Source organism: Brevundimonas sp. LF-1, assembly GCF_037055305.1.
Taxonomy (GTDB): Bacteria; Pseudomonadota; Alphaproteobacteria; order Caulobacterales; family Caulobacteraceae; genus Brevundimonas; species Brevundimonas sanguinis.
This window is the reverse complement of sequence record NZ_CP146349.1, coordinates 2,680,194-2,735,817: the sequence shown is the minus strand read 5'-3', so window position 1 is coordinate 2,735,817 and position 55,624 is coordinate 2,680,194. Positions and strand designations below refer to the sequence as shown.

Genomic DNA, 55,624 nt, shown 5'->3' with positions numbered 1-55,624 from the left:
GTACGCTGAACTACATCGAGGAAAGACTCCGTACGATCAAGCAGCCGGTTCTGGTGGTGAACGGCAAGGAGGACGGGGTCTCGATCCTGCCCCGGGCCTACCGGTTCCTCGAGCTTTTTGAAAACAGCTGGGGCTATATCGTCCCGCACTGCGGTCATTGGGCAATGATCGAGGTCCCGGACGACTTCAACGCTGCGGTTGAACGCTTCCTGACGCGGGAGGCCTGATCGTGGGAGGAAGGCGCCGGCCGCCATCCACGCCCTGATTGAGTATCTGGTGGCGACCCCGACGGATCGGACGCTGATTCAGACGGACATCGACGGTCTCATGGACCGTTTCGGAGTTCCTCTCGAACAGCGTGCGGTTCTTCGCCAGGGCTCTCGGGACGAGCTTTCGGCCATCGGCATACACGGGAACTATGTGATCAAATGGCTGATCTGGTCGAAGCGGCCGACCATGCCCTTCTTCCCGATCAGTCACTATTTCGACAGGAGGGCATGATGGGACGCATTGTCGGCGGCTTCGCCATGTCGCACGTCCTAGGCGCGCCCCAAGGCGTTGAAGCGCAGTCCGAACGGGTGTTCGAGGGCATGAAGCGTCTGGGGGCTCAGCTGCGAGCGCTCAAACCCGATGTGCTGGTGATGATCTCCAGTGATCATCTCAACAACTTCAGCCTCAAGCGGCCCATGCCGGTCGGGATCGCTGTGGATGACGCCTTTACGCCTTACGGCGACATGGGTCTTCCCCTCGATCCGATCCGGGGGCGCCGGATTTCGCCCGGGGCCTTGTCAAGGCTCTGGAGGGTAGGGCGGCCGCTTTCAGCGAGGTCCGGCCCGATCATGGGATGATGATCCCTCTCGGCATTGTCGATCCGGACCGCAACCTGGCGGTGGCGCCCTTCTATCTCAACACCGTTTTCGCCGAGGCGCTGGAGCCGGCCCAATCCTATGATCTAGGCCGTCGACTGCGCGCCTATGTGGAGGTGTCGAGGCCTCAGAACGAAACCGTGGCGATCCTAGCAGGCGGGGGGCTGTCTCATTGGCTCGGCGTGCCGGAGGAAGGCCGCGTCAACGCCGAATGGGACGAGGGCTTCATCGCCGACCTGATAGAGGGGCGGGGGCCGACCTCGCCCGCCTGTCTAACTCCGACATTCTGCGTGAGGCGGGCAATGGCGGGCTTGAGGTCAATGCCTGGATCGCCCTGGCGGGGGCCATGCCCGGCTGTCGCGGAGAGCGTCTCTTCTATGAGGCCGTGCCTGAATGGGCGAGCGGCATGGGAGGCGTCGCGCTCACGCCCTGTACCTGACTGCGCGGGCGAGAAAAAGGCGGGTGGAGTTCTATACTCCGCCCGCCTTCCTTTATTGCGGCTTTGGCTCAGGCGAGATGAGCGTCGCGCTGTTCAAACAGGGCGCTGTCCGCGAAACCGGCCGTCTCGGGCCGCCCCTTGCCCAGCATGACCTGAAGGAAGCAGGGCGCGTCGGACTCATTGACATAGCCGTGGATGACGCCGGGCGGACAGGAGATCATTTCCCAAGGCTTCAGGGTCTGCGACAACCGGCGGCCCGCCTCGTCCTCGATGAAGACGACGCATTCGCCCTCCAGAACGAAGAAGACCTCTTCCACTTCGTGGGTGTGCGGCGCGTTTCCCTGACCAGGGGGAACGTTCATGATCGACAGAGTGAAGGCCCCGGCGGGAATGACGCCTGCGTCGTCGTGCTTGCCGGAAGCGCCGGCGCCGACGAAGCGATGCTGCGCCCGGTGATAGCCTTCGATGCTGGCGTCCGAGAAGGCGTTCCAGTCGGCCTGGGTGTCGCTGAAGCGTTTGACGTAGCATTCCATGATGTCTTCCAGCGACGCCTCGACAAGATGGGCCGGGCGGGCGTGGCGGGCGATATGGTCCATGTCGTTGTCTCCTTTAGAGGACGGCTTCGGCGGCTGCGAAGCTGTCGATCATGCAAGATTTGCGGATGAAGGCGTCGTGCTGGTCGGGGTCGGCCGACGCCCGGCGGATGTCCTGGAGTTTGGCCGCCCGAATCTCCGGATCCTGCTCTTCCAGGAGCGTCTTGTTGGCGATGCTCTGCGCCTGGACGCCGTCGATCTGGGCCTTTCGCCGCTGGCGCGTGTAGCGATCGAGGAGCGCTGCGGCGTCAGCCTTATCGAACCAGATCGCCGCCAACTTGTCGGCCAGGTTGACGGCGTCGTGGATGCCGCCGTTCATGCCCATGCCGCCGACCGGATTGTTCACGTGAGCGGCGTCGCCCGCGAGGAGCACGCGGCCGAGATTGAAGGTTTTCGCCACCCTTTGGTGCACCCGGTAGATGGCGGTGGTGACGATGTCATAGGCGCCGGGCTTCGGGCAGAAACGCTGCAGCCGGGCTTCCACCGCCTCCGCAGAGGTCGCCGCCTCATCCGTGGTGTCGGGATCGACGGGGCTGACGGCGCGCCACATGCCTTCGCCGTCCTCGCCGCGCGCCATGAAGAGGTTCATCCAATCATTGGGCGCGGAGAAATAGTTACGATTGGAGATGTGTGAGCCGAGCGTCGAAAAGTCGTGGCGCGTGTCGATCTTGAGGAAACGCTCCGGCCAGGTGAAGCCCTCGAATTCGATGCCCGCGAGCTTGCGGACCGTGCTGCGCCCGCCGTCGCAGCCGACGAGATAGCGACCGGTCAGGCTGATTGGGCGCCCGTCCGGATCGCCAATGATAGCCGTCACGCCCTGATCGTCCTGCGAGAAGCTGAAGAGTTCGTGACCCATAAGAAGTTCGACGCCTTCATCCGCCTGGAGGCGCTCGAGAACTGTTTCAGCGATCTTCCACTGTTCCCATTGCAGGACATAGGCGTGCTTGGGCGGGGACTGCATGGCGCGAAGATCAAAACGGCCGACGAGTTGGCCCGAAAGCCGGTCCAGATAGTGGAAGACGGGTGAAACCAGGCCCTGATCAAGGCCCGCCTCCAGAAGCCCGAGTCGTTCCAGCATGGCGATGGTGGGCGGATGGCAACTCGCGGCCCGGCAGTCGTGATCCGGGCGCGGCAGTTTCTCGATCAGGGCGACCTTGACGCCCGCCTGGCGCAGCGCCAGGGCCAGCACCGATCCGACTGGGCCGGCGCCGATGATTAGAACGCGATCGTCGACAGACATCTTCAAACCCTCCTGCTCAAGGCAGGATAGGAAGCCTATGTTTGTATGACAATCATAAAATATTAGATGGCGTCATCCTTGGCCGCGAGCTTGTGTTCGATCGCGAGCCGGGCGTTTCGGATATGGGCGACGTAGGCTTCGGCGGCGGCGTCTGCATTGCGTTGAACCGTCGCCTCCACGATGGCGCGCCACTCTTCCATCCCGCTTTCAAGGCGGCCCGGCGAGGACATGGCGGCAAGGCGCAGATAGCTCACGCGATTAAGCAGCTGTACGCCCGTATCGCGGTAGACCGGACTGCCGCAGTGGGTCAGGAAATGCTCATAAAGACGGGTGGCCTCACGCGCCAAGGCGAGAGCATCACGCTTTGCGAAGGTCTTGCGCATGATCGCCCAGGATTCGGAGACCTGCTTCATGGCGGCGGCGTCCGCTGCGACGATGAAGCGCCGCAGGGCGACCGGCTCGACCATCTCGCGAAGCTCATAGATGTCGTGGGCGTCCTGCACCGTCAGGATGGCGACGCTGATATTTCGTCTCGGACCGACGCGGATAAGGTTCTCCGCCTGCAGCTGGCGCATGGCTTCGCGAACTGAGGTCCGGCTGACCCCGAGAGCGTCGCAGAGCTCGCGCTCAACCAAGCGGGCGCCGGGCTTGTACAGGCCGGCGGCGATCGCGTCTCTCAGTTTGCGCGCTGCGTGCTCGCGGACCAGCGTCGGCCCTTCTTCGATGCGCAGGTCTTCGGTTTCCATGAAGCTCTCTCAGGCGCGGGTTTCGGCGAACCGATCCGCATGGGTGAACATCGCTATCGTCTTAACACCCGGCAGTAGCAGCACAGGCAGACCCGCGTCCAATCTGACGCATTGAAGCAGGCTGTAGGCCGTAAGGGCGGACGTTTTGGGGTTACTCGGCGCGGCAAGCGCCAGGACTTCGAATCTGAACCGGCCGAAGGCTCCTTCCGCCTCGATGACGCCGAGGGGATCGGTCACCTTTCGCGACGACACCAATTTGACCTGGGTCCGGTCAGGGCCGAGGGCGCTGAGCGCCACGGCGATCGCGACATTGGCGTTCTTGGGATAGTCGCGCGCGGCGTGTCGGGCGGATCCTTGGAAAAAGACCACTTCCTCGACCTCGTGATCCAGGTCGATCGTCTGTTCAGCCTGCGTCCCCCGCCATGCATGAGGCGGCTTGTAGGAGAGGTAGGTGACCGCGTCGACGCCGGCCAGGGCGGCTGCGGTCAGGCCATCCAGGCCCGCCACGGCCCCTGCGCCAAGCAGAAGGCGCCCGCCGCCTTCCGCTTCTGCCTGGGTCAGATCGGCGAGCACCGCGTCGTCTGACAGGATGCCGATGGACGACAACAGCACGTCGATCCCGGCTCGCAGCAGGGGGCGGCAATAGGCGAGGGCGGCCTCATGGCCGGCACACTCGATCACGACCTCGGGGCGCGCCGCGATCAGGGCCTCTACATCATGAACCGCCGCCGGTGCGGATCGGCCCGGGCGCACCAGAACAGCGACAAGCCGATCAGTCTCGCCGAGACGTTTCAGGCAGGCTTCGATCTCCGCGCCGATGGCGCCATAACCAATCAGGGCGAGACGGGGCAGGGCGATTGTCGTCATATATTTTGTATGACGATATTACGGAAGAAGTTCAACCGGCTGCGGACTTGTGGAATTCTTCCAGGGCGTCCAGGAACCTCAAAGTCGCCGTTTCCGCGCTATCGGGCGATTGGGAGCGCACAGCTTCTAGGATTTCCTCGGTGGCCGCGAGCGTGCGTTCACGGTTGGTCGGATCTTCGAACAGGCGAAGGCGCAGAAAGCGGAAACTGTCGTCCACAAGCGCCGAGCATCGGCGGAGCGTCTCGTTCGAGCAGGCGTCCTGTAGGGCGCTGCGGAATTCTCCCTGGGCGATCGCAAAGGCGCGGTGTCGACCGGCGCGGTGCGCCGTCCGAGCCCGTTCAAAGGCAGCTTGAGCCTGGCGAAGGTGGTGAGGCGTCGCCTCCATCGCAGCGCGTCGGGAAACCTGGACATCCAGCATCCGACGATCTCCAGGCGGTCGAGAATCTGCTTCAGGTCGGCCTTGTTGAACGCGTAGCCGCGATCCAGAGGCACAAGAACGCCTTCTCGCGAGAGCTGAAGCAGGGCTTCCCGCACCGGCGTGCGGGAGACGCCGTATCGCGCGGCCAACTCCACCTCCACGAAGCGATGATCGGGCGGGAGCAGCCCCTCCTCCAGATCGGCGCGCAGGCGATCATAGACCTGATCGCGAAGGCGCAAGGGGGCGGGGATGCGGGCGCTTTGCGGCAAGGCGGTGCTCTGAAGTTATCAAGATTTGAGAGGTCGGCCGTCCAGACGGCCCTGACGGCGATTGGACAGCCGAGGCATACGGTATACGGCATACAGTGCAAATCAACGGTCTTGCGGCGCCATCGTCCGCAGCCCGCATGTCTCAGAGGGCGGAATGTACAAGAGCATCACGGTCGAACCTTTGACGCCGCGCATCGGCGCCATCATCGGCAATGTCGATCTGAAAGCGATGAGCGATCAGCAGTTCGACGAGGTCCGCCAGGCGATCGGCGAACATCAGGTCATCTTCTTTCGCGATCAACCGCTTGATCCGGCGTCGTTGAAAGACGTCGGACAGCGTTTCGGGCCGCTCCAGATTCATGCGCTGAAAGGCCTGCCGGATCATCCGGAGGTTCGTAAGCTGCACGCGGATGAGAACTCCAAGCACGTGGCCGGCGAAGAATGGCATACGGACATGTCCTGCGCCGCCGTCCCGCCGATGGGCAGCATCCTTTATCTGCACACCCTGCCGACCCTAGGCGGAGACACGGCCTTCGCTTCGATGTATGCGGCTTACGACGCGCTTTCGGATCGTATGAAGGCCTATCTCGAAGGCCTGACGGCGACCCACGACGGTCGCTTGGCCTTCGGCCGGTTCGATCCGGAAGGAAAGTTCCCGATCGCCGTGCATCCGGTCATCCGCACCCATCCGATCACGGGCCGTAAGGCGCTTTACGTGAACCGCGGGTTCACGGCGCGCATCAATGAACTGGATCAACCGGAAAGCGATGCGATCCTGAAGTTCCTCTTCGACCATTGCGCTAATGAATACTTCCAGGTGCGTTTCCGCTGGGAGCCGCACTCGGTCGCCTTCTGGGACAATCGATGCACCCAGCACTTGGCCATCTGGGACTACTACCCCCAGGTCCGCTCCGGATACAGGGTGCAGATCGAGGACGGCGACCAGACCGTCGTCTGACGCCAGAAGTCCGAGCGGCCTGGAGCCCCGTCGCAATCCTGCGGCGGGGTTTCCTCGTTAAAGCATGAAGGCTGGGCTAGGCCGCCGTTGCAGCATCGGCGGGGGACAGGGTTACGGGCAGAGCTGACACGGCCTCCGCCGCCTTGGCGAGTTGGAGGAGGTGACGCGTTCGGGCGCGGGGATTGAATCTCTGCTGGCTTCCGGAAATGGACACGGCCGCCCACACATGACCCTCGCGGTCACGAAGCGGAATGGCCAGGCAAGCAAGTCCTTCGATGACTTCGCCGTCTTCCATCGCCCAGCCCTGGCGCCGGACCTCCGCAAGTTCTTCGCGTAGATGCGCGGGGTCGATGATGGTTCTTGGGGTAAGCGCGACAAGTGCTCCGGCCGCTAGGTACTGTTCCAGATCGGCGTCCGCCAGAGACGCGAGCAGCACCTTGCCGACGCCCGAGCAATAGGCTTCCAACTGCATGCCTTCGCGTGTGAACACCCCTTCGCCTGCCTTGCAGACGTAGGTGACCATCTGGTCTTCGAGGACGCCGAGGTGGGCGGTCATCCCGGTTTGGCGTGAGAGAAGGCTGAGGATGGGGCGGACCAGATCGGCGAAAACGCGCCGACGCGGCATCGCTTCTCCGATCTCCAGCAAGGCGGGGCCCGGGAGATAGCGGCCGGCTTGCTGGCGAATGATCAGGCCGCGGCTTTCAAGAACCGCGCCGAAACGCCGCGCGGTGGAGAAGGGCAGACCCACATCGTCGGCCACCTGGGCGAAGGGGCGCCGGCCTTGATCGGCGCCTAAGGCGAGCAGGAGGTCCAGCGCTTTGTCCAAGGTCCGCGAATTGAGTTGGGTCATGAACTCTCACCTCTTGAGAACCGGCTTGAGGGAAGTGTTGCCCTAATATGATAGTCGTGACTACCTCATATCGTCATATCGTCACACAAAGTCGAGGGGACGGAGTGGGCGGGAAGGCGGACGTGGTCCTCAGCTAGGAGGGCCACGTCATCTCCTGAGAGGCAGGTCACCGGGTTCGCCTGAGGACTTGTTCACCAGCACGGGGTCGAGAGGGGATCCGATTGCCGACGAACTGGTCATCGCCGCATCAGAACGGCGAGGCCGCGTCGACATCAGTGAATGTTTTCGACCGCCGCACAGAGGGTAAAGCGGTGGAAAAAACTCATAAGTTCATGCTCCTGACCGCATGCTCGGTCGCAGCCATATCCGCGTGGTCGAGCGCGGCCATGGCCCAATCAGAAGAGGCCGAAGGTCAGCGCGCCGCTCAAGTGAGCGATGTCGTTGTGACCGCGACCCGACGGGAAGCAAGCACCAAGGACACGCCCGTGGCCGTCGTGGCGCTGACCGGGGCCGCCATCTCGGAAACCCAGGCGTTCAGCATGGACGCCGTCACTCGTTTGAATCCATCCGTTCAGACGAACAACCGCGGCATCGGCGATAACCAGATCATCATCCGGGGTTTCGTCGTCGGGCAAGCCGACGGTGGGGCTGTACTTCGATGAAACGGTCATGACCGGCATCGGCCTGGATGGCGGCAGCGACAATCAGCCCAACATCCAGCTTCATGACATCGCGCGGGTTGAAATTCTGAAGGGTCCGCAAGGGACTTTGTTCGGCGCCAGCTCGATGTCCGGCACGATGCGGATCGTCACCAACAAGCCCGACCCATCGGGGTTTGCGGCCGGATTCAGCGCGTCTGCAGCGACAGTCTCCGACGGCAACCCATTTTACCAGGGCGATGGCTATCTCAATCTGCCGTTGGTGGAGGATAAGCTGGCGATCCGGGCCGTAGGCTGGGCGGACAGCGGCGGCGGCTATATCGACCGCGTCGGGCCGCTGGAAGCCGAGAACGTCAATGACCAACGGGTTACGGGCGGCAGGATCATGGCCTTGGCTCGACCCAATGACCGCATTACCTTGACGGGTACGCTTCTGCGGCAGAAGCAGGAAGCGGACGGGTCCCAGTATTTCGAAAATGACCTCGGACCCTATCGGACTTCGGCGCCGACCCAGGAGAATTTCGAGGACACCACGGATGTTTACAGCGCTGTCGCGGACATCTTTCTGGATCACGGCACCCTGACCGCTTCAACCTCGTTGCTGAAGCGCGACATGGCCTTCCTGCGTGACAGCACGCCTACGGCACGCCGTTTCGGCATTCCGGGCGTTCTCGCCTACAGCCAGGGCCAGGAGCTGAGCAATCTGTCCACGGAACTGCGATACGCCTCTGATCTGGACGGTCCGCTTCAATATGTGGTCGGCGGGTTCTACAGCAAGCAGGAGTCCGACACCTATTCCATGGCGGTCCTGGCGGACCCCGCCACAGGTCTTCCCCCATGCGTCACCGTAATGGAATGTCGCGCCAACGGCTTCGCCACCTCCGACATCAACTCCGCCCGCACTGTGTCCACGGTGGACCAGTATGCGCTTTTCACGGAAGTGACCTACCAGGCGACGGACAAGCTGAACCTCACCGGCGGCATTCGCTACTACAATGCGGATATCGGCGAGTTCAAATCCGTTTCGCAGGCCCTCAGGTTCCCGACCTCGCCGGTGCAGACGGTTGATCGGATCGCGCTCGACCAGTCGAGCCGCGAAGACAACATCAGCTACAATTTCGCCATGTCCTACGCGATCACGCCGGACACCACAGCCTACGCGCGGATCGCTTCCGGCTTCCGCCCAGGCGGCGTCAATGATGCGGAAGGCGCGGCGCAATATGGCGTCACGGTGCCGGCCGCCTATACGTCTGACGACCTGTGGAACTATGAAATCGGTGTGAAATCCTACCTCGCGGATCGACGGTATTATGTCGAACTGGCGGCCTATCATATCGACTGGTCCAACCAGCAGGTATCGGTCACCGATCCGGGGGACCTTTGCGTTCATCGCCAATGCGGGCAAGAGCGCCGTCGACGGCGTCGAAGCCCAGATCACGGCCCGCCCGTTCGAGGGTCTCTTCATCAACCTGGGCGCGACCTACACCAACGCCCGCTTGACCGCGGACCTTCCAAGCACCGCCGAAACGGCGGGCGAAAAAGGCGATCGGATTCCTACTCTCCGAAAATCTCCTACGCGGGACAAATCTCCTATGAAGCGCCTTTGGGCGCGGACTCGACGTGGCGCATCGGCGCCAACTTCAACTATCGCGGCTCCGCCTACACCAGCTTCAATGACCAGGATCCCAACATGGCGCGGCTGGACGATTATTTCCTGCTGAACCTGTCGGGCGGGGTCACCTACAAAGGGTGGACCGGCGGAGTCTTCGTCGAAAACGTCGCCGACGCCGTGCCTGAGATCGGCTTGCGCGTCACCGGCGACGGTTTCCGCGTCTACACGACGCGCCCCCGGACGGTGGGCCTGCGCCTGAGCCGAGACTTCTAAAGTCGCCGACGGACAGGGGGACCGCTAGGCGGTCCCCCTGTCCTGTGATCCTTTGTTCTTTTGGTTCAGGCTTTCGGCTTCATGTCCATCTCCACGCTTTCGTCGCGTCCCTTCACCCGAGGTTGGCTGGTGGTGGTGGTCGCCCTGTTCGGCATATCGACCGGTCCCGCCGCCTTCGGGTTGGCGTCCATGGGCCTGGTCAGCGGTCCGCTGGCCGAGGAATTCGGCTGGAGCCTCTCCCAGATCAGCGGCGCCGTCTCGCTGATGATGTTGTCGACGGCGGCCTGCATGCCTGTTGCCGGACGTCTCGTGGACCGCTGGGGACCGCGCAGGGTGCTGTTGCCGTCGTTGATTATCCTCGGTGTGGCGTTTCTGCTGGCGCCCTTCATCCGAAGCTACTGGCAGTTTCTCGTCCTCTATCTCGTCATGGGGACCCTGGCCGTCGGCACTAACAGCGTCGCCTATATGCGGATCCTCTCCTCCTGGTTCGATAAGCGCAGAGGTCTGGCGATCGGCATAGCGGGCAGTGGTACGGGATTGGGGTTCGCCTATGTGCCGGTCTTATCGGCGGCGCTCGTGTCCGAGTTCGGTTGGCGCGGCAACTACATCGGCTTGGGTTGCATCCTGCTGTTCGTCACCCTGCCGCTTGTCTATGTCCTGCTCAAGGAGACGCCCGAAGAAGTCGGCCTGAAGGCTGATGGGGCCGAGGCGGATATGGATGCGCCGGCGCCGGTCGAAGGCATGAGTCTGAGGGAGGCGATGCGCACGCGCGATTTCTGGGTGCTCGGCAGCGTCTTCGTCGGCCTCGCCTTCGCGCTTTATGGCCTGATGCCGCACCTCGTGCCCTTGATGATGTCTCGAGGCTTGAATGAGGCGACCGCAGCGTCGATCGCGTCCCTATTCGGTCTGGCCGCCTTTGGCGGCAGGCTGCTTATTGGCTTTCTTCTCGACAAATTTGACGCTCGAAAGATTGCCTTGCTCTTCTTCTCACTTTCGGCGGTGGGACTGTTTTCATTGAATTTTCCGATGCCATATTGGGCCTTTATCGGCGCAGCGCTCCTGCTTGGAGGAAGCCTGGGCGCTGAGGTCGACATGCTGGCCTATCTGATCAGCCGCTACTTCGGCCTGTCGTCCTTCTCCCAGATATTTTCGGTCATGTTCTCGGCCATCATGGTCGCCATGGGGGTGGCGCCGCTGGTCTTCGGACTCGTCTTCGACCAGACAGGGTCGTACGCTGCCATCCTCGCCTTGGGCGGGCCGATTTGCGTCGCGGCCATCGGCCTGGTGTTGCTCCTGCGGCCGTATGGCGAGCGGCGTCGGGGGCGGCACTGTCAACGACGTAGGATCGAACCTGGGCTGCCGGAGCACCCGGAGCCGGGCTTTCATTTCATCGAGATCCAGGCCACGCAGCGCGGGGCTAGGCTGAAGCGCTGCGGGGACCGACCGTTGCACTCCATGTCATAAATGGCGGTGTCGCAAGTGGGCCGATGAGATGAAGCTCGGTGCGGAGCACGAGTCTCGGCGGTTAGGCGGCGGTCTGTTTGCTGGATTTGTCAGTCACAAGGATACTCGGTCAATGGTCCTTTGACGCGGGTTCTTGCAAGCGCTCTGCAGCCTGACGCCTAACCCATAGGGGGCTGAGCAGGCCTGGTGACGGCATTCTCGTGGCTCGAGATCGTCAAATATCCAAGTGTACGTTGAAAAATTCTGAGCACGAGACATCTCTGATCAGCCGTCAATAGGCAGAAAGAGGTCTCAACATCACTCGAAATTTACTCGAGATCATTTGCTCTGATTTTTCAATAGCGTGCCAATTCCGTCGGCGAACATGTCGGTCTTGACGCTGGGTGGCGAGAAAAGCCATTTGATGACAGTTTCTTATGGAAATCGACTCAATCGAGTGGGAATGAGAAAGAGGGGTAGCGCGGTCGCGTTCGGCGAGTGCGGTCCCTCGGGTCTGCGGTGGTAGATCTACGGAAGGGGCGCAGTGGGCTCGATGCGGCTCATTAGGTCAGCTTCTGACTGATTTCGTTGAAAAAGGCGGCTGCTGAGATCGCCGCTTGAAGCGGACGCTGCGGTTTGCTCCCGCCTCACGCGGTCGTCGGCGTCGGTCTCGGCGATGCCGCGGGCGGAGTCCTGGGCGCCGTCTTGGATGAAGCGCGGGACCTTGCGCATCGGCGTATTGGGGCAGCAGCGGGGTTTGACGGCGCAGGCCCGGCAGTCGGCCGTACTAGCCCGATAGTGCAGGGTGTCACCAGGCGGCGCTTGGGTCCGGGGCGTCGAGAAGTCACGCCGACCGTGAACCCGCCAGTCCCGCATCTCGGCCGCACCATAGGCCGTGTCCGCCCCCAGCCGGGCGGGCCGCAGATCATGATGCTCGCGCGGACCCTCGATCACGGTGCGGGTCGCCGTCGCTTCGGCCTCGTCCAGCACGGCCAGATACTCGTCGATAGCGCGGCTGGCGGCCTCGGGCGGCAGGCCTTCGTCGCCGGGCACGCAGCGTTGGCGGTTGGCGTCGGCCTTGATCAGGCTGGATGCATCGCCGCAGCACCGTCTCAAGCAAAGCGCGCCCTTATGCAGGCGTTATGTTCCGCCGCGCTTTCCACATGGCCCGCTTAGGTCCTCAGGGCGTCTCTTCCGGCTCTCAGTCGAGCTGGAGGTGTCGGCATGGCCGATGTGATTTTTCTGGCGATCGGCGGCGGGGCTTTTCTGGCCTTCGCCGCCCTCGCTGTTGCGTTGAAGAGGTTGTGACGATGGTGCTGAACGTCCTGTGGGGCGCCGGCGCCCTCGTCATCGCCGCCTATATGGTCGCGGCCTTGCTGCGCCCCGAGCGGTTCTGAGCGGAGCCGCCTCAAGATGAACATTCAAGGTTGGGCGGAAATCGCCCTGACCCTCGGCCTCGCCGTCATGCTCGGCTGGCCGATCGGGATCTATATGTCGCGCGTCTGGAACGGCGAACGCACCTGGCTGGACCCGGTGCTCAAGCCGGTCGAGGGCCTGTTTTATCGCGCCGCCGGGGTGGACCCGACGCGCAGCCAGGGCTGGCTGGGCTATGCCGGCGCCCTGCTGGCCTTCAACCTGACGGGTTTTGTCCTGCTGTACGCCATTCTGCGTCTGCAGGAGTCCTGCCGATGAACCCGCAGGGGTTTGACGGCGTCAGCCCGCATCTGGCCTTCAACACGGCCGTCAGCTTCGTCACCAACACCAACTGGCAGAGCTATGGCGGCGAAACGACGCTGTCGACCTTCACCCAGATGGTCGGCCTGACGGTGCAGAACTTCGTCTCGGCGGCCACAGGCGCGACCATCGCCGCCGCGCTCGCCCGCGCCTTCATCGCCAATCGCGGCGAGGGCGTCGGCAACTTCTGGGCCGACCTGACGCGCACGAGCCTCTATGTCCTGCTGCCCATCGCCTTCATCGTGGCCGTGGTTCTGGCCGGGCTGGGCGTGGTGCAGTCGCTGGCGGCCTCGGCCCAGGCGACGACGCTGGAAGGCGGATCGCAGACGATCAGCCTGTTCCCGACCGCCAGCCAGCTGGCCATCAAGCAACTGGGCATCAACGGCGGCGGCGTGTTCAACGTCAACTCGGCCCACCCGCTGGAGAACCCGACGCCGCTGACGACGCTGATCACGGCGATCAGCATCAACGTCTTGGGCTGGGCGGCCTTCTTCGCTTTTGGCCGCAGCGTCCTGGCCAAGAAGGACGTGCGCGCCCTGGTGATCGCCGCGATCCTCCTGCTGGGCGCCGCCGGTTCGGCGCTCTACGTCATCGAAAGCCAGCCGGCGCTGGCTCTGGTCGCCGCCGGGGTCGAGACCTCGGTCGGCAATATGGAGGGCAAGGAGGTCCGCTTCGGCGTCCCGGCCTCCGTGGCCTGGGCGGCCCAGACGACCGGCGCCTCGAACGGCTCGGTCAACTCCATGCACGCCAGCTACATGCCGCTGGGCGGGGCTGTGACCATGTTCCTGATGCAACTGGGCGAGATCCTGCCCGGCGGGATCGGCTCGGGCATCGCCGTCATGGTGCTGATGGCCATGCTGGCGGTCTTCGTGGCGGGCCTGATGGTCGGTCGCACGCCTGAATACCTGGGCAAGAAGATCGAGGCGCGCGAGATCCAGTTCGCCATGCTGTCGGTTCTGGTCGTGCCGCTGTCGGTGCTGGGCTTCTCGGCCGTGGCTGCGGTCCTGCCCGAAGCCCTGGCCGGTCTGCTGAACAAGGGGCCGCACGGCCTGTCCGAGGTCCTCTATGCCTATACCTCGGCGACCGGCAACAACGGTTCGGCCTTTGCGGGTCTGACCGCCAACGCCCCCTGGTGGAACACCACCCTGGGTCTGGCCATGCTGCTGGGCCGGTTCGTGCCGGCTGTCGCGGTGCTGGCTGTCGCCGGCGCCCTGGTCGCCAAGCCCAAGCTGGCCCCTTCGACCGGGACCCTGCCGACCCATGGCCCGCTGTTCATCGGCCTGTTGATCGGGGTGATCCTGATCCTCGGCGGCCTGCAGTTCTTCCCCGCCCTCTCGCTGGGTCCGATCGGGGAGCATTTCGACATGCTCCAGGTCGTGGCCCGGTTCTGATCGGATAATCCTATGACCCAAGTCACGCTCGATCCGTCGAGCTCCCGGTCGTCGCCGTCCATCGCGGGCGGGCTGTCCGGGGCCATGCTCGGCCGGGCGCTCGGCGACGCCGTCGCCAAGCTGAACCCGACGAAACTGCTCAACAACCCGGTGATCTTCGCCACCTGGATCGTCGCCCTGCTGGCGACCGCTTCGGCGGTCGTGGCGGTGGTAAGCGGCCAGGCGGCGGGCTTCGCCATCCAGCTGGCGCTGTGGCTGTGGGCCACGGTCCTGTTCGCCAACGTCGCCGAAAGCATCGCCGAAGGGCGCGGCAAGGCGGCCGCGGACTCCTTGAGGGCCACCCGCGTCACCACCAAGGCCAAGCTGATTGTCGATCCGAAGACCGGCACGGTGGTCCCGACCCCGGCGGGGAGCTTGAGATCGGCTCCATCGTCCTGGTCGAGGCCGGCGACGTCATCCCCTCGGACGGCGAGATCATCGAAGGCGTCGCCTCGGTCAACGAGGCCGCCATCACCGGCGAAAGCGCGCCCGTCATCCGCGAAAGCGGCGGCGACCGCTCCGCCGTCACCGGCGGCACCACGGTGGTCTCAGACTGGATCAAGGTGCGCATCACCTCGGCCCCCGGCGCCACCTTCCTCGACCGCATGATCGCCATGGTCGAGGGCGCGGACCGTCGCAAGACGCCGAACGAGCTGGCGCTGTCGGTGCTGTTGGCCGGGCTGACCCTGGTCTTCCTGATCGCGGTGGCCAGCCTGCTGGGGCTCGGCGCCTATTCCGGGATCAAGCTTGACCCCATCGTTCTCGGCGCCCTTTTCATCACCCTGATCCCGACGACGATCGGGGGACTGCTGTCCGCGGTCGGCATCGCCGGCATGGACAGGTTGCTGAAGGTGAACGTGCTGGCGACCTCGGGCCGTGCGGTGGAGGCGGCAGGCGACGTCGACACCCTGCTGCTCGACAAGACCGGCACCATCACCTTCGGCAACCGCATGGCTGTCGAGGTCATCACCGTGCCGGGCGTGCGTCCCGACGCAGCGATGCGGGCGGCGGTCATGGCTTCGCTGGCCGACGAGACGCCGGAAGGCCGCTCCATAGTCGAGCTGGGCCGCAACGCTGGCGTGACGGGCGACCTGCCTGTCGGCCAGGACCATCCCGTTCAGCGCCGTGACCCGCCAGTCGGGTCTGGAAGCGGACGGCCAGTCGTGGCGCAAGGGCGCGGTCGACGCCGTGCTGAAATCCCTGGGCATGGCCGAAAACGCCGCACCCGCCGAGTTCCGCGCCGCCGTGGACCGCATCGCCCGCTCGGGCGGCACGCCTCTGGCCGTGACCGAGAACGACGCCCTGGTCGGGGTCATTCACCTGAAGGACGTGGTCAAGCCGGGCGTGAAAGCGCGCTTCGCCGACCTGCGCCGCATGGGTCTGCGCACCGTCATGATCACCGGCGACAACCCGGTGACGGCGGCGGCTATCGCGTCCGAGGCCGGGGTCGACGACTTCCTGGCCGAGGCGACGCCCGAGGACAAGATGCGCCTGATCAAGGCCGAACAGGCCAAGGGACGCATGGTCGCCATGTGCGGCGACGGGGCCAATGACGCTCCGGCCCTGGCTCAGGCCGACGTCGGCGTGGCCATGCAGACCGGGGCCCAGGCCGCCCGCGAGGCCGGGAACATGGTCGATCTCGACAGCGACCCGACCAAGGTCATCGAGATCGTCGAGGTCGGCAAGCAACTGCTGATCACGCGCGGAGCCCTGACCACCTTCTCCATCGCCAACGACGTGGCCAAGTATTTCGCCATCATCCCGGCCATGTTCGTGGTCGGCCTGCCGTCACTGGCGGCGCTGAACGTGATGAAGCTGTCCAGCCCGGAGAGCGCCATCCTGTCGGCGGTCATCTTCAACGCCCTGGTCATCATCGCCCTGATCCCGCTGGCGCTGCGCGGGGTGAAATACCGCGCCGTGGGGGCGGGCAAGCTGCTGGGCCGCAACCTGCTGATCTACGGCCTGGGCGGTCTGATCGCGCCCTTCGTCGGCATCAAGCTCATCGACATCGTCATCTCCGCTCTCGGCCTGGCCTGAAGCCGACCCTGAGCGATCAAGGAAGCCACCATGCGTAAACGTAAGAAACTCGACGGTTCGGACCTGAACAACGCCCTGGTGGGCGGGGCCTGCCTGGTCGCCGTCATCACCCTGGGCCTGTGCACGGCGCCCACAGACGCCAGGGCCCAGGACTTTGCGAAGGGCGCCCGTCCCGAGGTCGCCTTCAACGCCGCCATTGGATCTGACTACGTCTTCCGGGGCGTCAGCCAGAATGAAGGCGATCCGGCGATCTCGGCCGGGGTAGATGTGACGCAAGGCGTCTTCTACGCTGGGGCCTGGGCCGGGAACGTCTCCTTCGCCGGGGACGCCGACACCGACGCCGAGATCGACCTCTACGCCGGCGTCCGGCCCGCATTCGGCGGCTTCGACTGGGACTTCGGCGTGGTGGGCTATGTCTACGCCGCTCAGCCGGACGGGGCCGACTACGACTATGTCGAGCTGAAGGCCGCCGCCTCGCGCGCGGTCGGCCCGGCCACCCTGGGGGCCGCGATCTATCACTCGCCGGACTTCTTCGGCGCGTCCGAGGACGAGGCGACCTATGCCGAGATCAACGGCGCGATCAGCCCGGCCGACAAGTGGACCATCTCGGCGGCGGTGGGGCGCCAGTGGGTGTCGTCGGACTTTGACTACACCACCTGGAACCTGGGCGCGGCCTATCAGCTGACCGACCATCTGGCGCTGGACGTCCGCTATTTCGACACTGACGAACACGACTTCGGCGCCGCCTATGACGGTCGCGTCGCAGCCAGCCTGAAGGCGACCTTCTGATGCTGAATCACATCCGTCCGGCGGTCGTGATGATCGCCCTGTTCACCGGCGTTCTGGGCGTCGCCTATCCGTTCGCGGTGACGGGCGTGGCCCAGACGGTCTTCCCGAAGCAGGCCGACGGCAGCCTGGTCCGGGACAAGGCCGGTAAGGTGGTGGGCTCGACCCTGGTCGGCCAGACCTTCGCGGCGCCGGTCTATCTGCATCCGCGCCCTTCGGCGGCGGGCGACGGCTATGACGCCTCGTCGTCTTCCGGCGCCAACCTGGGCCCGCTGAACCCGGATTTGATCGCGCGGGTCAAGACGGACGCCGATGCCTTGCGCGCCGAAACGGGCGCGGCTGTTATCCCCGCCGACGCCGTGACCGCCTCGGCCTCGGGCCTCGACCCGCATATCTCTCCGGCTTACGCTGAGCTGCAAATCGCCCGCATCGCCAGCGCGCGCGGGGTAGGGGAGGCGCAGGTGCGCGAGGTGATCGAACAGCATGTCGAAGGCCGAACATTCGGCGTGCTGGGCCAGCCGCGCGTCAATGTGCTGCTGACCAATATGGCGCTGGACGCCCGCTTCCCGCGTCCTGCGGAGGGCTGATGGCGCCGCCCATCCTTCCGACGAGCAAGACCCCGGCCGCCCCGCGAAAGCGTGGGCGGCTGAAGGTTTTTCTGGGCATGTCGCCTGGGGTCGGCAAGACCTACGAAATGCTGCGCGCCGCCCGCCGCCGCAAAGCCGAGGGCGATGATGTCGTCGTCGGCGTGGTCGAGACCCACGGCCGCAAGGAGACCATGAGCCTGCTGCGCGGGCTGGAGGTCATGGCCCGCAGCCCCATCGCCTATCGCGACCGGACCCTGCTGGAATTCGATCTCGACGGCGCCGTGGCGCGCCGCCCCGGCCTGTTGCTGGTCGACGAATACGCCCACTCCAACGCCCCCGGATCGCGTCATCCCAAGCGGTGGCAGGACGTGGAGGAGATCCTGGACGCCGGGATCGATGTCTGGACCACGCTGAACGTCCAGCACCTGGAAAGCCTGTCGGACGTGGTGCTGCGGATCACCGGCGTCAGGCAACGTGAAAGCGTGCCGGACAGCGCCCTGTCGCGCGCCGACGACATCGAACTGGTGGACATCACCCCGGAGGAACTGCGCAAGCGGTTAGCCGAGGGCAAGGTCTATGTGCCCGAGACGGCGCGGCTGGCCTCGGACAACTTCTTCAAGGTCGAGAACCTGACGGCCCTGCGCGAGCTGGCCCTGCGCCGGGCGGCCCAGACGGTGGATGATCAGCTGGTGGCTCGCCTGCGCGAGCAGGGGTGCCGGGGCCGTGGGCGGCGGGCGAGCGGATTCTGGTCCTGATCGCCGGCGACGCCATGGCTGCGCCCCTGGTCCGCGCCGGACGACGGCTGTCGGACATGATGATGGACGCGCCCTGGACCGTGACCCACGTCGACCGACCCTCGGGCGCGCGGCACGGCGTGGGTTCGGCGGGCAAGCTGTCGGACGCGCTGAAGCTGGCGGAACAACTGGGCGGGCGGACGGTGGTCCTCAGCGGCGACGACGTGGTGCGCGCCGTCATGGATCACGCCCATCAGAACAACGTCACCCAGATCGTCCTGGCCAAGGGCGCGACAGCCGCCTGTCCGAATGGCTGGGGCGGTCGCTGGCGGCGGAACTGCTGCGCCAGGCGCGCGGCGTCGCGGTTCACGTCATCACCGACGGGGTCGATCTGGAGGAGAAGACGCTGCGGGAGCCGCGTCTGCGTTTGACCGGGGGCTGGCGCGGCTATGCGGTCGGCGCCGCCTGCGTCGTGGCGGCGACGGGCCTGGCCCTGCTGCTGGACCGCACGTTCGAGCGTGTCGATCTGGGCGTCATCTACCTGTCGGCGGTGCTGGCGGCGGGTGTGCTCTATGGCCTGCGCCCGGCGTTGGCGGCGGCGACGGTCGCCTTCCTGACCTACAACTTCCTGTTTCTTCAGCCGAAATATAGTTTCGCCATCGGTTCGCCGACCGATGTCCTGACCCTGATCGTCTTCTGGGCCGTGGCCCTGACGACAGGCTTCCTGGCGGGTCGGGTGCGCGAGCAGGCGAAGACGGCGCAGCGCCGGGCCTCGGCGGTCTCCGCTCTGCTGGCCGCCAGTCAGAGGCTGACTGGCGTCGGCGATCGGACCACCGCCGCGCGCATCCTGGCCGAGCAGACGGCGGCGGCGGCGGGGGCGGGGGCCGTCGTCCTTCTGCCCGTCAACGACGAACTGACCCTGGTCGCCGGCGCGCCGACCAAGACCCCGCTAGACGCCGAGGCCATGGCCGCCGCGCGCTGGGCCTGGGAGAAGGGGAACCGGCGGGTCACGGCACCGGCACCCTGCCGCAGGCGCGCTGGACCTTCCGCCCACTGCAGGGCGTGCGCGACCGCGCGGGCGTCGCCGGGATCGAGGCGGCGGCCCTGTCGCCCGGCTCGGACGAGGAGAAACTGGCCCTGGCCCTGCTGGATCAGGGCGCGGTCGCGGTCGAGCGCGCCGATCTGGCCGGGCAGGCGGTCGAGACCGAGACCCTGCGCCGCACCGACCGTTTCCGGGGCGCGCTGATGAACTCGGTCAGCCATGACCTGAGGACGCCCCTGTCCACAGTGCTGGGCGCCTCGACCACGCTGATTGATCTCGGCGACAAGCTGAAGCCCGAGGTCCGCGCCGACCTGCTGCTGTCGATCCGCGAGGAGGCCGAGCGCCTCAGCCGCTATGTCGGCGACCTGCTGGACATGACCCGTCTGGAGGGCGGGGGCTGAACATCCGCGCCGACTGGGTCGATGTGCGCGACGTGCTGAACGCGGCGGGCAAGCGGGTCGCGCGGCGTCTGGGCGCGCGCAAGATGACCCGCGACTTCCCGGCCCAGCTCAGCCTGGTCATGGTTGATCAGGGGCTGCTGGAACAGGCCCTGGTCAACATCCTGGAAAACGCTATCGCCTACAGCCCCGACGGCTCGACCGTCGAACTGGCCGCCTATGAGGACCGGGGGGCGGTGGTCATCTCCATCGAGGACGAGGGCAAGGGCATCCCGACCGCCGAGCTGGAACGGGTTTTCGACAAGTTCCGCCGCATGGAGGAGCCGTCGGACCGCACCAAGGGCGCCGGCCTGGGTCTGGCCATCGCCAAGGGCTTCGTCGAGGCCATGAACGGCCGCATCGCCGCCGCCAGCCCGATCATGGACGGAAAAGGGACCCGTATCCTGATCAGCCTGCCCAAGGCCGTCGTCACCCACCCGAGCCTGCTCTAAGGTCCGCCGCATGGCCGCCGTTCGTCCCCAGATTCTCGTCATCGACGACGAGCCCCAGATCCATCGCTTCCTGTCGCCGGCGCTGGACGCCGCCGGCTATGAGCCGCGCCGCGCCGACAGCGGGCAGGAGGGCTTGCGCGGCATCGCCCTGTGGAGCCCCGACGCCGTGGTGCTGGACCTCGGCCTGCCCGACATGGACGGCAAGGACGTTCTGGCGCGGGCGCGAGAGTTCTACGCCGGCCCCATCATCATCCTGTCGGCGCGCGACAGGGAGGCGGAGAAGATCGCGGCCCTGGATCTGGGCGCCAACGACTATGTCGAAAAGCCTTTTGGCGTCGGCGAACTGCTGGCCCGGGTCCGCGCTAACCTGCGGCAAGCCGCGTCGCGCGTCGAGACGCAGGGGCCGCTGACGGTGGGCGAGGTGGTTATCGATCTGGAGCGCCGCCTGATCACCCGCGCCGACGTCGCCGTGCGCGTCACGCCCAAGGAATACGATGTCCTGGCCCATCTGGCGCGCAACGTCGGCAAGGTGGTCAGCCATCGCGACCTGCTGACCGCCGTCTGGGGCAAGGCTCATGCGGACGACACCCAGTACCTCCGCGTGGTCATCGGCCAATTGCGCCAGAAGCTAGAGATCGACCCCGCACAGCCCCGGTTGATCGTCACCGAACCAGGGGTCGGTTATCGCCTGGTGGATTGATCAACGCCTCAACGCGCGACTTTGGGGTGTACGGCAAGCGGGTCTAGAGGCCAGCTTTTAGGCGGGGCGCCCTTATCGGCTTATGGGGAGCCAACCAGTCTTCCCCTGGCGCTTATCCGTGGGCGGCCTAATCGCAAAGCTATCTTCATCCAAACTTGGCGCGAATGTAGCTGAAGCGTGAGCGAGCGATCATGAACCCGCCCTAGACCCCCAGGCTGTCGCAGGGGGCAAGGATGAAGTTCAGTATTGCGCCGCTGAAGCGGGCGGGCGTGGCGTTTGTGACGGCGGCGCTAGTCGCGTGGCAGCCGCATCAGGCTACGGCCTCGACCGCCGAGCGACAGTCTCTGCTCCGGCTGCCTTTGAGCCAGAATGGCGGGACGTGGGACGCCGGCCATGTGCAGGGCGTCGCCGTCGATCTCGAAGGCGGCTTCATCTATTATTCTTTCACCAACCTGCTCGCCAAATACGACCTCGAGGGTCGGTTGGTGGGGACGCTGGTCGGGTGGACCGGGCACCTGGGCGACCTGGCCTTCAATCCAGCCGACGGAAAGCTCTACGGCTCGCTGGAATACAAGGCGGATCAGGCCTTCTACATCGCGGTGATCGATGTCAGCGGACTGGATCGGATCGGGGTCGAAGCCGGTCGCAGCGACCTGTTCAAGACCGTTCATCTGGCCGAGGTCGCGCGGGACTACGTCGCCGACATGGACGGAGACGGACGCTTCGACGGCGATACGGCCAAGACGCGCGACCATCGCTACGGCGCCTCGGGCATCGACGGGGTGGCCTTTGGGCCGCGCTTCGGGCGCAGGGACGGACCCTCGCTGCTGACGGTGGCCTACGGCGTCTATGGCGATGTGACGCGGGCCGACAACGACCACCAGGTCCTGCTGCAGTACGACATCGCCGACTGGGAGCGTCACGCCCGTCCGCTGTCCGAGGCCGCGCCGCATCGCGAGGGCCCCGCCGCCGTTGACGGCAAGTATTTCGTCCGTACCGGCAATACGACCTATGGGGTGCAGACCCTCGCCTACGACGCCGAACTCGGGCGCTGGTTCCTGGGGGTCTATCAGGGCCGCAAGGCGGAGTTTCCCAACTATCTGCTGTTCGCCGTCGAGGCCGGGAGCCGGCCCGTGCGCGGCGATCTGATCGGCGTGCCCGCGTCGTCCGGCCCAGGGTGGGAGCAGGGGATGCTCCTGCCCCTGGCGGCCGATGGCTTGGAAGATCCAGTCACTGGCTTGCGCGGCTGGCGCTGGAAGGCGGATGTCGGCCTGGAGTCGTTGGGGCGCGGCCTCTTCTATCTGACGATGAATTCCGGCGGGAAGGGGAGCCAGACGGCCGACCTGACCCTGATGCGCTGGACCGGCGATCCGCAGACGCCGTTCGCGCCCGTCGACGCCGAAGAGCGCCGGCGACGAATCTCCACGCCCTGAGCTGCGCCGCCCTCTCGGCGCGCCGCTGGCTGTGAGCGGCATCCCCCTCGCTTTTTCTCTTCCCTCCTAGTTGTTCGAGTAAACTCCCATGAAGGCCCGTTCTCGCCACCTCGCCAGCGCCAGCCCGCGAGCCCTCTTGCTGTATCCGCTGATGGCGGCCGCCTTTGTGTCCGTGACGCCTCAGGCGGCGGTGGCGCAAACGACCAGCCAGCCCGCGGCCCAGGCGCCCGCCGCCGCCGGCGCCCTGCGCGGCCGGGTGCTCGACACCGTCAGCGGCGAGTATCTGCGCAATGCCGAGGTTCGCGTCGAAGGCACGGGCATCGTCGCCTATTCCGAGGACGGCGGCGCCTTCCGTCTCAGCGGCGTGCCGACGGGCGAGGTCACGCTTGTGGTCCGCTACGCCGGCCTGCAGGACGCGCGGGCCACAGCCAGCGTCGTCGCAGGCCAGATCACGGTTGTCGACATCGCGCTGAAGGCCCCGCTCTATGCTGGCTCCGATGAGGCGTCTGCCGTGGAGGACATCGTGGTCACTGCCGCACGCGGAGGCCAGGCCAAGGCGCTGATGGAGCGCCGCGTGGCGATGAACGCCAAGAACGTGGTCCCGGCCGACAATTCGGCGCCCTGACCATGGGCGACGTGGGCGAGTTCATGAAGTCGATGCCGGGCCTGTCGATCGACTATACCGAGGTCGACGCCACGGCCGTGCGCATCGGCGGCCTGCCGCCCAAATACTCCACCTTCACCATGGACGGGGCCAGGATGGCCACGGCCACCTCGAACAACAACTCGGGCCGTCAGAACTCGTTCGAGCAGATGTCGATCACCGGCATCGAGACGATCGAGCTGAACCACACCCTGCTGGCCAGCATGGACGCCGACTCGCCGGGCGGCAGCATCAACCTGCGCAGCAAGTACGCCTTCCAGCTGCCCGAGCGGCAGCTGCGCTTCCAGGTGGGCGGGGTGGCGACCTCGGACTCGGCCCTGTCGCGCCACTACATGCCCGACGACAAGAAGCACGCCAGCCTCTATCCCTCAGCCCAGTTCTCCTACGCCGACGTGTTCCTGGACGGCCGCCTGGGCGTCGCGGTCAGCGCCAGCCATAACGCCAACTATGTGCAGCAGGATCGCATCCAGACCGACTGGTCCTATCTGGCTGACGGCCGGGTGATCCCCTATCAGGTCATGTGGCGCCCGGGGCCGAAGCTGACCAGCCGATCCGCCGCCAACCTGGCGGTGGACTACAAGTTCACCGAAGACCTGATCTTCTCGCTGCGCAGCAACTACTCGTTCTATGACGTCGAGTATTTCAACCAGTACACCTATCTGACGTTCGGCACGACGACGAAGTCCTACGCCACGCCTGACTCGACGGGGACGCATATCGTGGTCAATCCGGACGGCCGGAACACCCGACTGCACACGGGTTATTCGCACCGCTACGCCGGAACGCCGACCTATCTGATCGCGCCGAAGCTGGAATATAAGGGCGAGACGTGGGAAGCGGCGCTGCGCGCCAGCTACTCGTCGGCGGAGTTCAACTTCCGCGACACCAGCAAGGGCTTCTTCCAGCGAACCGACAACCACCTGACGGGGATCGGCTTCGAGATGGAGCGCGAGTCCACGGACTCTAACGCCTGGTATCTGCGCCAGACGGGGGTCGTTCGTGGAGCGATCCGATGAATTTCAATCGCGACATCGACATCGGCAACAACGTCCGCACGGCGGAATCGGACGCCGTCAACGACATGTATTCGCTGAACCTGGACGCGAAGAAGCGGCTCAGCCTGGGCGACGTCCACTTCACCCTGATGGGCGGCCTGGGCGCGCGCAGCAATGACTGGCGTACGGACGAGGGCTCCTATCAGCAGTTCCAGTATGTCGGCTCGACCGGCGACCTGACCCAGACCGCCCCCGAAGCCGTGGTGCCGTGGACGCAGAAATACCGCTTCGAGATGATCGGCTTCGATGCGGGCAACATGAACGCCCAAGGTTGGCGCGCCGATAGCCACTACGGAATGTACGACATCTACCGCGAACACCCTGAGTACTTCGTGGCGGACGAGGTCGGCAACCTGAAGCGCCGTCTCGACAACAACAAGCGGGTCAAGGAAGACATCACCTCGGCCTACGTCGAGGCCCAGGCCGACGCCGGCCGCGCGCGCTTCGACCTGGGGCTGCGCTATGAGAAGACCGAGACGGCGGCCCGTATCGCCGTCATCCGTCCGGCCAAGGAGGTCGCGGACGCCGGCCTGTCGGTCAACACCGTCGAGGGGCTGCTGTACCAGTACAACAACGGGACCTATCAGGATCGCAAGGGCGAGTACGACGACTGGTTCTGGAGCGGCGGGGTCAAATACGACTTCACCGACAAGCTGGTGGGCCAGCTGTCCTTCAGCCAGGCGGTCCTCCGCCCCGACTACGGCAACCTGGGCGGGGTGGTGTCGGTCAACGACGACACCATGATCGTCACCGTGCCGAACCCCGAGCTGAAGCCGGAGCATTCGACGAAGTATTACGCCAGCCTGCAGTATTATCTGGCGCCGGCGGGCATCATCGGTCTGTCGGCCTACCAGCTCGACATGCAGGACATGCAGGTCACCGGCATGACGGTGAACCCGGACGACGTCGGCTTCGATCCGGCTGAGTACGCGGGCTACACCTTCCGCAGCGCCCAGAACCTGCCGGGGACCAGCACCAACCGCGGCTATGTCGCGGAATACAGCCAGCAGCTGACCTTCCTGCCGGGCGCCTGGCGCGGCCTGGGCCTGCATGGCTCGGTGACCTATCTGGATCCGGACGGCGAGCGTCAGGGCACGCCGAAACAGGCGGCCAACTGGGGCGTGCGCTACAACATCGGCCGCTTCGACTTCCAGCTGAACGGCAACTGGCAGTCGAAGTATCGCGTCAGCGGTCTGAACAACACGCCGACCACGGCCAACAACGGCGTCCTCTACCACTCGCCGCGCGAGCTGTGGAACGTCAGCGTGAACTACAAGATCAACGACCGCTTCGACTTGATGCTGGCCGGTCGGAACATCTTCAACTCGCCGGACGTCATCTACTCCAACGAGCGTGATCGGGTGCAGCAGTACACCGTCTACGGCTCGATGTGGAACATCGGCGTCAAGGGCGTCTTCTGATCCGCCCGAACGTCTGAAGGCCCGGCGGCCGCGTCGTCTCGCGACGGCGCGGTCGTGCTGGGTCGAACCGGGCGGCCCGGTCGCTCGATTGCATTTCCAAAGGATATGGCATGCCTCTGATGCTTGATCGACGGCGGCTGGTGCTGGGCGGCGGCCTGGGCCTGGCGGCGCTGGGCCTGCCGGGCGGCGCAGCCCTGGCGCGGGCGCTTCTCGGCGCCTCCGGCTTCACCCACGGCGTGGCCAGCGGCGAACCAGGGCCGGACTCCTGCTGCTGTGGAGCCGCTACGTCCCGGGGAGTGGGGCAGACGAGGTCCGGCTGGATGTCGACGTCGCCCTGGACGGCGACTTCCGCCAGATCGCAGCGCGCGGCGTGGTGCGGACCGGCGCCTATCGCGACTGGACGGTGAAGATCACTCTGGATGGTCTGCAACCGGGCACGACCTACTGGTATCGCTTCATCGGCCCAGACGGGTCGCAGTCGCAGACGGGCCGGGCGCGGACCCTGCCGGTCGGTCAGGCCGAGCGGTTCCGCATCGGTCTGTTCTCCTGCTCCAACCTGCCGATGGGCTGGTTCAACGCCTATGCTCATGCCGCGGCGCGCGACGACGTCGATCTGTGGCTGCACGTCGGCGACTATGTGTATGAGTACGGCCTGGGCTCCTACGCCGTGGATGACCGGATCGCCGAGCGCGCGGTCTTGCCGGCTCACGATCATGAGATGGTCGCCCTGGCCGACTATCGCTTCCGCTTCGCCTGCTATCGCGCCGACCCCGACCTGCAGGCCGTGCATGCGGCGGCGCCCATGGTCTGCGTCTGGGACGATCATGAATCGACGAACGACAGCTGGGAAGGCGGGGCGCAGAACCATCAGGCGGCCACCGAAGGCGACTGGAGCACGCGCCGCGCCGCCGCCGCTCAGGCCTATCTGGAATGGATGCCGATCTCGGAAGAGCCGTGGAAAGCCTATCCGATCGGCGATCTGGCCACCCTCTATCGCACGGAATCGCGCCTGATCGGCCGCACGCGCCAGGCCGACATCGGCGCCGCCTATCGCGAGGGGACGGAAGCCGCCCTGACCGCCTTCCGCGATGGCGCCTGGCAGGACGCCTCGGCCTCTATGCTGGGCTCGACCCAGGAGGCCTGGTTGGCGCGCGAACTGCGGATCAACGCACGCAAGACAGCCTGGCAGGTGGTGGGTATGGGCACGATCATGGGGCGCACCGTCATGCCACACGACGCGGTCAGCTGGCTGCGCTCGGACCTGAGCGAAGGCGCCGTCCGCTCCTTCACCAACGCCGCGCGGGCGGGGCGGGTCGGCCTGCCCATGTGGATGGACCGCTGGGACGGCTATCCGGCGGCGCGCTCGCGCTTCCTCAAGGCGGCGCAGGATGCCGACGCGGATCTGGTTATGCTGGCGGGCGACAGCCACAACGCCTGGGCCTATTCACTGTCCGAGGACGGTCGCCCGGCCGGGGTGGAGTTCGCCGGTCAGGCCGTGACCTCCAACGGCATCGAAAAACAGTTGGGCGTGGCCCCCTCGGTCGCCGCCCGTTCCTTCGTCGCCGCCAACCCGGAGATGGCCTGGGCCCAGACCAGCGGGCGGGGCTATATGATGATCGACATCACGCCGGACCGCGTCGGCGGCGAGTGGATCTTCATGGAGACGATCAAGGCGCGCAGCACCGCCGTCGCCGGCGCGCATCGGATGACAGTCCAGAAGGGACGGCGACGTTTCGTCGCCTGAGGGTTTCCTGGTCTTCAGGCCGATCAACGCCTTGGCCAGCCCGGACCGGCGTATCCGATCAGAAGCGGAACCGAGGTCCGGCCGTGAATTGGCGCTCAGCTACGCCATAGACTGCGGCGTTGGCCGTGGAGGTCACTTGGACGTTGGCTCCGTCCGTCACCCCACCCAGACCGGCGGCTTGCGCAGGCGCCATTGCAACTCGCGTTCAAGCTCGAAGGCCAGTTGAAGCAGGATGACCTCGCCGCCGGGGCGGGTTGAGAACTGCAGGCCGAGAGGCAGGCCGTCACGACTCTGGCCCATCGGCAGGGTGATCGCGGGCGTGCCGGCGACGTTGTCGAGCCACGTCGGGGCGTAGCCGAACAGACGTTCCATCTGGGTTTCGACCGGCAGGGCCTGATCCAGATAGGACAGCGGGACCGGCGGCTTGTTCTGCGTCGGGGTCATGAACACATCGATGTTGTCGAACTGGGCGAGGTAGCCCTGCATCGACCCGCCGAGGATTCCCAGGGCGGCGCCCATGGCGTCTGAAGGCGAGCGTCGCCCCATCTGGGCCAGGGCGAGGGTCAGGGGCTCCAGGTCGTCTGGGCCTGCCTCGCGCCCCAGGTCGTCCCTTGGGCTCGAGCTAGCGTCGCTCTTAGTGAACCATGAAGCTGACGGTCCCGGTCATGCGGTGGCCGTCCGGCGCTCGGCGACCCATATCGCCCGATAGGTTCCGGGCGCGAGACGCGGCAGGGGCGCGCCGACGCTTAGCGCGGCAGGCGCTTCCGGCGCCGTGACCACGATCGGAGCATGGTCCTCCATCGTCAGGGTGACGGTCCTGAGCATCATCGGATGGGGGAAGGTCACGTTGAAGCGCTCCGGCGAGCCGTGCGTCATGGCGCCGTCGGCCGGGCTGGTGACGATGCCCGAGGCGGCCGATGGCTGCGGGTGCATTCCAGCGTGGCCGGAATGGGGATCCTGCGCGAAGGCCGCGCCGGCGGTGAGAGCCAGCGCAGTGGAGAAAGCCAAGGTGCGCATCATTGTCAGCTATCCTTCAGTGTTAGAACCAGGCCTTGAGGCCGACCACGAAACGCATGTCCTCGGCGTCTTGGCCGCGGGCCTTGGCGTAATCGGCCGTGTCGCCCAGCGAGCGGCTCCACTCGACGCCGGCATAGGGCGCGAATTCCTTGCGGATTTCATAGCGCAGGCGCAGCCCCGCCGTGACCGAGGTCAGGCCCGAGCCCAGCCCCAGTTCCGGGATGTCGCTCGCCGACATGTCCAGTTCGAGCGCCGGCTGCAGGATCCACTTCTGGGTGATGCGCTGGTCGTATTCGGCTTCGAAGCGGGCAGTCAGGTCGCCTTCGGTCGACAGGAATGCGGCGGCGCCCATCTCGAACCAGTAGGGGGCCACGCCTTGGACGCCGACGGTCAGGTGGGTCGTGTCGTCGCCGTCGGGACGGATGTCCTGGCGCAGGCCTGCCTGCAGATCCCAGAAGGGGGCGACGGCGCGGCTGTAGAGGGCCTGGAACTCGGCCTCGTGCAGTTTGCCGCCGAACTCGCCTTCGCCCTCGGTCTTCCACCAGAAGCGGTTGATGTCGCCGCCGGTCCAGCCCTGGGCCTCCCAACTGTAGCCGTCGGCGCTGTCGCCGAAGTTGGCTTCGATGGAATCGATGAATACGGCGGTCGAGCGGATGTCGCCGTTCTCGGCCAGCAACTGCTTGCGCGCCGCAGCCATGACGACCGGGTCGAACAGCAGGTCAGCGGCGTGGGCGGGGCCGCGCGCGCGGCGGCGGGGAGGAGTCTCGACCAGACGGCCGCCGACGGCGTCCACGCTGGTCGGGATGTTCGGACCACCGCGTGTCGCGCCCATGTCATGACCGGCGTGCGGGTCGGCCGGAGCCGCTGGGGCGGAAGCCATGGCGTGGCCGGCGTGGGGATCGGCCGCAGCAGCGCTGTGTCCGGCATGGCTGCTCATGTCGTGACCGGCGTGCGGTTCGGCCTGGGCCGCTGGGGCCGGAGCCATGGCGTGGCCCGCGTGGGGATCGGCCGCAGCAGCGCTGTGTCCGGCATGGCTGCTCACGTCATGACCGGCGTGCGGGTCGGCTTGAGCCGCTGGGGCGGAAGCCATGGCGTGGCCCGCGTGGGGATCGGCCGCAGCAGCGCTGTGTCCGGCATGGCTGCTCATGTCATGACCGGCGTGCGGCTCGGCCTGGGCCGCTGGGGCTGGAGCCGTGGCGTGGCCCGCGTGGGGATCGGCCGCAGCAGCGCTGTGTCCGGCATGGCTGCTCACGTCATGACCGGCGTGCGGGTCGGCTTGAGCCGCTGGGGCGGAAGCCATGGCGTGGCCCGCGTGGGGATCGGCCGCAGCAGCGCTGTGTCCGGCATGGCTGCTCATGTCATGACCGGCGTGCGGCTCGGCCTGGGCCGCTGGGGCTGGAGCCGTGGCGTGGCCCGCGTGGGGATCGGCCGCAGCAGCGCCGTGTCCGGCATGGCTGCTCATGTCATGACCGGCGTGCGGATCGGCCTGAGCGCCGGTGGCGGCTGCGCCGTGCGTGGGGCAGGGCTTGCCGTCACGCATCATCGGGCAGTCATGCGCGGGCTTGGCCGACGGAGCCGCCGCTTGAGCAGCGGGAGCATGGCCGGCATGTCCGGCATGGCTCTGGGCCAGGGCGGGCCCGCCCGCGGCCACCATCAGCGGGACGAGCGCGAGCGAAAGAGAAAGGGAGTTCACGAGACGGCTCCATCCAGCGGGCGAACAGTGACGACGTTGAACATGCCCGCGTGCATGTGCATCAGAAGGTGACAGTGGAAGGCCCAGTCGCCGGGCGCGTCGGCGGTCAGGTCGAAGGTGACCTTGCCGCCCGGGGCGACGTTGACCGTGTGCTTCAGCGGCTGATGTCCGTCGTGGCCGTTGACCAGTTCGAAGAAATGGCCGTGCAGGTGGATGGGGTGGGCCATCATGGTGTCGTTGACCAGGGTCACGCGCACCCGTTCGTTCAGCTCGAAGCGGATCGGCTCGACAACCTCAGAGAATTTGCGTCCGTCGAAGCCCCACATGAACCGCTCCATATTGCCGGTCAGGTGGATCTCCATGGAGCGCGAGGGCGCACGACGGTCCTTGTTCGGCGTCAGCGAGACCAGATCGGCGTAGACCAGCACGCGGTGGTCGACGTTATCCAGACCCTGAGGCCTGTCGGCCAGGCGGTTGGAAGGAGCGGGCGAAATCATGTCGACGCCGACGCCGACCGCCATGTCGGCCGGGGCGTTGTTCGGATCGCGCATGTTGTGGCTCATGCCGCCGTGGTCCATCGGCGCGGCGGTTGCGGCCGCGCCCGCGGCCGCACCGTGGCCCATGGCCGCGTGGTCGGCGCCGGCAGCGCCGTGGCCCATGGCGCTGTGGTCCATTCCGCCGTGATCCATGCCGCCCATGCCCATGTCCTTCATGGTCAGGTTCGGGACCTGGCGCAGCGGCGGGACCTTGGCCGTCATGCCCAGGCGCGGCGCCAGGGTGGCGCGGCCCATGCCCGAACGGTCGATGGCCTCGGAAACGATGGTGTAGGCGCGATCCTCAGTGGGACAGACGATGACGTCATAGGTCTCGGCGACCGAGATCTGGAACTCGTCCACCTCGACCGGGCGCACGTTCTCGCCGTCGGCGTTGACCACGGTCATGGCCAGCCCCGGAATGCGGACGTTGAAGATCGACATGGCCGAGGCGTTGATCACGCGCAGGCGCACGCGCTCGCCGGGCCGGAACAGGCCGGTCCAGTTCTCGTCCGGCCCGTGGCCGTTGACCAGATAGGTGTAGGTCGACCCGTTGACATCCAGGATGTCGCGCGGGTCCATCCGCATCTGGCCCCACATCCGCCGCTCGGCCAGGCTCATGCGATCAGATCCGTCGATCAGGCCCGCCAGCGTCGTCTTCTGCTGGTTGAAGTAGCCGGGGCTCTTCTTCAGCTTGTCGAGGATTTCGTGCGGATGCAGGAAGCTCCAGTCCGACAGGACCAGGACATGCTCGCGGTCATAGGCGACCGGGTCGGCGCCCGCCGGATCGATGACGATCGGGCCATAGTGGCCCATGGCTTCCTGAAGGCCTGAATGGCTGTGGTACCAATAGGTGCCCGACTGCTTAATCGGGAACTCATAGACGAAGGTCTCGCGCGGCTTGATGCCAGGGAAGCTGATGCCCGGCACGCCGTCCATCTGGAACGGCAGCAGCAGGCCGTGCCAATGGATCGAGGTGTCCTCGTCCAGGGTGTTCGTCACCGACAGGCGCACGTTCTGGCCCTCGCGCATCCGCAGCAGGGGGCTGGCAAAAGGCCGTTGACCGTCACCGCATGGCCGGTGCGCCCGCCGACGGTGAAGTCGGAGCGCCCGACTCTCAAGTCGATGTTCGGCCCGGTCAGGGTCGGCAGGTCGGCGCGAAGGCCCGGCGATCCAGTTTGCGCCCAGGCGGGCAGTAGGCCCTGCAGGCCCAGGACGCCGCCGCCCAGGGCGGCGCCTCTCAATAGGGTTCGACGGTCCAGGGATGTTGTCGCCATGTCGTCCAGGTCTCAAGGAAGCCGTTCGCCAAGGGATGGCGGGCAGGGAAGAGGTTTGATCGGGATACGCGAAGAATGCGGTGGCCCCTCGCCCCGCCGTTGCGGCAGGGCGCCGCAGGCTCGGCCAAGGTCCAGGTCTAGGGTGTCCGAGGTGCGTCGGTCTCAACCCCTCAGGGCCAGGTTCAGTTTCTGTCGCGCGCGGGCGATGCGGGTTTCCACCGCCTTGGGGGTGACGCCGAGCACTTCGGCGATCTCTGCGTGAGAGCGGCCTTCCAGGGCTGCCAGCAGAAGCGGCGCCTTCAGCGCGTCGGGCAGGTCGGCCAAGGCGCGATCAAGGTCGGCCATGCGGCGGCCGGCGTCCAGCCGGGCCTCGGGCTCGGGCGCCTCCGCGCCCACGGCCATGGCTTCGGGACCGTCCAGTCCCATGACGCCGCGCACGATGCGGCGCACCGTCCGCTTTCTGCCCCAGTCGCGGCACTTGTTGACGGCGATGCTGCGCAGCCACGTCGCAAAGGGCCGCGCCGGATCGTAGCGCCGGATGGCCATCCACGCGGAGGCGTAGGTCTCCTGCAGCAGGTCCTGAGCCTCGTCCGCATCGCCGACGTACCGGCGAACGAAGCGGTACAGCTCGCCGCTGGTCGCCGCCATCAGGGCGGAGAAGGCGCGTCGATCACCCTGCGCGGCACGGATTTCGTCTGTGTCGTCGTCGGCCGCCACCCCGGGCTTACCTGGGCTCTTGCGTCAGGGCGCCGGCGATTTCCCTGTCGAAGACGCGAGCCTGTTCCGGCGTCAGCACCGCGCGCATCTCGAACACATGGGCGATGGTCGCTTTCTGCAGCGCGCCCATGGCGTCGTGGAAGTGATCGACCGCGGCGCGCACCTCGGGGCTGTCGCCTTGGCTGGCGGCGATGGCCTGGGCCAGTTCGCGGTTGGCGGCGCGGACGTCTGCCTCCAGAGCCTCGCGCCGAACGGCGAAGCGGGCTTCGATCTCGTCCAGGCGGACATCCTGTTCGGCAGTGAGGTCCAGCTTCTGATGCACGATCTCATGCAAGCCGGGCGTCTCATGCCGCTGCATCATCCAGCCGGCGCCAAGCCAGGCTCCGCCGGCGCTGGCCAGGGCGGCCATGACCACGGTCAGGGCGATTGACTTCCAGTTCGAGCTCATCCGCCAAACTCGACGCTCGTCATCGGCGCCAGACCGGCCGAGACGCTGAAGATCTGGATGTCGGACGGCCGGGGCTTGAAGGCCTGGCCCAGTACGCCGCCGTTGGTCACGCCGACCAGCAGCGCGAAGGCCAGGACGGCCAGGCGCACCTGACCCTGGCGGCGTTGCGCCTGCCGCTCCTCGATGCGGCGCCAGACGCGCCCTTCCAGCCCGGTCAGATCAGCGGTTTCGTCGCTTGAAAGCGGCGTCGCCAGCATGCGCTCGATGTCGTCGGTCATTGCAAATCCTCGCGGCCCCGACGGTGAATACGCAGCCCGTCGTTCCTTCCCTTGAAAGCGCATGAGGGGGCGCGCGTCGATAGGCGTATAGGGTTCATTCGGCCGTGGCGGCCGCGGCGCCTTGAGCTTGAGGGGAAGCTATGAAGGTCCTGCGTTATTCGACCCAGATTCACAAATGGGTCGGCCTGGTGGTGGGCTTGCAGGTGTTGTTCTGGGTCGGGGGCGGCCTGGTCATGACCGCAATCCCGATCGAAGCGGTGCGCAGCGAGCATCGGCTGAAGGCGGCGGCGCCGGTCGCCCTGGCCCTGGATCAGGCCTTGCCGCTGGCCGAGGCCGCGCGCCTGTCGGGCGTGGCGCCCGCGCGCGCCGAGTTGAAAACCACGCCGCGCGGACCTGCCTGGGTCCTGACTCCGCTTGAGGGCGCGCCTGTCACCGTGGCCGCCGCGACCGGCCGACCCTTCGCCGCCATGAGGGAGGACGAGGCCTCGGCCCTGGCAGCGGCCGCCTATCGGGGCGGGGCGGCGCCCAGGCAGGCGGTTCTGCTGGATCAGGCGCCGAAGGAGACGGGCCGCGAGGGGCCGATCTGGCGCGTGGAATTCAACGACGCCGAACGGACTGCCTTCTATCTGTCGCCGCAGACGGGCGATGTCGTGACGCGGTGCTCGGCGGTCTGGCGCTTCTACGACTTCTTCTGGCGGCTCCATATCCTGGACTTCAAGGACGGCGACAACTTCAACCATCCCTTGCTGATCGGCCTGACGGCCCTGACGCTGAGCATCGTGATCACCGGCTTCATCCTGCTTTGGATCCGCCTGGCGCGCGACCTGAAGACGGCGCGGGCGGTGCGGGCGGCCCGCCGCAAGGCCGCCCTCTAGGACTCGTTGCTACAGGGCTGCGGGTGGCGGCAGCGTTCCCATGACCGCGAGCACGGCCAGAATCCCCAAGGCCGCAGCGAACTCGATCGTCAGGCTTTTCTTCAGATGGGGAAGCGCCTGACCGGCGTCCCTGGCCATCAGAGGCGCGAGGCGAAAACGGTGGATCGCCGCCAGGCCGAGCATCAGGCCGAACAGGACCAGTTTGATCATCAGAAGGACGCCATACGGGCTGGTCCCCAGTTCAAGCGCCTTCGACGGCCCGACCAGGAAGGCGCTGTTGATCAGGCCGGTCACGATCAACGTGCCGACCGCCGCCGCGCCGACCCCGGCGAACCCGGTCAGGCTGCGCGCCACGCTCGCCTCCCAGACGGGATCCTCCGCAGGTCGCCGCACGACCAGGACCGCGAAGGCGGCCAGGGCGCCGATCCAGATGGGGGCGGCCAGGGCATGGAGGACGTCGGAGATTAGATGCACCGCATGGCCTGCGCCTTCGGTCGCGGCGCCGTGGCCGGTCCAGGCGAAGCTGGCCGAGACGATGACGCCCAGCAGCGTCAGCACGCTCCACATCGGACGACCCGGCCGCAGCAGCAGGGCCGCTCCCAACGCCAGGACGGCCGCCAGCGTCCGCACCATCAGCGCCTGGCCCAACCCCATGCCTGTGACCATGAACGCCAGGGAGGCGGGCTTGACGGCTTCGCTCAACGACCCGGCCATCATTGCGGTCTGGCCCACCAGGGCGGCGGGCGCAGCCACCGCCGCCGTCGCCGCAGCCCAGATCAGGACCTGACGCGGCCAGCGCAGACCCAGCGGCCCGACCGCCTGCTGACTGTAGAGCATGAAGGCGGGCAGCCCCAGCAGCAACGCCCCGGCGGCATATTGCAGGCCGCGCAGGACGACGATCCAGACGTCGGCCATTTCAGCGGACGGTGAAGTCGTGGCGGCCGGTCATGCGGTGGCCGTCGCTGGAAGCGATGCGCCAACTGACGACATAGGCGCCGGCAGGCAGCGGCCGAGCCAGCGTTCCGGTCAGGGTCTTGCCGTCCTGTGACACAGCGACCCTGATCGCGACTTTCGCACCCGCGGCGTTTATCACGTCGAAGCCGGAAAAGGCCGCCATGGTCCGCTCGCTGAAGGTCAGGCTGATGGACCGGGGCGCCGACGCGGCGGAACCGGGCGCCGGCGTCGCGCTGACGAGACGGGCGTGCGCCGCCGCCGGGCCGGCCGCGATCGTCACGGCCGCGACGGCGACGAAGGGGACGATATTTGAGTAACCCACGCGCGGTCTCCACGGTATTGGCCGATATTGGCCGCGTGATCATCTACGCGTCGGGCGGGCGCTTCCCTCATCGGATCGGTGTTGGCTGGCCGAAAGTGAAGACACAGTAGTCGAGCGGGACTCATTCAGGCCGTCCAGGAGGCGCCGGTATTGCTTCCGAAAGAGCCGAGGTCGCTGACATAAAAGTGGACTTTGACGCGGTCCTTCCAAGTTTTTCGGAGGGGCTCGCCTGATCGCCCAGGCCCGCGAAAAGCCTATCGACGTTCGTGGTGAACGTCCCGCTCCCGAGCGGAGGCGCGGCGGCGGCTCGGCCTCAGCCTGAGCTTCTTTTTGCGCAGGATGTTGGACGCAAGCTTCGCGAGAAAGTCTTCGACGCGGCGGAACGGTTTGAATCCGGGCGGCTTCCTTCAACACCTCATCAAAGGAGAAAGTCCATGACAAGAGCTCTCATCGGCCTGGCGGGAGCCGCCCTTCTGCTCGGAGCGTGCGGCGATGGTCGCGACGCCGAGGCGCCTGTTGAAGGGCCTGTGGTGTCCGAGTCCGAAACGCCCAGGAATCCCGCTGTCGACACGACGCAGAACGCTGCAGACGGGACGCTCACGCCGGGCGCGAACTCCTTCACCGAGGGCCAGGCGCGAAGCGCCATTGAAAAACAGGGCTACGCCCAGATCGGCGCCCTGAGCCAAGGCCAAGACGGCGTCTGGACGGCGACCGCCGTCAAGGACGGCGTCCAGTCCAAGGTTTCCGTCGACTACAAGGGCGTTGTCAGCGCCTCGCCCGCTTCCTGATGCTTAAGGAGATTTCCATGTCCACGATCACGCGCCTTTACGATACTCACACCGAAGCGATGGATGCCGTGTCCGCCCTTGAAGCCGCTGGCTTTGCAGAGGGCGACATCAGCATCATCTCCAACAACTCCGATAACTGGCATGAGGGCCACCGCCATCACGGGCGCTCGCCGGGCGATATGAACGGCGATGGCGAGAACGACGTCGCCGAAGGCGCTGGCAAGGGCGCGGCGACGGGCGGCGCGCTCGGCGTGGGCGCCGGCGTTCTGGCAGGTCTGGGCATGCTGGCGGTGCCGGGCTTGGGCCCCGTGGTGGCTGCCGGCTGGCTCGCGTCGGCGGCGGCTGCGGGCGTCGCGGGCGCCGCTGCAGGCGGCGCGGTCGGCGGCATCCTCGGCGCGCTCAAGGAGGCGGGCCATGATGACAATGACGCCCACGTCTACGCCGAGGGCGTGCGTCGGGGCGGGACCTTGGTCAGCGTTCGCGTCGATGAAGCTGAGCGGTCCAGGGCGCAGGCGATCTTGGACGAAAGCCGGGGCTGGGACGCCGGCGCTCGAGGCGCCGCCTACCGCGAGGCCGGCTGGACGAACTTCGACCCTGCCGCCGCGCCCTATACCACCGAAGAAATCGCCGCCGAGCGCGCGCGATATCGATAAGGCGAAGAGGGGAGGCGGCGCGACGCAATCGCGCCGCCTTCACGCCTAAGGCGGATCGCAGGACGGGGCGATGACGCGCAGATAAGGCTTCGTTCTGGCGCCCTGCCGCCGCGTGGCACGATCGCGAGGGGGTATCTCGAAGCTGCACCTAGGCGCGATGGCCCTTCCGCAGCTTAAGGGCGGCTTTGTGGTTTCGCGCTGGCCGCGGGGGCGGCCGACGTCTTCTTGAACGTGTCGCCAACCTCGCGGGCGTCAGGTCCGTCAGGCCCGGCGCGACGGCTGGATTCTCGTCCCACCCGACGCACGGCTTCATCGGACGTGGCCGCATCTGGCTTGCCGCCCGGAATGGCGGCGTTCTGCTCTCGACCTTTCGACTGCTTCGGTTGTCCCATCGGACTCTCCCGTCATGGCTTTGCCTCTCATGAGAGGACGGCGCCCGAAATGGTTCCCGCCCGGCAACAGGCGACTGGTGTCTATCGCTCGACGGTCGAACGGCTTGGGCGCTCCCCGTAGTCGCCGAACTGACCGCATTATGGGAGGTGCATCAAAAGCCGCGTGACTTCCAACGGAGACCAGAGTGCTTGGGCTAGTGATCCGCCCCGCAGGCGGTCCACGTAACCGCGACGATCACTAGCCGGAGCCCCGCTTGAAGTCAGGCCTTGGAGTTCAGGGGGACGAAACTCTGGCCCAGCAGGCGTCCGAAGGTCAGGGCGGGCGTCGCCATCATGCCTCCGCAGACGGCGCGTCCCATGGTCTGGCCGGCGCCCAGCAGTTCGCCGGCGGCCCACAGCCCCGGTATGGCCGATCCGTCGGGGCGGATCACCTGAAGCTGGTCGTTGACCGCCAGGCCGACCGCGCTGCTGACCGCCGCGCCCTGCACCCGGATGGCGTAGAAAGGGCCTTGCGCGATTGGGAGAGGAAGATGGCGGCGGCCCAGGAAATCGTTGCCGGAATGGACGCCGTAATTATAGCCGCGCACGGCGCGCATCAGGCCATGCGCGTCGACGCCCGCTTTCTGAGCCAGCGTCTCCAGATCATTCGCCTTGTAGAAGAAGGGGCGATCGTCCGCGAACAGAGCGCGTATTTCGCCGGCGTCGAAGCCGGCGATGAACGGCGGCGCCTCCGTCAGGATCCGCTCGTCGAACACGACCCAGTAACGTTGCTCGGGCTGCTCCAGCAGCGCGTTTTCGCGGGCATCGACTGACTCCATGTCCTCGCGCACGAAGCGGTCGCCGTGGGCATTCACGTAGATCTCCCACGGCGGACGACGCTGGGGATAGGTGTTCAACCGGCCGACCATGCCAGGGCGCGGTCCTTCGCCGTCCAGCAGGAAGCCGAAGTTGATGAAGAAGTTCTCGCGACCTCGCAGCCATCCGCCGACGCTGCAGCCCAGCCTGTGCCCGACCCCCTGCGAATAAGCATAGGGCAGATTGGTGTAGAGCGGGACGCCGTTCATGGCCTGATAGACGTCGGGCGAGGCGGAATAGCCGCCCGTCGCCAGCACGGTGTGGGCGGCCTCGAAATGATGTTCGGCGCCGTGGGCGTCGCGGGTCTTAACTCCGGTCACGGCGCCGCCGGGGTTGGTCGTCAGGCTCAGTGCTTCATGGCCGAGCCGCAGAGTGATGCGGCCGTCTGCCACGGCTTGCTCGATACGCGGGATCAGGACGTCGCGCAGCGAGGCGCCGCCGTTTCGGCCCCAGTAGTAGCGGGCGCGCGAATAGGGCTCGTGGCCGACGCCGTCGACCGGACAGGCGGGGTCGACGTCGAACCCCTGTTCCATCAGCCAGTCGAACGTCTCGGCGGCGTTCCACACCGCCAGCCGTACCAGGGCCTCGTTCGCCGTGCCCCGGCTTAGGCGCATGATGTCGTCGAAATGCGCCTGGGCGTCGTCTTCGATCCCCTTGTCGCGCTGTAGGCGCGTGCCCGCCGCGCTCAACTGGCCGTTGGCGACCCAGAGGGTTCCGCCCAGCACATCGGCGTGGTCGATCAACAGGACGCGAGACGTGCGCTCCGCCGCGAAGATGGCGGCGGCCATACCGGCGGCCCCGCCGCCGACGATAACGAGGTCCCAGGGAGCGGCGCCTGAGGCCATGTTCAACGCAGGGTCATTTCTTCATAGACCGGCACGCGGTGGCGGATTTTCACGTGGCCCACCCTGGGCGTATAGGCGAACAGGTCCTGGTGCTCGATCAGGAACAGCGAAGGCGCCGCCTCCCGGTACAGTCGACCCAGCGCCTGATAGGCCTTCAGCCGCTCGTCATCGTCCATGATCTCGCGCGCGGTCTTCAGCTTGTCGGTGATTTCCGCGTCGCAAAAGAAGGGCTTCGGCCGCATGCAGGAGAAGTCCTCCATGGCGCGGGTGACGTCGTAGTACTGGAAGCTGTTCCACGACAGGGCCAGCGCCTCGCCCGACCAGCTGTTGGTCTGATACTTCACCAGGAAGTCCGGCATGGTCATGACCTTGAGGCGGGTGTCGACCCCGACGGCGCGCCAGTATTCGGCCACGGCCTGGGACATCATGTCGTCGCCCGGCGCCGCGTCGGTCAGGACCTCCATCGTCAGATTGAAGCCGTTCGGGTAACCGGCCTGCGCCAACAGGCGGCGCGCCTTGGCGGGGTCATAGGGGTAGGGCGCGATGGTCGGGTCGTAGCCGAACACTCCCTTGGCGGCAGGCTGGCCCGACGGCTTGGCGTTCTGCGGCAGCAGGGAGGCGATCGCCTCCTTGTCGACGGCGTAGTTGAGCGCCTGACGCACGCGAACGTCGCGCAAGGGCGAGGACGGATCGCCGCCCACGTTGCGGAAGGAGTAGGCCTTCACCTGCATGGAGGGTCTGTAAAGAACGTGGAAGCCGTTGCGCTCCAGCCGCTCCGTCTCCTCCAGGTCGACCAGAGACAGATCCACATCGCCCGACAGCAGGGCCTGAGTCCGCCCCGCCGCGCTCGGCAGTTCGTAGAAGACCACGCCGTCGATCGTCGACGACCGCCATGATTTCGGGTTTCGGGCCAGGGTCAGGCGGCGGGTGCGCTGGTCCCAGCCGGTCATGACGAAGGCGCCGGTGCCGACCGGCTTCTGGGCGTAGGCGTCCATGCCCATCTCGGCCAGGGCTTTCGGCTCGATCATCATGATGGCGGCCAGGCGGCGCGGCAGGACCGGGTCGGGACGCTCGGTGCGGATCTCCAGTTCCAGCGGTCCGACGGCGCGCGCTTCGACGATGCCGCGCGCTTCGGAGCCGATCAGGGTGCGCTTGCCCTGATCCGAGCGCAGGAAGGCGAATACCTCGGCCGCGACCTCGGCGTCGAACGGGCGATCGTTGGAATAACGCACGCCTTCGCGCAGCTTGAAGCGCCAGACCGTCGGTTCGACCAGCGTCCATTCGGTCGCCAGGCCCGGCCCCAACTGGTCGTCGTCGTTGATGGCGGTCAGGCCGTCGTAAATGGCCAGCCACAGCAGGGAGCCGGGACGGCTGTTGCCCCGAAACGGATTGCCGAGGCTGGAAGGCAGGCTGGCGGCGGCGACGCGCAGCACCTGACTGCCGGTCGCAGGCGTCGGCTTGTTCGCGCCGCCCTGGCCGCAGGCGGCGACAAGGGCGGCGCCCAGACAGGCGGCGATGAAGCGGCGAAGGCGGTTCGGCGTCATGAGGGGGACTGCTCCTGCATGAGGGCGTTCGCGCCGATGATGTCCATCACGCCGGCCAGCGCCTCGTCCGTGATCGGGCCGCCGGCTTCCAGGGCGGCGCTCAGGCGCGGATCGGCTAGGGCGGCGGCCGGATTGAGGGCGGCGGCCAGCAACAACTGCGTATAGGCGCTCTGCGGGTGATAGAGGACCTCTGCGACCTGCCCCTGTTCGACCACCTGACCGCTTTCGATGACGCAGACGTGGTCGGCCATGCGGCGCACGCTGCGCATGTCGTGCGAGACGAACAGCATGGCCAGATTCAGCCGATCCTTCAGCTCCAGCAGCAGGGCTGAGACCTTGTCCTGATTGGCGAAGTCCAGGGCCGAAAGCGCCTCGTCGGCGATCAGCAGGCGGGGCTCCATCGACAGGGCGCGGGCGATGGCGACGCGCTGTTTCTGCCCGCCGGACAGGGCGGAGGGCCGCAGGTCCAGCAGGCGACGGTCCAGATGAACGAGGTCCATCAGTTCTTCGACCCGCCGCCGTCGCGCCGCGCCGTCCAGCCTGCCCACCACGATCAGCGGCTCTTCCAGCACGGTGCGGATCGACTGGCGCGGATTCAGGCTGGCGCCGGGGTCCTGAAAGACCATCTGGATGCCGTGCAGCATGGCCTTGGAGCGCTTGCCCAGGGGCGGCAGGGCGACGCCTTCGAACATGATCCTGCCTTCAGCGGGCGTCGCCAGGCCGGCGACGGCGCGCACCAGGGTCGACTTGCCCGATCCCGACTCGCCGACGATGGCCATGACCTGACCGGGCGCCAGGTGGAAACCGGCGCCGCGCAGAACGAAGCGGCGGTCACGTCCGCTGCCGTAAGCGACCCCCAGGTTCTGAATCGACAGAAGCGGCGCGGTCATGCCCGTCTCCCCAGGTGAGCGGCGTCCCGCAGGCTGCGGGTGAAGGGATGCCGGGGCTCGTACAGCACCTGCGTCGTGGGACCTTCCTCGACGATCTCGCCTTCCAGCATGACGGCGATGCGGTCGCAGACGGCGCCGGCGGCTGCGATGTCGTGGGTGATCATCAGGGCGGCGGCCTGCTGGGCCTGACGCCGCAACAGGGCCAGAATCTGTAACTGGACCGTCGGGTCCAGCGCCGTGGTCGGCTCGTCGGCCAGGATCAGCGCGGGCTGATTGATTAGCGCCAGGCCGATCATGGCGCGCTGGCGTTGCCCGCCCGACAACTGGTGCGGGAAGGCGTCGACGCAGGCGTCGGTTCCCGGCAGGCGCATTGCTTGCAGGGTTTCGACGGCCAGGGCGCGGGCGGCCGCCTTGTCGAGGCCGCGATGGCGACGCGCCGACTCGATCAGAATGGAGCCGACCGTCTTCACCGGGTTGAACGAGGACAGGGGGTCCTGGAACACCATGCCGATGCGGCCGCCGCGCACGGCGCGCCAGTCCGCCTCGGCCAGGTTGTCGATGCGGCGGCCTTCCAGATGAATCTCGCCGCCCGCAACGCGCACGCCCGGCGGAACCAGGCCGCCGACGGCGAAGCAGGTCAGCGTCTTGCCCGACCCCGACTGGCCGACCAGGCCGACGATCTCGCCGCGGCGGATCGTCAGGTCGAGGTTGGGGATCAACACGCGGCGGTCGGCGACGGTCTCCAGCCTCAGCTTGCGGATATCCAGCACGATTTCGTGCGCCGTGTTCAGGTCGGCAACGCTCATCGGGTCAGGTTCCGCAGGTGCTGGCCCACGCTGTGGGCGGCCACGATGATGACGACCATGGCGAAGGCGGGACCCAGCGTCAGCCACGGGGCCTGAAGCATGAAGGCGCGCCCTTCGCTCAACATGGCGCCCCAGGTCGCGGCCCCCAGCGGCGCGCCGATGCCCAGGAAGGACAGGGCGCTTTCAGCCACGATCATCTCGGCGAAGTGGAAGACCACCAGCACCGACAGCGTCGGGACCAGGGCCGGCAGAACGTGGTGGGCGTAAAGACGCGCGACGCTCATGCCGGTCATTTCGGCGGCCTGGACGTATTCGCGCTGAAACAGGGTGCTGGCCTCGGCGTAGACGACGCGGGAGAAGACCGGCCAGGTCACCAGGCCGAGCGTCAGTGTGACCGCCCAGAAGCCGCTGTCGCCCAGCAGGGCGATCACCGTCACCGCCATGACGAAGGACGGAAAGGACTGGGTGAAGGTGGTCAGCAGCTTCAGGGCGCCGCCCAGCCAGGCGCCCTTGTGCGCCGCCGCCAGGCCGAAGGTCGTGCCGATGCTGAAGGCGATCAGGGTAGCGCACAGGGCCGATCCTACCGACCAGCGCATTCCGTTCAGCAGACGCGCCAGCACGTCGCGCCCCAGTTCGTCCGTTCCCAACAGATGGCCCGGCGCCAGCGGCGCGGCTAGACGCATAGACAGATCGATGGCGCGGTGATCGTGGCCGGACAGGGCGTCGCCGAAGATCATGACGGCGAGGCAGAACAGGCCCACCACGCCGGCGCCGACAATGGCGGGGGACAGGCTGCGGCTCATGATGCAGCTCTCGCGCGGCTGCGGATGCGCGGGTCCAGCAGGGCCTGCACCGCCTCGGTGACGGCGTTGCTGAGGAAGACGCTGACCACCATGACGAAGACCACGGCCTGCACCACGGGGAAGTCCAGATTCAGCGTGGACTGCACCAGCAACCAGCCGATGCCGGGCCAGGCGAAGATGGTCTCGATGACCACCAGCCCCGTCAGCATGAAGGCCAGTTCAGCCCCGATCAGGGCGACGGCGCCCAGCAGGGCGTTGGGCAGGACATGGCGCCACAGGATCTGGTTCTCTGATGCTCCGGTCGAGCGGGCGGTGCGCACGAAGTCGGCGGCCAGGGCGGCATGAGTGTTGGCCTCGACCACGCGGATCAGCTTGGGGGCCAGGAAGGAGACGACCGAGATCACCGGCAGCACCCAGGTCGCCGGTCCGCCGTAACCGATCGAGGGCAGCCATTCGAGCCCGGCGGCGAACAGGTTGATCAACAGCAGGGCGATGACGAAACCGGGAAATCCCTGCATCACCGTCAGCACGCCGCGCACCGCACGACGCGCCGTCCCGGTGCGCTTCTGCCCCAGCCAGGCGCCCAGCGGCAGGGAGATCAGCAGGTTCAGACTCAGCGCCATGGCGGCCAGGAACAGGGTGGCGGGCAGGGAGGCCAGGACCTTGCCCAGAGCCGGGCTTCCATCGGTCAGCGACTTGCCGAAGTCGCCCTGGAGCAGACGCAGCATGGTCTGGCCGTACTGGACGATCAGGCTCCTGTCGAAGCCGTATTCGACGCGGATCGCCTCGATCTGAGCCGGAGAGGCGCCTTCGCCCGCAATGACCAGGGCCGGGTCGCCGGTCAGCCGCAGCAGGAAGAACAGCACTGTCATTGCGGCGATCAGGACAAAGGCGAAGTCCCTCAAGCCGCCAAGCATGCGAGAAGAGGAAAACATCAGGGGCGGCGGCTCGCTTTGCTGCGGGCCGAAACGCTCGGTAGAGGCTTGGGCATGTCCTGAACGGTCTCCGCCGCAGAGTCGTATCTAAGTTAAGACATCATCCTTAGGGTAAGCGAAGCGCCTGTCAACGGCGCTCAATCGCCGGACATGAGATCGCTCAGCACATCTTGCGTATCCTGCCCCAGCCTCGGCGGCGGGGCGTCGTATCGCACCGGCGTCTTCGACAGGCGGATGGGCGAGGCGATGGTGCGGACCGGATCGGCCAGATCGGGCCGCGTCTGCTCGACCGTCAGGCCGCGATGGATCGCCTGAGGCTCGGCGAACACCTGATCGATGGTGTTGACCGGGCCGCAGGGCACGCCCGCCGCCTCCAGCGCCTGCATCAGCTCCTGCATGGTGAAGCCCGCCGTCTTCGCCGCGATCAGCGGTCCTAACGCCTCGCGCTCGGCGACCCGCAGGGCGTTGGTGGCGAACCGATCCTCGACCTCCAGCCCCAGGGCGGCGCACAGGGCGCGGAACTGGCCGTCGTTGCCCACGGCGATGATCACCATGCCGTCGGAACAGGCGAAGGGCTGATAGGGGGCCAGATTGGGGTGGGCGTTGCCCATCCGCGTCGGCGCCTTGCCGGACACGAAGTAGTTGGTCGCCTGATTGGCCAGCATGGCGGCCTGAACGTCGAACAGGGCGATGTCGACGTGCTGGCCCTCGCCGGTCGCGCGGGCGTGCCACAGGGCGGCCAGGATGGCGTTGGAGGCGTAAAGGCCGGTGAACAGATCGACGACCGCCACCCCGACCTTCATCGGCTCGGCGCCCGGCGCGCCGTCGGGCTGGCCGGTGATGGACATCAGCCCGCCCATGGCCTGGATCATGTAGTCGTAGCCCGCCCGATGCGCGTCCGGCCCGTCCTGTCCGAAGCCGGTGATGGAGCAGTAGACCAGCCTCGGATTGATCGCCGTCAGCGAGGCGTAGTCGAGGCCGTACTTCTTCAGCCCGCCGGTCTTAAAGTTCTCGACCACCACGTCGCAGGTGGCGGCCAGACGGCGCACGGCCTCGGCGCCATCGGGGCTGGCGATGTCCAGCTCGACCGACTTCTTGCCCCGGTTGGCGCACAGGAAATAGGCGGCGTCGCCGGGCGCGCCGTCGGCCGTGGTGGTGAAGGGCGGGCCCCAGTGGCGGGTGTCGTCGCCGGCGCCGGGCCGCTCGATCTTGATGACCTCGGCCCCCAGATCAGCCAGCGTCTGCGTCGCCCACGGCCCCGCTAGCACCCGCGACAGGTCCAGAACCCGCACGCCGTGAAGCGGGCCGCAGGCTGTCTCGTAAATCGCGGGGCTGGGGGTCATGACAGTCTCCTGATCAGAAGGCGGCTTCGCCGGTGATGGCGCGGCCCAGGATCAAGGCGTGCACGTCATGCGCGCCTTCATAGGTGTTGACGGTCTCCAGGTTCATGGCGTGGCGCATGACGTGCAGCTCGCCGGTGATCCCGGCCCCGCCGTGCATGTCGCGGGCCTCGCGGGCGACGGCCAGGGCCTTGCCGCAGTTGTTGCGCTTCATCAGGCTGATGGCCTCGGGAACCCAGGCGCCCGTGTCCAGCAGGCGGCCGAGCGCATAGGCGCCCTCGAAGCCGAGGAAGATCTCGGTCTGCATGTCGGCCAGCTTCTTCTGCACCAGCTGGCGCGCCGACAGCGGGCGGCCGAACAGGGTGCGCTCGGCGACATAGTCGCGGCTGGCGTGGAAGCAGAACTCGGCGGCGCCCATCGCGCCCCAGGCGATGCCGAAACGCGCCTTGTTCAGGCAGGAGAACGGCCCGCGCAGACCCTGAACGCCCGGCAGGATGTTGGCTTCCGGGACGAAAACGTCGTTCAGGCCGATGTCGCCGGTGATCGAGGCGCGCAAGGACAGCTTGTCGCCGATCTTGCCCGTGGTGAAGCCGTCGAAATCGCGCTCGACGATGAAGCCCCTGATGGTCCCGTCAAGCTTGGCCCAGACGATGGCCAGGTCGCTGATCGGGCTGTTGGTGATCCAGTATTTGCCGCCGTTCAGGCGATAGCCGCCGTCGACCGCGACCGCCGTGGTCTTCATTGAGGCCGGGTCCGACCCGCCGTCGGCCTCGGTCAGGCCGAAGCACCCGACCAGTTCGCCCGCCGCCATCTTGGGCAAGAACTTGGCCTTCTGCTCGTCCGAGCCGAAGGCGTAGATCGGATACATGGCCAGCGACGACTGCACGCTCATGGCCGAGCGGTAGCCGCTGTCGATCGCCTCGACCTCGCGCGCGATCAGGCCATAGGCGACGTGGCTGGCTTCGGAGCCGCCGTATTGCTCGGGCAGCATGGCCCCCAGGAAGCCCATCTCGCCCATCTCGCTCATAATGGCCCGATCGAAGACCTCGTCGCGGAAGGCGGCGACCACGCGCGGCAGCAGGGCCTCGCGCGCATAGGACCGGGCGGCGTCCTGGACCATCCGCTCTTCGTCGGTCAGACGCCCCGTCAGATCGAAGGGATCATCCCAGCGGAACGTCTGGCCCGAGGGTTTGGGGGCGGAAGAAGCGGCGGGGTTCGACATGATGAGCGTTCCTGACGGACTGGAAGGTGCGGGAAGGCGCTTGCCAAGGCTGCGCGTTTAGATGATATAAAACTATATCATTTGATCCAGCAATGCCCTTGTGCGGCGCATCATCGGGAGAAGGCATGGGTCGGGGCTCCACGCTCGTTGAAAAGATCATCGCCCGGGCGGCCGGCGTGGACCGGGTTGCGCCCGGCCAACTGGTGACGGCTCAGGTCGATCTGGCCTTTGCGCACGACAGTTCGGGGCCGCGCCGCTGGGCGCCGATGCTGCGCGAACTGGGCGTGGGACTGTGGGATCCGCAGAAGGTCGCCATCGTCTCGGACCATTATGTCCCGGCGGTGGATGCCGAGTCCGCGCGTATCCTGAAGCTGGCGCGAGAGTTTGCGGCCGAACATCAGGTCGGCGCCTTCTTCGACATGGTGGGCATCTGCCATCTGGTCCTGCCCGAGCACGGGCTGATCCGGCCGGGCGCCTTCGTGGCGGGGGGCGACAGTCACTCGCCGACGGCGGGGCCTTCGGCGCGTATGCGGCAGGCTATGGCGCCACCGACATGGCCGCCATCGTCGCCACCGGCGAAACCTGGCTGGCGGTGCCCGAGACGATCCGCGTCGAGTGGTCGGGCCGGTTCGGCGCAGGCGTTGCGGCCAAGGATATCATGCTGTTCCTGTGCCGCGAACTGGGCATGGACAACGCCTTCAAGGCCATTGAATACGGCGGCGACACGGTCGAGGGCCTGTCGATGGCCGAACGCATGGTCCTGTGCAACATGGCCGCCGAACTGGGCTGCGAAGCCGGGGTCGTGGCGCCGGACCGGACCACCTTCGACTATCTGCGCGCGGCCGGGCGTCCGGTCGAGGATGAGGCGGCGGCGCTGGCGCTGGCGTCGGACCGCGATGCAGCCTACGCCGCCGTTCACCGTTTCAATGCGGCGACGCTGCAGCCGCAGATCGCCGCGCCGCATGATCCGTCACGCACTCAGGACGTGACCGAACACGCCGGGATCAAGGTGGATCAATGCTATATCGGCGCCTGCGTCGGGGCCAAGATCGAAGACCTGCGCATGGCCGCCGCCGTGTTGAAGGGCCGCAAGGTGTCGCCGGACACTCGCCTGCTGATCGCTCCGGCGTCTCAGAAAACCACGACGACAGCGACGCAGGACGGCACCTTGCAGACGCTGATGGAGGCGGGCGCGGTCCTGCTGCCCTCCGGCTGCGGCGCCTGTGCTGGCTATGGCGCCGGGGTGCTGGCGGACGGCGAGGTCTGCATCTCTTCGACCAACCGCAACTTCAAGGGGCGCATGGGGTCCAAGGAGGCGCAGGTCTATCTCGGCTCGCCCTATTCCGTGGCCGCCGCTGCCGTTGCAGGCCGCATCGCCGATCCGCGTCAGTTCCTGGGAGAGGCGGCATGAGCGGTCGGGCCTTCGTCTTCGGCGACAATATCGACACCGACGTCATGGCGCCGGGCACGCTGATGAAGCTGCCGCCCGAGGAACTGGCGCAGCATTGTCTGGCCGCAGTCGATCCTGACTTCGCCCGCACGGTGGCCAAGGGCGACTTCGTCGTCGGCGGTCGCAGCTTCGGCATCGGCTCGTCGCGCGAGCAGGCGGCGGTGTCGTTGGGCCTGCTGGGCGTGCGCGCCGTGATCGCGCGCTCTTTCGCCCGCATCTTCTGGCGCAATGCGATCAATCTGGGGGTGCCGTGCATCGCCCTTGAACAAGCGGGCGAGATTTCCGCAGGCGACCGGCTGGAGGTCGATCTGGCGGCTGGGCGTCTGACGAATCTGACGACGGGGCAAGGTTATGATTTCACGCCCCTGCCGCCGCACCTTATGGCCATGATGGATGACGGGGGGCTGATGCCGCACCTGAAGAAGAAGCTGGCAGGCGCCGCATGAGCGAGCGTCTGAACCTGCGTCGTCGGCTCAAGCAGTCGCCCGCCCTTCTGGCGCCGGGATGTTATGATGCCCTGTCCGGCCTGCTGATCCAGCAGGCGGGGTTCGAGGCGGCCTATCTGTCGGGCGCCTCGGTCGCCTATACTCAGCTGGGGCGGCCCGATATCGGCCTGGTCAGTCTGGATCACGTCGTTGACGTGGCGGCGCGCATCACCGAGCGGATCGACATCCCTCTGATCGTCGACGCGGACACCGGCTTCGGCAACGCCCTGAACATGGGCCGCACGGTGCGGCTGTTCGAGCGGGCGGGCGCCCGCGCCATCCAGATCGAGGACCAGACCTTCCCCAAGCGGTGCGGCCATCTGCGCGGCAAGGGCGTGATTTCGGCGCAGGAGATGGCGGGCAAGGTCCGCGCCGCCGTCGATGCCCGCCACGACGACGACACCCTGATCATCGCCCGCACTGACGCTATCGCGGTCGAAGGCTTTGAAGCGGCGATGGATCGTGCCGAACTGTTCCTTGAGGCCGGGGCCGACGTCCTGTTCGTCGAGGCGCCGCGCGATCTGGAGCAGATGCGGGCGGTGGCTGAACGCTTCGCCGCCCGCGTTCCTCTGCTGGCCAATATGGTCGAGGGCGGAGACACGCCGCTGAGTTCGGCCGACAGCCTGTCTGACCTTGGCTATCGTCTGGTCATTGCGCCGGGCGCGATGGTGCGGGCCGTCATTCCGGCTGTCGAAGCCTTCCTGTCGGTGCTGAAGCGCGATGGCGGCACGGCGGCGCACCGGGCGCACATGACCGACCTGATGGGGGTCAACGCCCGCATCGGCCTGGATGAGATGATGGCGCTGGGACAGCGATACGAAGCGCAGGAAGAGGAGAAGGCATGACCGTCGCAGACCCCAACCTCTACGACTACTGGCCCTATCGTGACCGGCCGAAGATCGTCTGGCCGGGCGGCAAGAAACTGGCCTTCTGGGTTGCGCCGAACATCGAGTTTTATGAGTTCGATCCCTCCAGGAACCCCGGCCGCGCCGGCTGGCCCAAGCCTGCGCCCGATGTCGTCGCCTATTCCCAGCGCGATTGGGGCAACCGCGTCGGCCACTGGCGGCTGATGGAACTGCTGGACAAATACGGCCTGCGCGGCTCGGTGTCGCTGAACGTCGCCCTGTGCGACCACCATCCTGAGATCATCGAGGCCTGCGTCGAACGGAACTGGGAGTTCTTTTCGCATGGTATCTACAACACCCGCTATTCCTACGGCATGGACGAGGCGCAGGAGCGCGCCATCATCGAAGACGCCATCCGCACGGTCGAGAAGGCCAGCGGCCAGCGTATTCGCGGCTATCTGGCTCCGGCTCTGACGCACACCGAACGGACGCTGGACCTGATCGCCGAGAACGACTTCTGGTACACCTGCGACCTGTTTCAGGACGACCAGCCGCAGCCGGTGAAGACGGCGTCAGGCAAGCTGATTTCGCTGCCCTATTCGCTGGAGGTGAACGACGTCATCACCTACGGCGCCCTGGGGATGAGCCCGGCGCGCTATACCGACATCCTGAAGCGGCACTTCGACCAGTTGCTGGAAGAGGGCGAGCAGAGCGGCACGGTCATGTGCATTCCCCTGCACGCCTATCTGGTCAGCCAGCCCCATCGCATCGGCCCGTTCGAAGAGGCGCTGAAACACATCATGGGCCACGCCGACGACGTGTGGTTCGCCACCGGCGCCGAAATCGCGGGCTACTATCGCGACCACTGCTGGGACCAGACGCAGGCCGACATCGCGGCCAAGGGCTGCGCGACCGGAGGAAAGGGGTTCGGCCATGGCGCTGCCTGAGGACTATCTGACCTATCCGCACCGCTCCTACGGCATGGATCAGACGCTGTATCCGTGGCGTCCGGCGACCGAGCGCCCGAAGATCGCCTGGCCGGACGGCAAGACGGCCGCCGCCATGATCGTGGTCCCGCTGGAGTTCCATCGCCTGAACCCGCAAGGCAAGCCGTTCAAGCATCCCGGCGCCATGCAGACCACCTATCCGGATCTGCGCCATTTCACCACGCGCGACTACGGCAATCGGGTCGGGGTGTTCCGCATTCTGGATGCGCTGAAGGCGAGAGGGCTGAAGGCGGTGTTTCCGATCAATGCGGTCCTGCTGGAACGTGCTCGACCGCTGGTCGAGGCTATCCTCGCTGACGGGCATGAGATCGCCGCCTATGGCTGGGAGGCGGACTGCATCCACTGGAGCGGGCTTGAGCAAGGCGTCGAAGCGGAATGGATCGGCCGCACGCGCGACGCCTTCGACAGGGCGGGGCTGAAGCCGCGCGCCTGGATGAGCCCGGCGCGGCAGCAGTCGTTCCAGACGCTGGCGCTGATTGCCGACGCGGGCTTCGATATCTGTCTGGACTGGGAGCAGGACACGGTTCCCGTGCCGATGCAGACCGACAAGGGCGTGGTCTGGGCGGCCCCTTTGTCGAATGAACTGGATGACCGCACCCTGCTGACCGTGCGCCTTCAGACCGAGGACGAATGGGCCGATCAGGTGGTTGAGGCGATCCGCCTGCACAAGGCCGAGGCCGACCGTTTCGGCGGCCAGGTCGTCGGCTTCACCCTGACCCCTTACGTCAGCGGCCTGCCGTTCCGGATGAAGTCTGTCCGTCGCGTGCTGGACGGTCTGGCGAAGGACGACGCCGTATGGACCGCCGGCGTCTCAGAGATTGTCGAGGCGGCGCGCGGCTGAGGCCGCCGTCGTCCCGGCTCCAGGCTCGGCCGTCGCCCCCAACCTTCGGCCGGGAAGCGTAAAAGCGTAAAAAGAAGGGCGGCGGATTTCGGTCCGCCGCCCTTCGATTTTTCAGGCTGCCGTCAGTTCAGCGCGCGGCCAGCCAGTCCAGCACTTCCTGCGCCGACACCACGTCGGCGTACTTCAGCTGAAGGTCGGTCAGATTGGCGTAGTGGTAGCTCTCGTGCTTGTCCGCCACGCACTCCTCGGCGACGATGGTGCGGAAACCATAGGACAGGCTGTCCACCGCCGTGGCGCGCACGCAGCCCGAGGTCGAGCCGCCCGTCACCAGCACCGTATCCACCTTGTGCCAGCGCAGGTAGGAGTTCAGCGGCGTCTCGAAGAAGGCCGAGGGCATCCGCTTGGTGTAGATCAGGTCCACAGCCTCATCGATCCGGCAGCGCGGATCGAGGGCGTGGCGCTCGGACCCGTATTTGATGTTCTGCAGGCTGTCGGGCGTATCGGTGCGCGTGCCCCAGACCCCGGCGTCCCCTGCATCGGCCTTATAGGCCACATGGCTCCAGATCACCGGCATCCCCTTGGCGCGCGCGGCGGCCGAGATGCGGTTGGTGAAGCCGATCTGGTCAGGGTGGGTCACATAGGCCGTCTTCGGAAACAGATCGGGGCGGGTGTAGGATTGCTGGAAGTCGACGTTCACCACGGCCAGTTTCTCGCCGAAGCCGAAACGGGCGCGGGCGGGGTTGGCCTTGACCGCCTCGAACAACTCGCGCGCCGTCTTGTTCTCGCAGATCATGGTCGGTTCGAAGACAAGGTCGCTCACGGTCGGTCCGTCCTTAATGGTATAAAGATAGGCCAACTATAGACCGTCCTGCGGCGGGCGCCAGCCGATCCTGAGATGGAGCAGCGGAAATCAGGCGCCGTCCTGCCAGTTTCCTTCTTCGCGACGGCTGAGCAGGTGATAGCGGAAGCGGTCGGCGTGATAATGGGCGTGAATATACTGAACCGGTTCGCCGTCGGCCCGGCGCATGATCCGCTCGATCCGGAGCAGGGGCGACCCGATCGCCACCTGGAGCGCCGAGGCCGCAGCGGTGTCGGCGCCGACTGACGAGATCCACAGCTCCGCCTCATGCGGCGTCGCCCCGGCTCGCTCCAGCAGGTCCAGCATGGACTGTTCAGCGAAGGCGGCGTCGTCACATCCGCTGGCCACGAACTCCGGCAACCACGACACCAGATAGGAAAACGGCGTCTCGCCCAGCCGACGCAGGCGGGTGATGCGCCTCACGGGCGCGCCGGGGCTGACGGCCAGCGCGTGCGCGACGTCGCTATCAGCCGCGACGGACCGGCTTTCCAGCAACTCGACCTGGGTTTCGTGCCCCATGGTCTTGAGCGATCCATCAGGGTGGAGAAGGATCCTGTCACCACAGGCAGTTCGACCTGCGGCGCCACCACCGTGCCGCGGCCCCGATGGCGCGTGACCAGGCCCGCATCGGCCAGTTCATTCATGGCGCGCTTGATCGTTATTCGCGACGCGCCCAGCAGTTCTGCGATCTGATGCTCACCGGGCAACAGGGAGCCGGGCGGAAACACGCCGCGCCGGATCCGCTCGGCGAGCAGCAGCCGAACCTGATGATACAGGGGGATCGGCAGCCGGTCGTCCAGAAGCTCGGGACGCAGGTCCAAGGCGTCGTCTGTCGGCGGGGATGATGTCATGCCGCCTTGTGTGGCGTGCGGCGGCGATGGAGACAAGCCGGAGTGGCCAAGCCGCTAAGGTCTGATAATAAGCACAAGTTCGCTAATTGACGACGCAGGCCCTGACGCCGGCGTGTGGAGGATGAGCTTGGCCAGACAGGGCGCCGGGGCAGGGACCGATATCGGTCGACGCAGCCTCAAGGCGGACGGCGGTTCCAGCAGCCTGCCGATCTACCACCAGCTGACCACCATTCTGCGTCAGCAGATCAAGGACAGCGCCTTTGCGCCGGAGCAGCCGCTGCCGTCCGAAATGCAGCTGGCGGCGGCCTATGACGTGTCGCGCGTGACGGTGCGGCGCGCGCTGGATCTGCTGGAACGCGAAGGCTGGATTCGACGCAAGCATGGCGTCGGCACCTTCGTCGCCCCCCGTGCTGATGAGGCGCAGCGAGAGGAAAGCCGGGTGTCGGGCCTGGTCGAGAACCTCATCACCCTGGGGCTTGAGACGACGGCGCGGCTGCTGGCCTATGAGCCCGAGGCGCCGACGCCGGCCGCCGTGCTCCAGGCGCTGGGCCTTCCCGCCGACGAGCGGGCGCTGCGGATCGAGCGCCTGCGTTTCTTCAAGGACAAGCCCCTGTCGGTGACGACGGTGTGGCTGCCTCGTTCCGTCGCCTCCCTGACGCCCCGCGGCGTCATCGATGACCGGCCGATCATGCGCATTCTGGAAAGCGGCGGGATACGCGCCCAGCGCGCCGAACAGACCATCAGCGCCATTCTCGCCGACGACGCGGCGGCCAATAAGCTGAATGTGGCCATCGGGGCGCCGCTGCTGCGCCTGCGCCGGACGGTGTTCGACGGCGACGGCCGCCCGTTCGAGCACCAAGTCGGCCTCTATAATCCTGATCAGTATGAGTACCACATGCTGCTGACGCGCGATAACAGCTCGGCCCGTCCGCAGTGGCGCCACATCGGTTGACGCGAAGCGCGGCGGGACAGGCCCGCCGCGACCCCGTCGGGATCAGACGCCGAACTTGCGCAGCGGCACGTCGGCCAGAGGAATGGTCGTCGTCTTCTCTTCGGTGAAGAAGGCCATGGAGGCGGCGGCGCCGTCGCGGCCCAGGCCTGAATCCTTCACCCCGCCGAACGGCGCGCGCAGTTCACGCACCATCGGGGTGTTGACCCACATCAGACCGGTGCGAACGGCCTGACTGACCCTCAGGGCCTTGTCCACGTTTTGCGTCCAGCAATAGCCGACCAGGCCGAACTGGCTTTCATTGGCCATGCGGACGGCGTCCTCCATGTCGCTGAATTTCACGAAGGCGGCGAAGGGGCCGAAGATTTCCTCCTGACAGACGCGGTCGCTGTTGTTGGGCGCCAGGACGGCGGTCGGCTCGATGAAATAGCCTGGTCCGTCCAGCGCCTTGCCGCCGGTCAACAGGGTCGCGCCCTGACTTTTGGCGATGTCGACATAGGACAGGATGTGCTGACGGTGGCGGGCGGAGGCGATGGGGCCGATCTCTGTGGCGTCGTCCAGCGGGTCGCCGACGCGGATCTTTCGCGCCCGCTCGACGAAGCGATCCACGAACTCGTCGAAGATGGAATCCTGGACCAGAATGCGCGACCCGGCCAGGCACTGTTGCCCGTTGTTCGAGAAGATGGAGATCAAGGCGCCGTCCAGGGCCCGCTCCTGATCGGCGTCGGCGAAGATGATGTTGGCCGACTTGCCGCCCAGCTCCATCGCCGCCGGTTTCAGCCGTCGTCCGGCCGCCTGCATGATGTGGCGGCCCGTCTCGGTCCCGCCGGTGAAGGAGATCAGATCGACCTCGGGGTGATCCACTAGGGCGGCGCCCGTCACCGTCCCGCGCCCGTTCACCAGGTTGACCACGCCCGGCGGGGTGATGGTGTTGATGATCTCGACCATGCGGGCCAGGGACAGCGGAGTCTGCTCCGACGGCTTCAGCACGCAGGTGTTGCCGAAGGCGATGGCCGACGCGACCTTCATCGACGCCAGCGCCAGCGGCGAGTTCCACGGCGCGATCAGGGCAGCCACGCCGACGGGATGGCGCGTGACGAAGGTCAGGTGATCCTTGATCTGCTGCCAGACCTGGCCGGGCTGCTGGCTGATCGCCTCGGCGAAGAAGCGGAAATTATAGCCTGCGCGCACGACCTGGCGGCTGAGAACGTCGCGCAGGACGATGCCGGCATTCAGCGTTTCCAGCGTCGCCAATTCCACGGCGTGGGCGTCGATGGCGTCAGCGATCCGGTAAAGGATCGCCTGTCGGGCCTCTACCGACATCTCGCGCCAGGCGGGATCGTTGAAGGCCCGGCGGGCCGACCGGACCGCACGATCGACTTCCTCGGCGTCGGCTTCCTGCAGTTCGGAGATGACTTCGCCGTTGCCCGGATAATAGGCGGGCAGACGATGGCCGCCGCGCTCTGCGACATAGGCGCCGTCAATCAGGCTGGTGACCGTTTTGGGAGCCCAGTCGAACGGGGAGGCGGGGAGGGACATGAGCGGTCATCCTGATACTGTGGCGACTTGTGTTGTGTTTAAGCTAATACGTGATCGAGGCGGATCGCAAGGCGAGAGGGCGCGGTGAGGCAAAAGCTGCGTTATCGGCCCTTTGAGGCGTC

54 protein-coding genes and 4 pseudogenes (1 of these 58 running past the window's edge) are annotated in these 55,624 nt (G+C 66.6%); 29 read left to right on the top strand and 29 right to left on the bottom strand.

Annotated features, from left to right (window positions below):
* Both V8F63_RS15095 and V8F63_RS15090 read left to right on the top strand, forming a co-directional pair.
* A protein-coding gene (locus tag V8F63_RS15095; RefSeq protein WP_392353920.1) for an alpha/beta hydrolase crosses the window boundary here: on the top strand, window positions 1-227 show its final stretch. 589 nt of this gene lie to the left of the window's left edge; 227 of the gene's 816 nt are visible here — the last part of the coding sequence; the start codon falls outside the window, past its left edge; the stop codon is at window positions 225-227.
* 201 nt (window positions 228-428) lie between these two features.
* Entirely contained in the window at window positions 429-848 is a 420-nt protein-coding gene (locus tag V8F63_RS15090; protein ID WP_392353919.1) for a hypothetical protein, read from the top strand.
* A gap of 525 nt (window positions 849-1,373) precedes the next feature.
* Here the strand turns inward: V8F63_RS15090 and V8F63_RS15085 are convergent.
* The 5 genes from V8F63_RS15085 to V8F63_RS15065 form a co-directional block, all read right to left on the bottom strand.
* Window positions 1,374-1,901: a cupin domain-containing protein gene (locus V8F63_RS15085; protein WP_392353918.1), complete on the bottom strand. Its 528-nt coding sequence runs from the start codon at window positions 1,899-1,901 to the stop codon at window positions 1,374-1,376.
* A gap of 13 nt (window positions 1,902-1,914) precedes the next feature.
* Window positions 1,915-3,138, bottom strand: a complete 1,224-nt coding sequence (locus tag V8F63_RS15080; RefSeq protein ID WP_392353917.1) for an FAD-dependent monooxygenase — start codon at window positions 3,136-3,138, stop codon at window positions 1,915-1,917.
* A gap of 62 nt (window positions 3,139-3,200) precedes the next feature.
* Window positions 3,201-3,884: a GntR family transcriptional regulator gene (locus V8F63_RS15075; RefSeq protein WP_392353916.1), complete on the bottom strand. Its 684-nt coding sequence runs from the start codon at window positions 3,882-3,884 to the stop codon at window positions 3,201-3,203.
* Window positions 3,885-3,893: 9 nt separating this feature from the next.
* Complete coding sequence (locus V8F63_RS15070; RefSeq protein WP_392353915.1) at window positions 3,894-4,751, bottom strand: aspartate dehydrogenase; 858 nt, start codon at window positions 4,749-4,751, stop codon at window positions 3,894-3,896.
* 31 nt (window positions 4,752-4,782) lie between these two features.
* Window positions 4,783-5,169 (bottom strand): FCD domain-containing protein, encoded by a 387-nt coding sequence (locus V8F63_RS15065; RefSeq protein ID WP_392353914.1) that lies wholly within the window; start codon window positions 5,167-5,169, stop codon window positions 4,783-4,785.
* A gap of 450 nt (window positions 5,170-5,619) precedes the next feature.
* Between V8F63_RS15065 and V8F63_RS15060 the strand changes: the two genes are divergently transcribed.
* Window positions 5,620-6,396 carry a TauD/TfdA family dioxygenase gene (locus V8F63_RS15060; RefSeq protein ID WP_392353913.1) on the top strand — a complete coding sequence of 259 codons (777 nt, stop codon included), beginning with the start codon at window positions 5,620-5,622 and terminating at the stop codon, window positions 6,394-6,396.
* A 76-nt stretch (window positions 6,397-6,472) separates the two neighbouring features.
* On the opposite strand, the gene V8F63_RS15055 is transcribed toward V8F63_RS15060, so the two are convergent.
* Window positions 6,473-7,246, bottom strand: coding sequence for an IclR family transcriptional regulator (locus V8F63_RS15055; protein WP_392353912.1), 774 nt, complete (start codon window positions 7,244-7,246; stop codon window positions 6,473-6,475).
* Between the two features lie 221 nt (window positions 7,247-7,467).
* Here V8F63_RS15055 and V8F63_RS15050 point away from each other — a divergent pair, with 221 nt between their 5' ends.
* The 3 genes from V8F63_RS15050 to V8F63_RS15040 all read left to right on the top strand — a co-directional run bounded on the left by V8F63_RS15050 (window position 7,468) and on the right by V8F63_RS15040 (window position 11,254).
* The gene (locus V8F63_RS15050) at window positions 7,468-7,908 is read left to right on the top strand and encodes a hypothetical protein (RefSeq protein ID WP_392353911.1); all 441 of its coding nucleotides are present in this window, start codon (window positions 7,468-7,470) and stop codon (window positions 7,906-7,908) included.
* Window positions 7,909-7,915: 7 nt separating this feature from the next.
* Complete coding sequence (locus V8F63_RS15045; protein WP_392353910.1) at window positions 7,916-9,790, top strand: TonB-dependent receptor; 1,875 nt, start codon at window positions 7,916-7,918, stop codon at window positions 9,788-9,790.
* An 81-nt stretch (window positions 9,791-9,871) separates the two neighbouring features.
* Window positions 9,872-11,254 (top strand): MFS transporter, encoded by a 1,383-nt coding sequence (locus V8F63_RS15040; protein ID WP_392353909.1) that lies wholly within the window; start codon window positions 9,872-9,874, stop codon window positions 11,252-11,254.
* 507 nt (window positions 11,255-11,761) lie between these two features.
* Here V8F63_RS15040 and V8F63_RS15035 read toward each other — a convergent pair.
* The gene (locus V8F63_RS15035; protein WP_392353908.1) at window positions 11,762-12,349 is read right to left on the bottom strand and encodes a hypothetical protein; all 588 of its coding nucleotides are present in this window, start codon (window positions 12,347-12,349) and stop codon (window positions 11,762-11,764) included.
* 188 nt (window positions 12,350-12,537) lie between these two features.
* Between V8F63_RS15035 and V8F63_RS15030 the strand changes: the two genes are divergently transcribed.
* From V8F63_RS15030 to V8F63_RS14970, 13 genes and pseudogenes are all read left to right on the top strand, one after another.
* Window positions 12,538-12,630: a potassium-transporting ATPase subunit F gene (locus V8F63_RS15030; RefSeq protein ID WP_211305980.1), complete on the top strand. Its 93-nt coding sequence runs from the start codon at window positions 12,538-12,540 to the stop codon at window positions 12,628-12,630.
* A gap of 16 nt (window positions 12,631-12,646) precedes the next feature.
* Window positions 12,647-14,358 (top strand): annotated as a pseudogene (gene kdpA / locus V8F63_RS15025) (potassium-transporting ATPase subunit KdpA).
* A gap of 12 nt (window positions 14,359-14,370) precedes the next feature.
* Window positions 14,371-16,434, top strand: a pseudogene (gene kdpB / locus V8F63_RS15020) (potassium-transporting ATPase subunit KdpB).
* Between the two features lie 30 nt (window positions 16,435-16,464).
* Window positions 16,465-17,223, top strand: coding sequence for a TorF family putative porin (locus tag V8F63_RS15015; protein WP_392353907.1), 759 nt, complete (start codon window positions 16,465-16,467; stop codon window positions 17,221-17,223).
* On the top strand, window positions 17,223-17,807 hold the full coding sequence (kdpC, locus tag V8F63_RS15010; protein WP_313633030.1) for a potassium-transporting ATPase subunit KdpC: 585 nt from the start codon (window positions 17,223-17,225) through the stop codon (window positions 17,805-17,807). The genes V8F63_RS15015 and kdpC overlap by 1 nt, the downstream gene beginning before the upstream one ends.
* Window positions 17,807-20,472, top strand: a pseudogene (locus tag V8F63_RS15005) (sensor histidine kinase KdpD). The gene kdpC and the pseudogene V8F63_RS15005 overlap by 1 nt, the downstream one beginning before the upstream one ends.
* 10 nt (window positions 20,473-20,482) lie before the next feature.
* Entirely contained in the window at window positions 20,483-21,172 is a 690-nt protein-coding gene (locus tag V8F63_RS15000) for a response regulator transcription factor (protein ID WP_392353906.1), read from the top strand.
* A gap of 233 nt (window positions 21,173-21,405) precedes the next feature.
* Window positions 21,406-22,605: a hypothetical protein gene (locus tag V8F63_RS14995; RefSeq protein WP_392353905.1), complete on the top strand. Its 1,200-nt coding sequence runs from the start codon at window positions 21,406-21,408 to the stop codon at window positions 22,603-22,605.
* A gap of 88 nt (window positions 22,606-22,693) precedes the next feature.
* Entirely contained in the window at window positions 22,694-23,230 is a 537-nt protein-coding gene (locus tag V8F63_RS14990; protein ID WP_392353904.1) for a carboxypeptidase regulatory-like domain-containing protein, read from the top strand.
* A 2-nt stretch (window positions 23,231-23,232) separates the two neighbouring features.
* On the top strand, window positions 23,233-24,285 hold the full coding sequence (locus V8F63_RS14985) for a TonB-dependent receptor plug domain-containing protein (RefSeq protein ID WP_392353903.1): 1,053 nt from the start codon (window positions 23,233-23,235) through the stop codon (window positions 24,283-24,285).
* Window positions 24,282-25,745, top strand: a complete 1,464-nt coding sequence (locus tag V8F63_RS14980; protein WP_392353902.1) for a TonB-dependent receptor — start codon at window positions 24,282-24,284, stop codon at window positions 25,743-25,745. The genes V8F63_RS14985 and V8F63_RS14980 overlap by 4 nt, the downstream gene beginning before the upstream one ends.
* A gap of 110 nt (window positions 25,746-25,855) precedes the next feature.
* A complete protein-coding gene (locus V8F63_RS14975; RefSeq protein ID WP_392353901.1) occupies window positions 25,856-26,152 on the top strand; it encodes a hypothetical protein in 297 nt (98 codons plus the stop codon).
* Window positions 26,062-27,489 (top strand): alkaline phosphatase D family protein, encoded by a 1,428-nt coding sequence (locus tag V8F63_RS14970; protein WP_392355110.1) that lies wholly within the window; start codon window positions 26,062-26,064, stop codon window positions 27,487-27,489. The genes V8F63_RS14975 and V8F63_RS14970 overlap by 91 nt, the downstream gene beginning before the upstream one ends.
* A gap of 156 nt (window positions 27,490-27,645) precedes the next feature.
* On the opposite strand, the gene V8F63_RS14965 is transcribed toward V8F63_RS14970, so the two are convergent.
* The 3 genes from V8F63_RS14965 to V8F63_RS14955 form a co-directional block, all read right to left on the bottom strand.
* Entirely contained in the window at window positions 27,646-28,008 is a 363-nt protein-coding gene (locus V8F63_RS14965) for an amidase family protein (RefSeq protein WP_392353900.1), read from the bottom strand.
* A gap of 144 nt (window positions 28,009-28,152) precedes the next feature.
* Complete coding sequence (locus tag V8F63_RS14960) at window positions 28,153-28,509, bottom strand: copper resistance protein CopC (protein ID WP_392353899.1); 357 nt, start codon at window positions 28,507-28,509, stop codon at window positions 28,153-28,155.
* 19 nt (window positions 28,510-28,528) lie between these two features.
* Entirely contained in the window at window positions 28,529-29,386 is an 858-nt protein-coding gene (locus tag V8F63_RS14955) for a copper resistance protein B (RefSeq protein ID WP_392353898.1), read from the bottom strand.
* Window positions 29,387-29,389: 3 nt separating this feature from the next.
* Here V8F63_RS14955 and V8F63_RS14950 point away from each other — a divergent pair, with 3 nt between their 5' ends.
* Window positions 29,390-30,271: a hypothetical protein gene (locus V8F63_RS14950; RefSeq protein WP_392353897.1), complete on the top strand. Its 882-nt coding sequence runs from the start codon at window positions 29,390-29,392 to the stop codon at window positions 30,269-30,271.
* Here the strand turns inward: V8F63_RS14950 and V8F63_RS14945 are convergent.
* From V8F63_RS14945 to V8F63_RS14930, 4 genes and pseudogenes are all read right to left on the bottom strand, one after another.
* A pseudogene (locus V8F63_RS14945) lies at window positions 30,196-32,009 on the bottom strand (copper resistance system multicopper oxidase). The gene V8F63_RS14950 and the pseudogene V8F63_RS14945 overlap by 76 nt on opposite strands.
* A 162-nt stretch (window positions 32,010-32,171) precedes the next feature.
* On the bottom strand, window positions 32,172-32,726 hold the full coding sequence (locus V8F63_RS14940) for an RNA polymerase sigma factor (protein WP_392353896.1): 555 nt from the start codon (window positions 32,724-32,726) through the stop codon (window positions 32,172-32,174).
* A 7-nt stretch (window positions 32,727-32,733) separates the two neighbouring features.
* The gene (locus tag V8F63_RS14935; protein ID WP_025977538.1) at window positions 32,734-33,174 is read right to left on the bottom strand and encodes a Spy/CpxP family protein refolding chaperone; all 441 of its coding nucleotides are present in this window, start codon (window positions 33,172-33,174) and stop codon (window positions 32,734-32,736) included.
* Entirely contained in the window at window positions 33,171-33,452 is a 282-nt protein-coding gene (locus V8F63_RS14930) for a hypothetical protein (protein ID WP_392353895.1), read from the bottom strand. The genes V8F63_RS14935 and V8F63_RS14930 overlap by 4 nt, the downstream gene beginning before the upstream one ends.
* 140 nt (window positions 33,453-33,592) lie before the next feature.
* On the opposite strand from V8F63_RS14930, the gene V8F63_RS14925 reads away from it, so the two are divergent.
* Window positions 33,593-34,327 carry a PepSY domain-containing protein gene (locus V8F63_RS14925; RefSeq protein ID WP_392353894.1) on the top strand — a complete coding sequence of 245 codons (735 nt, stop codon included), beginning with the start codon at window positions 33,593-33,595 and terminating at the stop codon, window positions 34,325-34,327.
* A gap of 9 nt (window positions 34,328-34,336) precedes the next feature.
* On the opposite strand, the gene copD is transcribed toward V8F63_RS14925, so the two are convergent.
* A complete protein-coding gene (copD, locus tag V8F63_RS14920) occupies window positions 34,337-35,242 on the bottom strand; it encodes a copper homeostasis membrane protein CopD (protein ID WP_392353893.1) in 906 nt (301 codons plus the stop codon).
* 1 nt (window position 35,243) lies between these two features.
* Window positions 35,244-35,561: a copper homeostasis periplasmic binding protein CopC gene (gene copC / locus V8F63_RS14915; RefSeq protein ID WP_392353892.1), complete on the bottom strand. Its 318-nt coding sequence runs from the start codon at window positions 35,559-35,561 to the stop codon at window positions 35,244-35,246.
* A gap of 476 nt (window positions 35,562-36,037) precedes the next feature.
* Here copC and V8F63_RS14910 point away from each other — a divergent pair, with 476 nt between their 5' ends.
* Both V8F63_RS14910 and V8F63_RS14905 read left to right on the top strand, forming a co-directional pair.
* A complete protein-coding gene (locus V8F63_RS14910) occupies window positions 36,038-36,391 on the top strand; it encodes a hypothetical protein (RefSeq protein ID WP_134581225.1) in 354 nt (117 codons plus the stop codon).
* Window positions 36,392-36,408: 17 nt separating this feature from the next.
* A complete protein-coding gene (locus V8F63_RS14905; protein WP_025977532.1) occupies window positions 36,409-37,044 on the top strand; it encodes a hypothetical protein in 636 nt (211 codons plus the stop codon).
* Window positions 37,045-37,696: 652 nt separating this feature from the next.
* On the opposite strand, the gene V8F63_RS14900 is transcribed toward V8F63_RS14905, so the two are convergent.
* From V8F63_RS14900 to V8F63_RS14860, 9 genes are all read right to left on the bottom strand, one after another.
* Entirely contained in the window at window positions 37,697-39,136 is a 1,440-nt protein-coding gene (locus tag V8F63_RS14900) for an FAD-dependent oxidoreductase (protein WP_392353891.1), read from the bottom strand.
* A 2-nt stretch (window positions 39,137-39,138) separates the two neighbouring features.
* Window positions 39,139-40,680, bottom strand: a complete 1,542-nt coding sequence (locus tag V8F63_RS14895; protein ID WP_392353890.1) for an ABC transporter substrate-binding protein — start codon at window positions 40,678-40,680, stop codon at window positions 39,139-39,141.
* Window positions 40,677-41,570: a dipeptide/oligopeptide/nickel ABC transporter ATP-binding protein gene (locus tag V8F63_RS14890; protein ID WP_392353889.1), complete on the bottom strand. Its 894-nt coding sequence runs from the start codon at window positions 41,568-41,570 to the stop codon at window positions 40,677-40,679. The genes V8F63_RS14895 and V8F63_RS14890 overlap by 4 nt, the downstream gene beginning before the upstream one ends.
* Window positions 41,567-42,376, bottom strand: a complete 810-nt coding sequence (locus V8F63_RS14885; RefSeq protein ID WP_253122574.1) for an ABC transporter ATP-binding protein — start codon at window positions 42,374-42,376, stop codon at window positions 41,567-41,569. Before V8F63_RS14885 ends, V8F63_RS14890 begins: the two co-directional genes overlap by 4 nt.
* Window positions 42,373-43,179, bottom strand: coding sequence for an ABC transporter permease (locus V8F63_RS14880; protein WP_392353888.1), 807 nt, complete (start codon window positions 43,177-43,179; stop codon window positions 42,373-42,375). Before V8F63_RS14880 ends, V8F63_RS14885 begins: the two co-directional genes overlap by 4 nt.
* Entirely contained in the window at window positions 43,176-44,114 is a 939-nt protein-coding gene (locus V8F63_RS14875; protein ID WP_134581218.1) for an ABC transporter permease, read from the bottom strand. Before V8F63_RS14875 ends, V8F63_RS14880 begins: the two co-directional genes overlap by 4 nt.
* 137 nt (window positions 44,115-44,251) lie before the next feature.
* Window positions 44,252-45,457, bottom strand: a complete 1,206-nt coding sequence (locus tag V8F63_RS14870; RefSeq protein ID WP_392353887.1) for a CaiB/BaiF CoA-transferase family protein — start codon at window positions 45,455-45,457, stop codon at window positions 44,252-44,254.
* A gap of 13 nt (window positions 45,458-45,470) precedes the next feature.
* Window positions 45,471-46,676: an acyl-CoA dehydrogenase gene (locus V8F63_RS14865; RefSeq protein ID WP_392353886.1), complete on the bottom strand. Its 1,206-nt coding sequence runs from the start codon at window positions 46,674-46,676 to the stop codon at window positions 45,471-45,473.
* Window positions 46,677-46,786: 110 nt separating this feature from the next.
* The gene (locus tag V8F63_RS14860; RefSeq protein ID WP_392353885.1) at window positions 46,787-47,176 is read right to left on the bottom strand and encodes a hypothetical protein; all 390 of its coding nucleotides are present in this window, start codon (window positions 47,174-47,176) and stop codon (window positions 46,787-46,789) included.
* A 53-nt stretch (window positions 47,177-47,229) separates the two neighbouring features.
* Here V8F63_RS14860 and V8F63_RS14855 point away from each other — a divergent pair, with 53 nt between their 5' ends.
* Genes V8F63_RS14855 through V8F63_RS14835 form a run of 5 tightly spaced genes read left to right on the top strand, consistent with a single transcriptional unit; the run spans window position 47,230 to window position 51,304 of the window.
* On the top strand, window positions 47,230-48,087 hold the full coding sequence (locus V8F63_RS14855) for an aconitase family protein (protein ID WP_392353884.1): 858 nt from the start codon (window positions 47,230-47,232) through the stop codon (window positions 48,085-48,087).
* Window positions 48,084-48,572, top strand: coding sequence for a 3-isopropylmalate dehydratase (locus V8F63_RS14850; protein WP_392353883.1), 489 nt, complete (start codon window positions 48,084-48,086; stop codon window positions 48,570-48,572). Before V8F63_RS14855 ends, V8F63_RS14850 begins: the two co-directional genes overlap by 4 nt.
* The gene (locus V8F63_RS14845) at window positions 48,569-49,456 is read left to right on the top strand and encodes an isocitrate lyase/PEP mutase family protein (protein WP_024354897.1); all 888 of its coding nucleotides are present in this window, start codon (window positions 48,569-48,571) and stop codon (window positions 49,454-49,456) included. Before V8F63_RS14850 ends, V8F63_RS14845 begins: the two co-directional genes overlap by 4 nt.
* Window positions 49,453-50,403, top strand: coding sequence for a polysaccharide deacetylase family protein (locus tag V8F63_RS14840; protein WP_392353882.1), 951 nt, complete (start codon window positions 49,453-49,455; stop codon window positions 50,401-50,403). Before V8F63_RS14845 ends, V8F63_RS14840 begins: the two co-directional genes overlap by 4 nt.
* The gene (locus tag V8F63_RS14835; protein ID WP_392353881.1) at window positions 50,390-51,304 is read left to right on the top strand and encodes a polysaccharide deacetylase family protein; all 915 of its coding nucleotides are present in this window, start codon (window positions 50,390-50,392) and stop codon (window positions 51,302-51,304) included. The genes V8F63_RS14840 and V8F63_RS14835 overlap by 14 nt, the downstream gene beginning before the upstream one ends.
* 127 nt (window positions 51,305-51,431) lie before the next feature.
* Here the strand turns inward: V8F63_RS14835 and V8F63_RS14830 are convergent, their stop codons facing one another.
* From V8F63_RS14830 to V8F63_RS14820, 3 genes are all read right to left on the bottom strand, one after another.
* Window positions 51,432-52,124, bottom strand: a complete 693-nt coding sequence (locus V8F63_RS14830) for an isochorismatase family protein (protein ID WP_245559492.1) — start codon at window positions 52,122-52,124, stop codon at window positions 51,432-51,434.
* Window positions 52,125-52,214: 90 nt separating this feature from the next.
* On the bottom strand, window positions 52,215-52,682 hold the full coding sequence (locus V8F63_RS14825) for a UTRA domain-containing protein (protein WP_392353880.1): 468 nt from the start codon (window positions 52,680-52,682) through the stop codon (window positions 52,215-52,217).
* Entirely contained in the window at window positions 52,583-52,984 is a 402-nt protein-coding gene (locus V8F63_RS14820) for a GntR family transcriptional regulator (RefSeq protein ID WP_392353879.1), read from the bottom strand. Before V8F63_RS14820 ends, V8F63_RS14825 begins: the two co-directional genes overlap by 100 nt.
* A gap of 157 nt (window positions 52,985-53,141) precedes the next feature.
* On the opposite strand from V8F63_RS14820, the gene V8F63_RS14815 reads away from it, so the two are divergent.
* Window positions 53,142-53,966 (top strand): GntR family transcriptional regulator, encoded by an 825-nt coding sequence (locus V8F63_RS14815; protein WP_392353878.1) that lies wholly within the window; start codon window positions 53,142-53,144, stop codon window positions 53,964-53,966.
* 42 nt (window positions 53,967-54,008) lie between these two features.
* Here the strand turns inward: V8F63_RS14815 and V8F63_RS14810 are convergent, their stop codons facing one another.
* The gene (locus V8F63_RS14810) at window positions 54,009-55,502 is read right to left on the bottom strand and encodes an aldehyde dehydrogenase (RefSeq protein WP_392353877.1); all 1,494 of its coding nucleotides are present in this window, start codon (window positions 55,500-55,502) and stop codon (window positions 54,009-54,011) included.
* Window positions 55,503-55,624 lie beyond the last annotated feature (122 nt).

What these genes read in the sequence shown, in the direction of transcription:
- V8F63_RS15090 (WP_392353919.1), top strand. Translation starts at nt 429, where the DNA reads ATGGCTGATCTGGTCGAAGCGGCCGACCATGCCCTTCTTCCCGATCAG.
- V8F63_RS15085 (WP_392353918.1), bottom strand. Translation starts at nt 1,901, where the DNA reads ATGGACCATATCGCCCGCCACGCCCGCCCGGCCCATCTTGTCGAGGCG.
- V8F63_RS15080 (WP_392353917.1), bottom strand. Translation starts at nt 3,138, where the DNA reads ATGTCTGTCGACGATCGCGTTCTAATCATCGGCGCCGGCCCAGTCGGA.
- V8F63_RS15075 (WP_392353916.1), bottom strand. Translation starts at nt 3,884, where the DNA reads ATGGAAACCGAAGACCTGCGCATCGAAGAAGGGCCGACGCTGGTCCGC.
- V8F63_RS15070 (WP_392353915.1), bottom strand. Translation starts at nt 4,751, where the DNA reads ATGACGACAATCGCCCTGCCCCGTCTCGCCCTGATTGGTTATGGCGCC.
- V8F63_RS15065 (WP_392353914.1), bottom strand. Translation starts at nt 5,169, where the DNA reads ATGCTGGATGTCCAGGTTTCCCGACGCGCTGCGATGGAGGCGACGCCT.
- V8F63_RS15055 (WP_392353912.1), bottom strand. Translation starts at nt 7,246, where the DNA reads ATGACCCAACTCAATTCGCGGACCTTGGACAAAGCGCTGGACCTCCTG.
- V8F63_RS15045 (WP_392353910.1), top strand. Translation starts at nt 7,916, where the DNA reads ATGACCGGCATCGGCCTGGATGGCGGCAGCGACAATCAGCCCAACATC.
- V8F63_RS15040 (WP_392353909.1), top strand. Translation starts at nt 9,872, where the DNA reads ATGTCCATCTCCACGCTTTCGTCGCGTCCCTTCACCCGAGGTTGGCTG.
- V8F63_RS15015 (WP_392353907.1), top strand. Translation starts at nt 16,465, where the DNA reads ATGCGTAAACGTAAGAAACTCGACGGTTCGGACCTGAACAACGCCCTG.
- kdpC (WP_313633030.1), top strand. Translation starts at nt 17,223, where the DNA reads ATGCTGAATCACATCCGTCCGGCGGTCGTGATGATCGCCCTGTTCACC.
- V8F63_RS15000 (WP_392353906.1), top strand. Translation starts at nt 20,483, where the DNA reads ATGGCCGCCGTTCGTCCCCAGATTCTCGTCATCGACGACGAGCCCCAG.
- V8F63_RS14995 (WP_392353905.1), top strand. Translation starts at nt 21,406, where the DNA reads ATGAAGTTCAGTATTGCGCCGCTGAAGCGGGCGGGCGTGGCGTTTGTG.
- V8F63_RS14990 (WP_392353904.1), top strand. Translation starts at nt 22,694, where the DNA reads ATGAAGGCCCGTTCTCGCCACCTCGCCAGCGCCAGCCCGCGAGCCCTC.
- V8F63_RS14985 (WP_392353903.1), top strand. Translation starts at nt 23,233, where the DNA reads ATGGGCGACGTGGGCGAGTTCATGAAGTCGATGCCGGGCCTGTCGATC.
- V8F63_RS14980 (WP_392353902.1), top strand. Translation starts at nt 24,282, where the DNA reads ATGAATTTCAATCGCGACATCGACATCGGCAACAACGTCCGCACGGCG.
- V8F63_RS14975 (WP_392353901.1), top strand. Translation starts at nt 25,856, where the DNA reads ATGCCTCTGATGCTTGATCGACGGCGGCTGGTGCTGGGCGGCGGCCTG.
- V8F63_RS14965 (WP_392353900.1), bottom strand. Translation starts at nt 28,008, where the DNA reads ATGGGCGCCGCCCTGGGAATCCTCGGCGGGTCGATGCAGGGCTACCTC.
- V8F63_RS14960 (WP_392353899.1), bottom strand. Translation starts at nt 28,509, where the DNA reads ATGATGCGCACCTTGGCTTTCTCCACTGCGCTGGCTCTCACCGCCGGC.
- V8F63_RS14955 (WP_392353898.1), bottom strand. Translation starts at nt 29,386, where the DNA reads ATGGCTTCCGCCCCAGCGGCTCCGGCCGACCCGCACGCCGGTCATGAC.
- V8F63_RS14935 (WP_025977538.1), bottom strand. Translation starts at nt 33,174, where the DNA reads ATGAGCTCGAACTGGAAGTCAATCGCCCTGACCGTGGTCATGGCCGCC.
- V8F63_RS14930 (WP_392353895.1), bottom strand. Translation starts at nt 33,452, where the DNA reads ATGACCGACGACATCGAGCGCATGCTGGCGACGCCGCTTTCAAGCGAC.
- V8F63_RS14925 (WP_392353894.1), top strand. Translation starts at nt 33,593, where the DNA reads ATGAAGGTCCTGCGTTATTCGACCCAGATTCACAAATGGGTCGGCCTG.
- copD (WP_392353893.1), bottom strand. Translation starts at nt 35,242, where the DNA reads ATGGCCGACGTCTGGATCGTCGTCCTGCGCGGCCTGCAATATGCCGCC.
- V8F63_RS14910 (WP_134581225.1), top strand. Translation starts at nt 36,038, where the DNA reads ATGACAAGAGCTCTCATCGGCCTGGCGGGAGCCGCCCTTCTGCTCGGA.
- V8F63_RS14905 (WP_025977532.1), top strand. Translation starts at nt 36,409, where the DNA reads ATGTCCACGATCACGCGCCTTTACGATACTCACACCGAAGCGATGGAT.
- V8F63_RS14900 (WP_392353891.1), bottom strand. Translation starts at nt 39,136, where the DNA reads ATGGCCTCAGGCGCCGCTCCCTGGGACCTCGTTATCGTCGGCGGCGGG.
- V8F63_RS14895 (WP_392353890.1), bottom strand. Translation starts at nt 40,680, where the DNA reads ATGACGCCGAACCGCCTTCGCCGCTTCATCGCCGCCTGTCTGGGCGCC.
- V8F63_RS14890 (WP_392353889.1), bottom strand. Translation starts at nt 41,570, where the DNA reads ATGACCGCGCCGCTTCTGTCGATTCAGAACCTGGGGGTCGCTTACGGC.
- V8F63_RS14885 (WP_253122574.1), bottom strand. Translation starts at nt 42,376, where the DNA reads ATGAGCGTTGCCGACCTGAACACGGCGCACGAAATCGTGCTGGATATC.
- V8F63_RS14880 (WP_392353888.1), bottom strand. Translation starts at nt 43,179, where the DNA reads ATGAGCCGCAGCCTGTCCCCCGCCATTGTCGGCGCCGGCGTGGTGGGC.
- V8F63_RS14875 (WP_134581218.1), bottom strand. Translation starts at nt 44,114, where the DNA reads ATGTTTTCCTCTTCTCGCATGCTTGGCGGCTTGAGGGACTTCGCCTTT.
- V8F63_RS14870 (WP_392353887.1), bottom strand. Translation starts at nt 45,457, where the DNA reads ATGACCCCCAGCCCCGCGATTTACGAGACAGCCTGCGGCCCGCTTCAC.
- V8F63_RS14865 (WP_392353886.1), bottom strand. Translation starts at nt 46,676, where the DNA reads ATGTCGAACCCCGCCGCTTCTTCCGCCCCCAAACCCTCGGGCCAGACG.
- V8F63_RS14855 (WP_392353884.1), top strand. Translation starts at nt 47,230, where the DNA reads ATGGCCGCCATCGTCGCCACCGGCGAAACCTGGCTGGCGGTGCCCGAG.
- V8F63_RS14850 (WP_392353883.1), top strand. Translation starts at nt 48,084, where the DNA reads ATGAGCGGTCGGGCCTTCGTCTTCGGCGACAATATCGACACCGACGTC.
- V8F63_RS14845 (WP_024354897.1), top strand. Translation starts at nt 48,569, where the DNA reads ATGAGCGAGCGTCTGAACCTGCGTCGTCGGCTCAAGCAGTCGCCCGCC.
- V8F63_RS14840 (WP_392353882.1), top strand. Translation starts at nt 49,453, where the DNA reads ATGACCGTCGCAGACCCCAACCTCTACGACTACTGGCCCTATCGTGAC.
- V8F63_RS14835 (WP_392353881.1), top strand. Translation starts at nt 50,390, where the DNA reads ATGGCGCTGCCTGAGGACTATCTGACCTATCCGCACCGCTCCTACGGC.
- V8F63_RS14825 (WP_392353880.1), bottom strand. Translation starts at nt 52,682, where the DNA reads ATGGGGCACGAAACCCAGGTCGAGTTGCTGGAAAGCCGGTCCGTCGCG.
- V8F63_RS14810 (WP_392353877.1), bottom strand. Translation starts at nt 55,502, where the DNA reads ATGTCCCTCCCCGCCTCCCCGTTCGACTGGGCTCCCAAAACGGTCACC.